This is a genomic window from Marinobacterium ramblicola (genome assembly GCF_019084545.1).
Lineage (GTDB): Bacteria > Pseudomonadota > Gammaproteobacteria > Pseudomonadales > Balneatricaceae > Marinobacterium_D > Marinobacterium_D ramblicola.
In genome coordinates, this window is record NZ_JAHREP010000001.1 from 1 (window position 1) to 57,671 (window position 57,671).

A 57,671-nucleotide genomic window follows, 5' to 3' on the forward strand; every position below is an offset into this window, starting at 1 on the left:
TTCACGGCGTGTCAGACAGGCCCGACCACATCGGCCCGACGATCCCATCATTGTCAGGGGATAGTGCGATTGCCCTGTGGCGTGAGGGCTGGTGTATTGCGCTAGTTCGTGTGGCTGTGCTTTAATCCGCTCATTCCGCAAGGCGGGTGTAGTTCAATGGTAGAACGGGAGCTTCCCAAGCTCTTAACGTGGGTTCGATTCCCATCACCCGCTCCAACGCTTATTCCTTGTAAATCAATTGCTTATAGCGCATCGCCAGGGCGATTTTTTCTTCCTGACCTCTCTCTGTGTCGGCTCTATGCCGGTGCGCAGTGTCCGACACAGGGCTTAATCGGTCATCCCTTCGTTTCACTCGCTGCCTGTTCCATGGGCCACTTTAATGTCAAGCTCTCAACGTACACGTTCGGTCTCATCCATCCGGTGAGCCGCAGCAGCTCGACACCGTCTCTTGTAGGCTCGTTGTGGGAGCATTCCAGCAAGGGGCCGTTGTGCGCGCTGCCGCCTCGTTGAAGGGCTTAGGGTCATACGCATCATCTTCCGTGTTGTCACCATTTTTTAGTAGCACATCTTTTCAGAAGAGACCGCCGTAATGGGGTGGAGCTTCTCCGACGCGCCTAATTATCTGGTCTATATACCGGATATCTATTCTTTCGTGGGGCGGGGCGGTGATGGGGGCATGCAAAAACGGGTTTCCACTGCCGGCTGCAGGTTGACCTGAAACACCTCAAGGGCTTGTTAATGCTGGTGTCAGTAAATGTCAGTTAGCTGAGACAGATATTTGTTATAAAGAATGCGATAAGGAAATTCAGATTTTTCAGTTTCACTCAGAGAGAATAGCCCATGGTTAAAAAGCCCCTGCTTGCGACTGCTATTGCCGCCATTATCAGTGGTTGTGCAGTCACGCCCAGCGCGATTACTCCCCATAGCATTGAAGCGACAGCTCAGGCCGATATCCAACGGTTGGTCCAGGAGCAGTCTGTCGAGTCGGCGATCTCTCTTGATGAGGCGATAGCGCGTGCGGTGCTGAATAACCGGGACAAAAAACTGAAGGCTCTGGAGGCTGCTTTGGCCCAGGGGCAGATCGAGTTGGTGCAGCATGAAATGCTGCCTGAGCTGACCGCGTCTGCCGGCTATTCCAAGCGTAGCGAATATGCCGCGTCGGCCAGCGTGAACTTTATCGATGGCGAGCCCGACTCGCTTGGTTCCAACCCATCCTACTCCGTTTCTCAGGACAAGGAGCGGGATACTCAGGACGTGGCCTTTACCTGGAATATTCTCGATTTTGGTCTCTCCTATGTTCGTGCCAAACAGCATGCCGATCGTTACCTGATCAGCAAGGAGCGTGAGCGCAAGGTTGTGCACAACATCACTCAGGATGTGCGCGCGGCATACTGGCGCGCGGTGTCTGCTGAACGCCTGCTGAGCAAGGTCAACCCGCTGATCGAACAGGCCAGTCAGGCGCTCAAGGACTCGCGTCAGGTGGAGAGCCAACGTCTGCGTTCGCCGCTTGAGGCGCTGTATTACCAGCGTGAGTTGCTCGACATCCTGCGGGCGCTGCAGGCTCTGCGTCAGGACCTTATGGGGGCCAAAACCGAGCTGGCTGGCCTGATGGGGTTGAAACCTGGTACTCGGTTTGATCTGGCGGATGTGTCCAATCCGGTTTTCGACGTGCCTGAGCTGAAGGTGGAGCTTGCCCAGATGGAGGAGCAGGCGCTGCAGCGGCGTCCCGAGTTGGTTGAAACCCATTATCAGAAGCGGATTTCGGCAGCTGAAACCAAAGCGGCCATGCTGGGCCTGCTGCCCGGTATTCATCTGACGGCCGGTGCGTATGAAGACAGCAATGAGTATCTGTTAAATCAGGATTGGACCAGCTTCGGCGCTCAAATTAGCTGGAATCTGTTTGATGTGTTCAAGATCGGCGCCGAGCGACGCATGGCCGAGACACGGGAGGCGCTGGCTGAAGAGCAGCGTCTGGCGGCTTCCATGGCGGTTCTTACTCAGGTTCACCTGTCGCGGATCCGTTATGAACAGGCGCTCAAAAGCTTCGATCTGGCCACCGAATACCTCGGTGTAGCTGAGCGTATCGGCGAACAGACTCGTAACGCTGCGCAGTCGAAGCGTATGTCTCAGCTGGATTTGATTCGAGAGTCGCTCAATACGTTGCTGGCTGAGCTTCGTCGTGATGTGGCTTACGCTGACCTTCAGAACAGCTATGGTCGTGTCTATGTGACCATGGGCATGGATCTGCTGCCGGAAAACTACCAGCAACTGAGCGTGGAAGAGTTGGGTCAACTGATCGGGCAACAGTTCTCTCAGTGGCAAAGTGGACAGCTGGAACAGTCTGCGGTGGAAACATCCGAGGCTGAAGAGGCGGTAGCTCCGTCAGAGGATGCGCTGCTGTCTGGAGAGCCGTCCGAACAGCCGGTTGCTGCCGCGGACAAGATCAGTTGATGCGTTACTCACTGAAGGCTGGGCTGTTGGTCGCCCTCCTAGTGGGGGCACTCCCGGCGAATGCCGAGTATGAAGCGCGGGCTGTGATCAAAGCGCTGGACCGTGCCGTGCTCTCGGGGGAGTTGGCGGCTCGGGTAGAGCGCTTACCCTTCCTCCCGGGCGATGCCTTTAAAAAGGGGGATGTGTTGGTTGCGCTGGATTGCACGCTTTACGAAGCGCAGGCAGAGAAGGTTTCTGCGGAAGTGAGAGCGGCCAAAATCAAGCGTGATAACACCCAGGAGCTCAAAGTTTTGAACTCGATCGGCGAGCTGGATGTGGCGCTCGCTCAGTCAGAGTATTCCCAGTCCCTGGCCGAACTGAAAATTGCTCGTCTCAACACTCAACGCTGTGTGATCAAAGCGCCCTGGAATGGACGGGTCGTTAGCCTGAGGATCAATGCTCAGGAGAATATCCGCCAACAGCAGGAACTGATCGAAATTGTGGGTGATCGGAATCTCGAAGTGGAAGTGGTGGTCCCCGCATCCTGGTTGAACTGGCTCGCTGTGGGTCAGTCGATCAGCCTGCAGGTAGACGATCGAACCGAACCGGCTTCCGCAGAGGTCAGCGCCATCATCCCAGCAATCGATGCTGTTAGCCAAACAGTATTGTTAAGAGCCAAGCTGCCACAAGACACCCAACTGATACCTGGCATGAGCGCAACAGCCGTTTTTAACGCGCCGGTCCAGTAAAACAGCACCCGACGCAAGCCATGTGCCCGGTGCCCTAAAGGGATAGAGACCATGAAAAAACAGACAACTGCCAACCCGATCCGTTTTCGTCGTAAACCGCTGATTACGGCCCTGGAACCGCGTATCCTGCTTGATGGTGCTGCTGTTGCCACTGCCGCTGAGCTGACCACCGATGTGGCCTATCAGGACGACGCAGTACATACCGAATCGGCTGATCAGAGTGTCCATTTTGAGGTGTCGGCCCCCACCGGTAGCGAGCCTGGCAATCGTCGTGAAGTCGCTTTTGTCGACAGCTCGGTAGAGGGCTATCAGGACCTGGTAGATGGCTTGGGCGACTCGGTCGAAGTTATACAGCTTGATGGTAGCTCCAGCGGCCTGGAACAGATGGTTACTGCGCTGCAGGGGCGGAGTGGCATCGATGCCATTCATCTGTTTTCGCATGGTGATGTTGGTGAGCTGAAGCTGGGCACACTGACGTTGAATACCGAGAGCCTGGAGGCTAATGCAGAGCTGTTGGCCTCCCTTGGAGAGTCACTGACCGAGTCAGGCGACCTGATGTTGTATGGTTGCTATGTGGGTGCCGAGAGTGAAGGGCAAGGCTTTATCGACTCCGTGGCCGAACTGACGCAGGCGGACGTGGCTGCGTCTGAAGACCTGACCGGTGCCGAGAGTCTGGGGGGGGACTGGGAGCTGGAGGCTCAAAGTGGCTCAATTGATGCCGAAGCGCTCGCGGTTGGCGCGTTTGACGGCCTACTGGCGCCCAGCATATCCGGCCAGACTTCGACCAGCTACACAGAGGGTGGTGCTGCGACGGTCGCGACGGACAGTATCAGTTTTAACGGTGGTGCAAATTACGGCGATGGCTATCTCCAGTTCGATGTTACAGCGGGCGATGACATTGGTGATCAGCTGGCAGTTGCCTCAGGCGGCAATATTTCCGTCAGCGGATCAAGCGTCTATTATCAGGGTACGCTGATCGGCACTATCGATAGCACCTTGAATGGTACCAACGGCAATGCCCTGCGCATCAATCTGATTAACCAGACGATTGCAGGCACGTCACCGGTATTGAACGGGGATTTCAGTGCCGGGATGAATAACTGGACGGCGTATACCTCGCAGGTCGATCTGGGTGTTACCTCTCTCGCGGGCTGGCTGACGCCCTCGGATTCATTGATCAACTATGACTCACGAACCCCGGGCCTCGATGATAATGACCTGTCTTCAGGGTATGACAATCCTATCGTCCAAGTGGATGCTGGGCGTCTTCGTCTTGAAGAAAGCAGCATGACAACCACCTCTTATGGTGTCGTGCATGGCCCTGCGGCCTACAGCGATGCATTTGCAGCTACAGCAGGGATGGTGCTGAAATTTGACTGGCAAGCCAATAACATCAGTGACGATTACCATGTCGTCGGTTACCTGCTGAATACCGGTACCGGCGCTATCTCTATCGCTCTGCAGTCCTATGGTACGACCGGTAGCGGTGTAGCCAGCGTAACAGTGCCGACAGATGGAAATTACCGATTTGTCTTCATATCGGGCACATTTGACAAAACCGGCGGCAGGGCCGCTGGTGCTTCGATGTATATTGATAATATCCGCGTTGAAGACCCCTTCGTGACGGATGCCGTCGTCACCGATCTGGCGCGCCACATTACCTACGCCAATAGCTCTGACGACCCTGCTGCGCCGACCAAAACGGTTACCGTATCCACGCAGAACAGTCTGAATCAAAGCACATCTGCAAACTTTAACATCAGTATAACCACGTTGAATGATGCGCCATCTTTCACTGGCAATGCGACTTTGGGCAGCGTTTCCGAAGATTCAGCCTCTCCTGCGGGTAGCTCTGTCGGCACTCTTTTTGGTTCCCGATTCAGTGATCCCGATAACCTGAGGTCTCCTAACGATACCTTGGCCGGTATCGTCATTACGGGAGACTCCAGCGACCCTGCGCAGGGGGAATGGCAATACTCTACCAACGGTACTAACTGGTATTCTGTCGGTTCCGTTTCCACCTCGGCGGGTCTTCTGTTGTCCAGTAGCTCCAGCCTGAGATTTGTGCCGGCCGCTGACTATAACGGTACACCTGGCAGCCTGAGCGTCCATGCGGTCGACAGCTCCGGCAGCATCAGCTTTACCTCCGGTGCGACCCGTCAGGCGTATGACACCACCGTTTTGGGCAACACCGGCGGTGACAGCGCCGTTTCGGCTGCTGCCGTTGGTCTGGGAACATCCATCACTGCAGTGAATGACGCGCCGGTGATGAATGAACCGACAGGCGCTACGGTAACGGATACAGCGGCGCAGGATACCTTTGATCTGATAACCGGTAGCCTGATCGGCAGCGATATCGACTCAGGCAGTCTGACCTACGGTATTCAGGGTGGTAGTGATGATGGCACCTATGTCACCCTGGCTGGGACCTACGGCACACTCCGGGTGACCAAGGCAACAGGTGCTTACACATTCAGCCCCAACTCATCAGTGATTAATGGCCTGAATACCACTGAAACCCAAGCATTCACGGTGACGGTTTCCGATGGCGCGCTAAGTGGAACCCAGGTGCTGGAGTTTGCGCTGGAAGGCGTCAATGATAATCCAGTGTTTGAAGCGGATAGCGGCTCAACACAGGTTTCTGTTTTCAGCTACCCGAACCTGAATGGTAGCGACTCAAGCCCAGGTACCAGCAATGAAAACGCAAACCTGGCCAGTATCGTTCAGTGGGTGATCAATGAAGGTGGGGAATATACGCTCGATACCTCTATCCAGAATTTCACCGACGCGGATTTTGCTGACAAGCTGAATGCCAGCGGTTTCTTCTTCATGACGGATATGGAAAGCGGCAACCCGGGGGATCCGCTATTCTTGCCGGAGTCATCCAAGACCGATATTCGCAACTGGGTGGATGCCGGTGGTGTGATTATGATGACAGGCACCGCCGGGTCTAAAGATACCGATTTTCTCAATACCATCTTTAACTGGGACTTGACGACGGAAAGTGGCAGCAGTTGGAGTCTCAATGAATCCAACGCGGCAGGAACCCCTTTCGAAGGGGGGCCTGCCAGTCTGTCAGCCCCGAGTGCGACTGATTCGATAGGCAGCGGTACAGTGGCTGGGTTTACAGCTATCTATGGAACCGATTCCAATGCGGCCGTTGCAACCATTCGGTATGGTGCCGGTACGGTTATTTTCATGGGCTATGACTACTACAGCTCAGGTATATCCGGTACTGGTTTCACCGATACTGCAACTCAATACGGCGCGGATGTATCTGATGGCAGCACCCGCAACGATGGCTGGGTGCGAGAGATTATTCCGCGTGCACTGGAATATTCGGCCAACCTGTCGTCAGATACGCTCCTGACCGAAGGTGACAGCGGTCTGAGCACCAGTGGGCAGCTGCCAGTCAGTGATGTCGATCAACCTGATTCGGTCACCGTGAGTGTGTCCGGGGTGATCGCCGAGCAGCGCGATTCGGGTGGTGTAGCAATGACGTCCAGCAGCGACCAGCCAAGTGCTGCCGAGTTGCTGGCAATGCTGGATACAGGCTCGCAACCGAGTATCGACAGCACATCTACTGCAGGCGATGTGAGCTGGACGTTCAATTCCGACGGTGAAGCTTTTGATTACCTGGCCGCGGGAGAAAGCCTGGTTCTGACCTATGAGCTGACCGCCGATGATGGCAATGGCGGCACTGCGACTCGAACGCTCACTATCACTATCAATGGTACCAATGACGCGCCGTCAATGACGGCAGATGTGTCAACACCGATTACTGAGACGGGCGATGCCAGTGCACAGGATATTTCGGGAACCGGAGTGGTTGCATTCGGTGATGTTGACGTCAGCGACCTGATCGATATCAGCTTTGCGTCCAACAACGACATCGTCTGGAGCGACGGCACCCTGGATGCCGGTCTGGCCGCTGCGCTGGTCGCCGGTTTCAGCGTGGGGGCGACCGACGCCGCGGCACCGGGGTCGGTGAACTGGAACTACAGCGTTGCTGGCGTAGATCTGGACTTCCTGGCCGTGGGTGAGACCATCACCTTCAGCTACACCCTGACCGCGGCGGATGGTAACGGCGGTACTGCCACCGACACGGTGAGCTTTACCATCACCGGCAGCAACGATGCGCCCACGGTAACAGCCGCCGCGTCCAGCGGCTTCACGGAAGCAGTTGATGCTGGCGCTCAGAATCTGAGCGATAGTGGCCAGGTTGACTTTGCTGACCTGGATGATACCGACCTGATCGATATCAGCTTTGCATCCAACAACGACATCGTCTGGAGCGACGGCACCCTGGATGCCGGTCTGGCCGCCGCGCTGGTCGCCGGTTTCAGCGTGGGGGCGACCGACGCCGCGGCACCGGGGTCGGTGAACTGGAACTACAGCGTTGCTGGCGTAGATCTGGACTTCCTGGCCGTGGGTGAGACCATCACCTTCAGCTACACCCTGACCGCGGCGGATGGTAACGGCGGTACTGCCACCGACACGGTGAGCTTTACCATCACCGGCAGCAACGATGCGCCCACGGTAACAGCCGCCGCGTCCAGCGGCTTCACGGAAGCAGTTGATGCTGGCGCTCAGAATCTGAGCGATAGTGGCCAGGTTGACTTTGCTGACCTGGATGATACCGACCTGATCGATATCAGCTTTGCATCCAACAACGACATCGTCTGGAGCGACGGCACCCTGGATGCCGGTCTGGCCGCTGCGCTGGTCGCCGGTTTCAGCGTGGGGGCGACCGACGCCGCGGCACCGGGGTCGGTGAACTGGAACTACAGCGTTGTTGGCGTAGATCTGGACTTCCTGGCCGTGGGTGAGACCATCACCTTCAGCTACACCCTGACCGCGGCGGATGGCAACGGCGGCACCGCTACCGATGATGTGACGATTACTATCACCGGCACCAATGACGGGCCGGATATAACGGCGGAAAATGTAGGTCCGTTTACTGAGCTTGCAGATGCCGCCGCACAAGCGCTGTCTGGCAGCGGTAACGTCGACTTCACCGACAAGGACCTGACCGACGATATCGATATCAGCTTTGTCAGCAATGACGATATTCTCTGGGCTCGTCAGGATAGCTCGGTTGTCGCCGCTCTACCGGTTGATCTGGTCACAACGCTGGTCAACGGTTTCAGTGTCGGTGCCGAGAACCAGCCCCACGATGGCCAAGTCAACTGGACCTACACGGTTGCTGGTGCCGATCTGGATTTCCTCAACGAAGGTGACACAATCACCTTCAGTTATACCGTTACGGCAGAGGATGGTCAGGGTGCGACTGCGAATACCCTCGTGAGCGTGACCATCGTGGGGACTAACGATGCACCGGAGATGACGGCTCGTGAAATGACCGATGACGAGACCATCGTGCAGCAGGGTGCTGTCTACAGTGTTGAGATCGCGAGCTTGTTCAGCGACAAAGACAGCACTTTAAGTCGCGAGGATCTTGATTTCGAGGTCACCGGCCTGCCACTCGGACTCAACTACGACCCTGAAACAGGTGTCATCAGCGGTAAGCCGACTGAATCGGGCAATTTCACCATCACGGTAACTGCCACCGATACCGAGGGGGGCAGTGCAACCCGCAGCTATGAAATGATTGTGACGGCAGTGGTTCAGGAAGATACTTCCGCCAATGCGGGTGATACGACACCTCCGCCGGCACCTGAAACCGATACCCAACCGGTTGAGAATGAGTTGTCTGGTCTACCGGATGGTTTGGTCAGCGATGGGGGTTCCACAAATGACCCGTCCGATACGACTGGCTTTATGGAGCCATCTGATCTTGGCCTTGAGAGCGGTATCGAAGAGTCGGTGCAGGAGACGACCGAGCCGGCCGGTGAACCGCAGGGTGAAGGTGACGGTGATGACGGCGCTACCGAACAGGTGATTCTGTCTCAGCCGGGTGCGTTGGTCGTCGAGAGTAAAAATGCGGACGGCAGTATCACAGTACGGGCCTCTGTAGACGTCAACGTCAATGAGTCGGGGCAAGTGGAGTTCTCGCAGGATCAGCAGGATGCGTTCAATGTGGTGTCGATTGCAGTCGCCAGTATTGATAACACCGCTGATGGCCGGCTGGTCATCGCTATTGAGGACACCAGTACCAACGCCAGTTCCCAGCTGTATAGTGGTGCTTTGTCAAGTGGCGAGCAACTGCCGGGTTGGATTCAGTTGGATCCTGCCACTGGCACTGTCACTATCAGTAATCCGCCGGATGGGCAGAAAGAGGTCAGCATCCGCATTCAGGCGATCGGTGCCGACGGTCAGGTGCGGGTGCTGGAGCTGAAACTGGATTTGGAGGAGTTGCTCAAGCACACGACCAGCGGAGAGGGTGAGCCGGTTGACACCGGTGAAGCTGCCGACACCGCTGGCTTTGTTCCCTTGAGCGACCAGTTGGCCGCGGAGCTGGCCATGCGGGAGCAGTATGGAGATCGTTTGATGGCGATGCTCCGGTCTGTTTAAGGAGCGTTCGTGAGCGAAACTGTTGCTGCCCTGCTGGGGTTGGAGCAACAACTGCGCAAGGCATCTGACCTTGCGCAGTTGTTTTATACGCTGGTCAACCAGACACACAGTTGTGTTTCCTATACCCAGGCGTTGCTTCTGGTGGGAGAAGGCTTGCGGCATCCTCAGGTGGTTGCTGTGTCCGATCTGCCCACCGTGGATTACACCTCCCCCTATATCAGCTGGGCCGAGCGGCTTGCTAAGTCGCTCATTGCCATGGGGACGGCAGACCAGTCGCAACTGATCCGTCCGGTTGACCTGAATGATAAGCTGGCTGCCGAGTGGCGCGAGTTGGAGCTGCCGGACTTTCTGCTCTGGCAGCCTTTAAGAGTAGAAGCGCGGGATAACGAAACGGCCGGCGCTCTGCTGTTGCTGCGCGACAAAGCGTGGAGTGAGGCGGAGCGGGGCATTGCCCAGCACCTGGCTGGCAGTGCGGGGCATGCGCTGTTTGCGTTACGCCGGCACCAGCGGTTCAAAGGGCTTCAGGCAGGTCTGCGTCAACGACGAATCTGGCTGCTTGCCGGACTGGCGACCCCGGTGTTTTTGGCTCTTCCAGTCCGCTTGAGCACGCTGGCACCGGTTGCGGTGGTACCAAAAGCCCCGCATGTGGTTGCGGCGCCACTGGAAGGTGTTGTCAGGCAGGTAGTCGCTATGCCCAACCAACTCGTCGAGCCGGGCGAGCCGCTGGTGTATATGGACGATACGGAGCTCGCCAACAGGGAGGCTGTTGCTCGACAGGCGCTGTCGGTTGCCCGGGCGGAGTTGAAGACAGTGCAGCAAGGCGGCTTCATGGATCCAAATCAAAAGGCCCGGCTCGCCGAGTTGGAGGCTCAGGTCCGTTTGGAAGAGGCCGAATGGCAATATGCCAGAGAGCAGTTGGAGCGTTCGACCATCAAGTCCGACCGGACCGGTGTTGCGGTTCTGGATAACCCCGATGAGTGGAAGGGGCGCCCGGTACGGGTGGGCGAGAGGATCATGCAGGTGGCTGATCCACAACAGGTGGAGTTTATGGTCATGCTCCCGGTCAAGGATTCCATTGCATTGGTGCCTGGAGCTGAAGTGCAGGTTTTTTTGGACAACGACCCCCTGCATGCCTGGTCTGCGCAATTGAGTCAGTCCGGTTATGAACCGAGAATGACGCCTGACCAGCAATTAGCCTACCGCCTGATCGCACGGCTGGGCGAGGCGGAAGCGGGTGTCGCACCTCCGCGTATCGGCCTGCGTGGTACGGCCAAGGTATATGGTGACAGGGTTAGCCTGTTCTTCTATTTGTTTCGGCGTCCGATTACCTCTGTGCGACAGTGGCTGGGATGGTAGATGTACGTCTGCCTGCTCTGAGGCAGGATCTGAAATTGTTACCAGGGAGCCATGATGAAGATGGTGCTCCCCGCTGCTTGCTTCATGACCGGGTACGAAACCGCTATTTTACGCTTTCAGCCGATGCGTTAATCCTGATCCGGCACTGGCAACCGGGCCGCACAGTGGATGAAATGGTGGCCTACCTGTCTGCCCAGGGGGTTGATCATGATCCGGATGAGATCCGTGCGTTCATCGATTTTCTGATTGCCAACAACCTGGTGCTGGCTCGTTCCGAAGGGGCGTGTAACTACTTTGTCAACCAGCATCGAAAAGGTCGATTGAGCCTCTGGCGTTGGTTGCTGCACAACTATCTTTTCATCCGTATCCCTTTGCTCAGGCCGGCCCCCTGGCTCAACAGCATCGGTCCTAAACTGTCGTGGCTGCTAAGCGTGACGGCACACCGAACGGTGTTACTGCTGGGTCTTTTTGGGGGGGGGCTGGTGCTGCGCCAGTGGGACAGTTTCAGCGCCACATTTCTGTATTTCTTCAGTCTTGAGGGCGTGCTGCTCTATGGTCTGACGTTGGTACTGGTCAAAAGTGCCCACGAGTTGGGGCATGCGTTGGTATCGCAACGGCTTGGATGCCGGGTGGCTTCCATGGGGGTCGCCTTTCTGGTGATGTTTCCTGTGCTCTATACCGATACCACCGATGCCTGGAAGCTGCGATCGCGGCGCGACCGGCTGCGTATCGTCACCGCAGGGGTAAGAACCGAACTGTATCTGGCACTTATTGCCACCTTTCTCTGGGGTATTCTGCCCGACGGTGCTATGCGCAGTGCCGCATTTTTTGTCGCCACGACCAGTTGGGTGACCTCGGTGCTGGTCAACATCAGCCCATTCCTGCGGTTTGATGGCTACTATGCGCTGTCTGACCTGTTGGGCGTGGAAAACCTGCAGCAGCGTGCATTTGCACTGGGGCGTTGGCGTCTGCGGCGTTGGCTCTGGGGGCTGGATGAACCACTGCCGGAACCGATGCCGCGCAGTCGTGCTCGTCTGCTCACCCTTTATGCCTGGGGAACCTGGGTCTATCGCTTCTTCCTGTTTCTGGGCATTGCCCTGCTGGTTTACCACTTTTTCTTCAAGGTGCTGGGCATTTTTCTCTTTATTGTCGAGGTTCTTTGGTTTATTGCCATGCCGATTTTCAAGGAGTTGCGGACCTGGCGGGAGCGTTGGGCCGATTTTCACTGGACGCCCTGGCGGTTGGCTGCATGGTCATTGCCATTGGGGTTTATTCTATGGGCTCTGCTACCGCTGTCGGGTGATGTGAGGGTGCCTGCGGTGCTAAGGGCCCAGCAGGTGCAACCGCTATTCGCGCCAGAATCGGCACAGGTGGTGCGGATCCAGGTACAGCCCGGGGACCGGGTGGAAGCAGGACAGGCGTTACTGCACTTGATATCACCTGCGTTGAGCAGGCAACTGGCACAGGTACGTGAACAGCTGCAGCTGATAGAGTTGAAACTGTCGCGCCAGTCCGCTTCTCTCGACGATAAATCCGCACAAGCGGTCAACCGAGAGCGTCTGCAACAGTTGAGCGAACAACTGTCCGGATTGGTTCAGCGTGAGCACAAGCTTATAGTGCGCGCTCCGTTCAGCGGGGTCGTGGGCGCGATGGAAACATTGTCGAATAACCAGTGGGTAGGGCGTGACCAACCGTTGTTGACGCTTGTTGATGTTGGACAGATGTTCGTTGATGGACTGGTAAATGAGCGCCATTTAAAACTGTTGGAATCCGGCCAGAGCGGTGTTTTTATCGCGACAGGGGGGGAGTATCCCGCGTTGTCGGTGCGGCTGAAGCAGATCGATATCAGCGCGATTCCGGCGCTGCCCTATCCGGAGCTTGGATCGGAAGCGGGTGGGCCGATTGCTGTGCGCCGTCAGGATGAGCGTCTGATCCCCGAAGCGGCGCATTACCGCATTCAATTGATGCCTGAAAGCCAGGAGTTTGTGTTGCAACAACAAACACGGCAGGCGGGCATGGTGGTTATTGAGGGCAAGCCGCGCAGCGCATTGCTGCATCAACTGCAACGGGTGGCGGCCCTGTTTATTCGTGAGTCGGGGTTCTGATGCGGGGACTCAACGGGATCTGCTCATGGCTGGCATGGGGAGTTATGCTGTTGACCTTGTCGACAGTCGTGCCTGCCAAGGCAGCGGTTCCGCTGGTTTTGGGGCAGGAGCGCATTTCGCTGGATCACGGGCAGTTGAGTCTGCTCGAAGACCCGGGGCATACGCTGGACTGGCAGCAGGCGCTCGCTGCTCAGCGGGCAGGCGCATTCAGAGATATTCCTCATGGGGTCGGCGAAGGCTACAGTCGCTCAGCATTCTGGGTTCATGTTGACCTGGAGCGTGATGCCGGGGTGACGGATGACTGGGCTTTTATAGTCGGCCCCGCCTATCTTGACCGGGTTGACTTCTATTTGCTGCGCGACGATACGCTGCTGGACCGTTTCTCGGCGGGTGATCTGATTGAGGACCCGGAGCATGATCGACACCATCGGTTGCATATCGTGGGCAGTCGGATTCCGGAAGGGCGAAGTGAGTTGCTGATCCGGCTGCAAACCAGCAGTACCTCGGTACTGCTGGTACAGGCTCTCCCCGGCGCCAAGGTTGAAGCGGCGATTGGTGGGCGGCTGCTTAGCGAGGGGGTGATGACAGGCATTCTGCTGATGGTGCTGGTGATCAATTTGTTGAACGGGATCTGGCTGCGGAGAATGCTGTTTATCTACTTCGTCGTTTATGAAGCCTGCCTCCTGATTACCACGCTGTTGATCAGTGGTCTCATGCGCGAATTTTTTCCTGGACTGGGTGCGCATGAACAGAACCTGTTGATGCAGTTTGGCGTGTTGGGCTCCGGGGTGCTGGCTTTCATTTTCTTTAGGGAGATGCTGGCATTTCCGTTCCGGGGCAACTGGTGGGTTTACCTGCTTTTTTGGATCGGTATCGGCCTCGCGCTGGTGGGGGGGTACTATGCGCTGCAGGATGAATATGTACGCGCCATGGCATACATCAATGTGTATGTTACGCTGTTCCCGCTGGTGGTGTCGGTGCCGTTGTTGTTGGGCTGGAGAGCGTTTAACGCCGAGCAGAAGTTCAGGGCAGGCGGTTGTCTGGTGTTTGGGCTGTTCGTATCCGTCAATAGTTTGTATACCATCGGTATGGTCCCGGTGACGCTGGGCAGTACCTTTATTGCGCCGGTCATGATCCTGTCGTTTCAGCTATGCCTGCACTTCATTATCATGTTTTCGGTGCGCAAGTCCGAGCGAACCTTGCTGGATATGCAGCGACGAGCAGAGCTCTCCGGGCGAGAAGCGGGGCTGGAGCGTTCCCTGCGGCGGGCCCATGAAACCTTCCTCGCGATGTTCGCGCATGAAGTGCGCACCCCAATGGCGGTGATCGATACCGCTGTTCAGTCGTTGGGTGTGCTGGAACGTAAGGAAAATGCCAGGGAGCAGCGCCAACAGCGCTATCGGCGCATTCGAGATGCCATTAAGCGGATCGATCAATTGTTGCAGTTGAGCCTGGTGCGAGGGCGTCAGGAGATCGACCCTTCATCCGAGCCGGGAGAACCCTATGACGTGTCGGGGGTGGTGCTGAAGGTGATGAGCGAGTTCGAGCCGGCTCAGCGTAAGCGTATAAGCTTCGCTTTACCCCCGGCCAGAGTCACGTTCATCTCTCGCTTGTCCGAGCCCATGTTGGGTGTGGTGCTGCGTAACCTGATCGATAACGCGCTGAAGTACAGCCCGGCCGAGGAGCTGGTCGAGGTGAATGTATGGGCAGATCGGCAAAGAATTGGCCTGAGTGTGCGCGATTATGGTGAAGGCATGAGTGACTATGCGAAACAGCGCATGTTTGAACGCTTCTACCGGGCCCGCGAGCGTGAAGATGTCCCTGGGCTGGGGTTGGGGCTGTTTGTTGTTAAAGAGGTTGTTGATCGCTATAGCGGACGTGTCGAGGTTGAAACCGGGGCGGAAGGAACCTGCATAACATGTTATTTTACGGAGGCGCGTCTATGAGTTCTGCCACTCGCATTGCGGTGCTGGAGGATAATGCCGCTCTACGCGAGGATGTGGTTTTTCTGCTGCATGAGGAAGGTTATGCGGTTGAGGCTTTTGGCACCGCAGCCGATTTTTTCCGAGCTCACCGCAATACTCCCTTCGATCTGCTGTTGCTTGATCTTGGGCTGCCGGACCAAGACGGTATCGACGTGGCGCAAGAGTTGCTGCATAGCCAGGATGGTATCGGCATCATCATGTTGACTGCGCGGGGAGGGCTTGGCGAACGCGTGGGGGGGCTAACTGCAGGTGCCGATGCCTACCTGACTAAACCCTTCGATCTGGCCGAATTGCTGGCACATATCCATGCACTGATGCGTCGCAAGAACTACCGCGCCGGTAGTGTGCGGTGGAGGGTCGAGCTGTCCCGCTACCAGTTGTTGGCACCGAATGCGGTATCAGCGCTTGAGCTGACGCCTAATGAGGCCTGTATTTTGCGACAGCTAGCCCGGCACCACCCGGAATATGCGCCCAGGGCAGAGCTGGTAACCAGCTTGGGAGAAAACTACCTCCTCTATGACGAGCGTCGCCTGGAGCAGATCGTGAGCCGTTTGCGTAAAAAGATCCATGAGCATTACGCCGCTAATCCGATCAAGGCCGTGCGCGGTCGAGGCTATGTATTCAATGAGCCGATCGAGCTGGTGGAACGGTCCTCTAGCCATGCAAGCGCAGTGGTTCGATGAGGCTTGCCCTTGGTTGTGGCTGCGTGAGCCTAACGATCAGATAGTTCAGAACGCAGCCATCCACAAGGTTTGCCCGCAATTGGTCAATATGAGCGGGCCATCGCACCGACTGCGGCCAGACTCTGTAGCAGCCATCGCTTTACAGCCGAAGAGCGCTGAGGCTCTCGCCAACCGGGGAACCGCGTTGGTTTGATAGCCATCAACAGCGTGAAATCATCCATATCCATTCAAGCGAAAATGGCCTGGTCGATACTGGATATCGGTGGGTAAGTTCTATCTATGGAGAGCTGCTCGACAGGGCCGCTCGTCAGCCTGATGCCTCCTTGTTTGTCTGTTGTTTCCATTCCGGATACCTCCTTTATCGATAGTCTGTTTTGAAGTTTGCAGCCTGAATACTCATGGAGGGTGGAAGGGATGCGCTCCTGTGAACGCTGCTTTGCTCTAACTTATTGAGATAACGCGAGATATTGCGAAGGGTAACTCAGCTTAAAAATAGGCCATGTCAGATAGTGTCAGTTTTTTGTGTCGTTTCTGTGGTAGAAGTATCAGCCTGAGATAAGTGGGTGAAATGAAGGTAAAAATGGCGTTTCTGAAAGGTCGTACACGGGAGCTTGGGTCGGCTTTGACCGCGGTTGTGTTTGTGGTTGCGGGGTTTGTGGCGCAGCCGAGCGCGTGGGCTGAAACTTTCGGTGACTGGCGTGTGGATTGTAAGGAGGGGCTGTGCCAAGCCGTTCAGCAGTTGTTCGTCGGCGAGGGTGATAAGCGTTCCCGTGTGCTCGCAGCATCCGTGATCAAAGTGAAGGAGCAACTGGTACTGCAGTTAGTGCTGCCGCTAGGCGTGGATCTGCGGCCAGGTATCGTTACGCGTATCGACGAAGCGGCAGAGCAGCATTTCGCGTTTACCACCTGCGTGACGGATGGTTGTGTCGCCTTGATACCGCTGAACGACAGCCTGCTTTCCGCGATGAGGTCGGGCAAGCACATGAAGGCGGGTTTCAGGCCATTCAGATCGGAGCAGACACTCGTGGTGGAGCTGTCGTTGTCCGGGTTTACTAAAGCCAGTTCTCAAGTGCGTTAATAGGGCCAGCTGCCGAACTAAGGGGTCTTTGTGAAAACAAGAATGGCAACAGGATTTCCAGGGAGGAAAAACTTCAAGCCGCTGGCGTTGGTGGTAAGCGGGGTTTTCGTGTTAGGCCTCGCCGGCGGACGGGAGCTGCTGGCGGCCGAAGTGGTTCCTGCTACCGGCACGGTGCAGAATAATGCTCAAAACGAGATGGCGACAGACGAGCATCGTCTATTAATTACCGCACAACCTGGAGAGCTTCGGGCCACGCATCTGCAGGCCAACGGTCAGCGACTGTTCGTGACGCTGTCAGCCTCGGCTGACCTGGAACAGTGGCGCAATAAGGCCGATCAGTTGTTGGCCCGGCCCTCCATCTTTCACAAGGCGTATGTCCAGATCATTGGTGAACGTAACCACTTGGTGGTGGAGTTCATACGACCGGTTGATCTGATTGATGAGACCGTGGCACTCAATGGCGATAACCGTTTGAGCTGGGAGCTGTTGCTGAGGGAGCGGCCTGTCGATGCGTCTATTCGCCTGCTCGATGAGGTGAAGGTCGAGAAGCGCGGAAACCTCTTCGATCTGTCCTTTGCAGGTCATTCGGAGATGGTGGTCGAAGTTTCCCTGGCGGAGCAGGGGCAGAAGCTGGTGGTCGAGCTTCCCGGTGTGCCCACTGGTGAGGTGAAACTGCCGGAGATGCCAGAGTTCCTGGGTGTGCCTGAGGTAACCCCGCTTTCCCGGGGCGGTTCCATGCTTACCTTTACGCCGAGTCGACCGGTCGATCTTCTCGATGCCCAGATAGGGTCTGTTCCGGAGAACGAAGCCAGTTACATCCATCTGATGCTGGTGCCGGACTCACCGGTAGATGTGGTATTTACGCCTCCGAAAGCGATTGCGATGGCGAATCTTCGCTCAGGTTTTGGCCTGGATCTGAAAGCTGACGAGGCGGTGCAGGCTCAGGGGTATTACCTGACCTCGCCGGGAAGACTGGTGGTGGATTTTCCCGGCGTGCCCGCTGATGCAATAGAGGGTGTTGTTGGTGACTTTGCGGCTGACCCCCATTTTATTCAGCGGGTTCGCTATGGCGCTACCGGGTTGGGCTCGGCGCGTGTGGAGTTTACCCTCGATCCCTCGTACGCCGAAGGTTTGGCGCGTAGTGTTACCCCGTTTCTTGATCGCTACGCCGGTGCGCTGACGGTCGCGATGCCCCAGGCGGCCATCCAGCCGCAGCAGGGCTTTCCTGATGATCTTAAAGGTATAGCTGGGTTCGATCGGGATACGCTACGCCATCAGCCGGCATTCGATTTTACCCGCCAGCCGGTTCTCAGTATCGGCTCGGTGACTCTGGACGAAGCACACTACGCCACCGAAACCCCGATTCCGAAGGGTGAACGATTCAAGCTGCTGGATCTGGTGGATCAGTCGCTGGAACAGGATCCCACCTATCTGGCGGCGCGTGCCGAGTTCAGGGCGCGAAGCGAGGTGTTGCCTCAAGCCCAGGCGGATTACTTGCCTCAGGTCAGCTTCAGCTATCAATACTCCAGCAAGTACCAGACGGTTAATGAATCCGGCTCTATCCCGGCCGGGAACTATGATGTGCCGGGATACAACCTGTCGTTGAATCTGACCCAGCCGGTCTATCGTCGCGCCAATCTGATTGCGATCGACCAGGCAGAGGTGGCTGTAGAGCAGGCCAAGCTGGCGCTGCTGGCGGCTGAGCAGGATCTGATCCTGCGGTTGACCAGCGCGTATCTGGATGTGTTGGCAGCCGGCGACGAGCGTGATCTGGCTCAGGCTGAGCACAACGCAGTAACCGCGCAGCTGGAGCAGGCGCAGATACGCTTCAACAGCGGCCTGCTCAGCCGAGCGGATTACAACGAGTCTCGCAGTCTTGAAGCGCTGACTCGCGCCCGAGCCATGAAGGCAGAGTTCAAGTACCAGGACGCACGTCTGGCTGTGAAAGAGATCGTCGGTCTGGAGGTGGAGAGTCTGCACGGGTTTAATGCCGATTTCCGGGCCGCACCGCCTTTCCCCGAGCGGGTAGACCGTTGGGTTGGGGCCGCTCTGGATCAGAACCTTGCGCTTCAGGCGCAGCGCCTGTCGACCACGATCGCGCAGAAAGAGGTCAGTCGTCGCAGCGCCGAGCACCTGCCCACCGTCGATCTGTTCGTTTCGGCCGGGCAGCAGGTGTCGGAAAGCACCCTGTTCTCAGACTCGCGTCAGGATGTGAGCGATTATGAGATGGGGCTGAGACTGAACGTGCCGATCTACAGCGGGGGGCGTAGCTCCTCTCTGGTGCGTGAAGCGACCGCTCGACTGGATAAGACGCAGCAGGAGATGGAGCGGGAGTACCGCAAGACGGAGCGTATCGTGCGCTCGGCCTACTCCAGCCTGGTGTCGAGCACAGCGATGTTGAGCGCGCTGCGCGAGGGGGTATTGGCGCAGGAGATTCGCCTGGCGACCCGCCTCAAGGGGTTTGGGTCCGGGGTGGAAACCTCCGTCTCCGTGCTGGATGCCTATCAGAGCTACTACGCCGCTCGGCGCGACTTTATGCAGTCCCGTTACGAATACCTGAAAAACCGCCTCACACTGAAGCAGGCAGTAGGCTCCCTGGCCCGCAACGATGTCGCTGATATCGACATGATGCTGGAACCGGTCTTGGAAGCTAAGTAGCGATCTGACGTTATCGCACGGAGAATAGTATGGGTAGTGCACCTAAGGGCTTTAGAAAAGGACGTTTGCGAGCACTGGCGCTGAAACAGTGGCAGGGCATGATGCGCAAGTCCTTGGAAACACAGGTTGTAGTGACGCAACGCACTCCGGCCAGTGTCATTGAGCCGATGGAGCCGCGCTACCTGCTCTCTGGCGATCTGTTGATGGTGCCGCCTGAGCCGGAACAGCAGCCCCAGGAGTCGCTGATCGATCTCAGTCTTCAGGCTGAAAAGAGCTTGCAGACTGAAGTGGCCGTGCAGAGCCCTGTCGAGGGAGAGGCTGTTGCGTCCGAAAAACAGATCGACCAGGTCATCTTCGTCGATCCCCGGGTCGAGGATTCCGAGGCGTTGATCCAGCGGGCGCTGTCCAACTCGGCTTTAGACGCCGGCCGGTATGAAGTGGTCTATCTCGACGCCGTGGGCGATGGCGTTGAACAGATCGCCCAGTGGCTGAGCCGTTATGACGAACTGGATGCGCTACACCTGATATCTCACGGCACTGAGGGGAAGATTACGCTCGGTGACAGCGTGCTTGATCTCGCATCTCTTGATCAGTACCGAGACGAATTGACCTCCTGGGGCGCTGCCCTGTCGGAGCAGGGGGATATTCTGGTCTACGGCTGCTCGGTGGCAGCCGAAGGCGAAGCGCTGGTGCAGGCGCTGGCTGACCTGACCGGTGCCGATGTGGCCGCATCCGAGGATGTGACCGGTGCAGCCGCACTGGGCGGTGACTGGGACCTGGAAGTGCAGGCCGGGTTTATCGATGCCGCTATGCTGCTGGACGGTGGCTCGTGGCAGGGGCTGTTGGCCGACTTTACCTCCGATGCGACAAACCAGGATTTCACCGGCACCGCCGATGATGACCGCTTCGTATTCAGCGATGACTGGGGCGTGGATACCGCTGGCAGCGCCGGTGGCAACGATACCCTCGATTTCTCTGCGGTAACCCGTGATCTGGTGTTTACCATCGATGGTGACAGCGTCACCGTCAGTTACGCCGATGGCGCCGAGACCGACAGCTTCACCCTTGATGCTACCGGTAGCACCTACACCCTGATCGGCGGCTTGGGCAATGACGAGTACCGCTTGGCGGATGGCGCAAGCCTGCAGTCGGTAACCGATTCAGGCGGGGCGGACAAGGCGGTGTTCCTCAATGGCATCGCGCCTGTGACCCTTGTCCGTAATGGGGACCGCAGTACCACTGTCAGCAATCAGGGCAGCTACACGCTGTCCGATATCGAATCGCTGACCGGCCATATCTCGTTGGGTAACAGCATGGTGGCGGAGCTGACGCAGGGTTTTGGCAGTTGGAGCGATGTCGTCGGTGAACTGCTGAACGACTCTGTACTCTCGGCTCAACTGCCGCTGCTGGGACTCTCGGTCAGTGACCTGCTGGCCAAGGGCTTCAGCGAAACTCCGCTTAGCACGGCGGAGGGGGCGGCGATCACCTTCCTGAACGATCTGCTGACCATCGGCAACGATACACTGTCAGGCCTGACCGATCTGGGTGCTCTGGCAGATGCTGTTGCCGTTGAGTTGAACGGTCTGGTCTCTGGCAATCTGTTCACTGTCGAGGCGGGTGTTCATGACTGGTCTGAGTTGCGACTGGATCTCTCCTTCGATGCGACCAAGACGCTGACGGCAACGCCGGCGCTGGATGAAAGCCTGACCAATGACCTGGCTGACGCAGGTCTCGAGTTGACGGCGTTTTCAGCGGTTGATGTGGAGGCGCGTCTCGAGGGGGCGCTGTCGCTCGGCATCACACTGGATGATTTTACCACGCTGGACCCGGCCGATGCCGCCGACAGCGGCTTTATCCGGATGCAGCCATTTACCCTGGGAGTGACGGCCAGTGCCGACAGCCTGGATCTGAGCGTGGGGCTTAGCGATGCAGTGTTCGGTTCCGCTGCCAGCATTGGCGTGACCGAGGGTAGTCTGCTGTTGGAAGCCGAGGCCGGCTTCGTTATCGATCAAGCCTCGCTGGACAGCGAACAGCGGGCGTCTGTCGGCTCTGCTCTGACGCTGGACAGCTGGAGCAGTGGTTCGCTCAATGTGGAGCTGCCGCTGAGCGCGACGCTGGGCAGCTACGATCTCGCCTCTTTGGGTACCCCGCGTCTGGTGCTGGAGAGCGATCAGCTGTTCACATACCAGCAGGATATCCTGCTGGTTAACGTGCCCGACATCAGCTTTGATATCGAGCTTAGCCAGACGCTGGCCGATGACATTGTCTCGGCGCTGAACCGTCTGAAGGACAGCGGCGACTTTGTCCTCAACAACGACTTCTTCACTACGGTGCTGCCGGGCCTTGGTGCCTCACTGGTCGATCTGTTCTCGGTCGATGCCGGCAGCGAGAACACCCTGAGCCGTATCTTCGATCTGACGATCGCGGCGCAGGCCTACTTCGACACCACCACGCTGGGCAGCGGTAGCGACACCGCAACGGTGGGTGGTCTGGTGGATGCGCTGAACCAGTATCTGCTCTCTGCGGCGGCGATGCCGTTCGATCCCGCCCAGGCTGACTGGAGTGGGGCGATGCTGGCCTACACCGACTTCAGTGGCCTGGATCTGAGCGGTTTCGACTTCAGCGGTGCCGATCTGCGAGGCGCCAATTTCGTCGGTGCAGACCTGAGCGGTGCCAACTTCGCGGGCGCCAATCTCAGCGGTGCCGTTTTCAGCGATGCAACGGGCAAGGCGACTGCGCGAGGCGCCAACTTCAGCGCCGCGAGCCTGATCGAGGCGGTGCTCTCCGGGCTGGACCTGAGAGGCGCAATTTTCAGTGCGGCAGACCTGAGCGGTGCCGACTTGACCGCTGCGTCGCTGGTCGCCGCGAACTTCGCACGCTCTCTGGTGACCGGTAGCACACGGGTGCAGAACGCGATCCTCTCTGCAACCATCGATGAGTTGGAATCCGCGTCTGACTTTGCTGATCTGGTTAATCTTGCCGATGGTGCTGCCGACCTGAGCGGTTTCGACCTCTCCGGTTTCGATCTGTCGGGTCTGGACCTGACCAGTGCCATCCTGACGGCAACCGATCTCAGTGGTGCCAATCTGCAGGGCAGTGACCTGCAGGGCGCCGATCTGGCCAATGCGGTGCTGTCCAAGGCGTTTATTTACGGTGCCCGGTTCGATGCGGCGCTTGGCGTGGCGGCGGACGCGCTGGCGTTTGCCGAGACTGTGGATACCTCGGATCTGAGCTCCAACGATCTGAGCACGGCACTTCGACTGCTGGTTCAGGGCACGAGCCTGGCAGGCTATGACCTCTCCGGTGCAGACCTGAGCGGTCTCGATTTTACCGGTATCGACCTCAGTGCCGCTTCGCTTGCCGGCAGTAACCTGAGCGGTGCTTCTCTGTCAGGTGCGATCCTCAGTGAAACCACCGACTTTACCGGGGCTTCGTTGGCTGGCATTACCGACCTGCCCGCAGCGCTCAAGGGCATTTTTGCCCGCGCTTCCCTTGCCGGTGTCGATCTCACCGGTACGGTACTGGATGGACTGAACCTGGCTGGTGCCGATCTGACCGGTGCGGTACTGACCGGCGCCTCGTTGGTGGGTGCAGACCTGCGTGCGGCGATTATCAACGACATTACCGCCGCGGGTGCCGATGCCGCGGCTATTCTGGATGCGGTCACTGCGGCACTCAGTGGCGCTCTGTACGACAGCCTTACCGCGATGAATCAGTCCTCCCGGGCTGCCTACGAAGCGGCGATGGCGCCGTTCGCGCTGGATGAGGTGTTTACCGAAGGGGCCTCCGGACCGCTGTTCGTCTTCCAGGGCGGACTCAGCTTCTCCGCCGATGGCATGGGGCTGCTGTTTAACCTGCAGGTCAATATCGACAAACAGGTGGCTCAGGATTTCACGCTCAACAATACCGATCTGCCGGTCGAGGCCGGCAACCTGGCACCGGAGTTCGAGTTTGCCGCGACGGCGGTGGCGCGTCTGGTTGCCGTGCTGAATACGGATCTGGGTGTCGATATGATCGCCAATGGCGGCAGTTTCGACACCGAGTCCTGGTTACGTCTGAACCGCCTGGACGCCGGTGCCCGTTTGGCGCTGACCGGGCTCGACGCCAGCCTCTCACTGGCTGGTATTGCCGAAGCCCATGTGCATGAAGGGGTGATCGACCTGCGCGCTGCCGCGCAGGTGACGTTGACCGACCCGGATAATGCCGATGGCCTGAACCGCCTGACAGCGGGCGAGATTACAACTGCCGGCGGTCTTGCCGGACTGGCGGAGCTGACCACTACATCCAACCTGCGCGGCAGCCTGCTGTTGGATGCGGCAGGCGCCGGTTTCAGCCTCAACGATTTCGGCCTGCCCACGCTGATTTTCCGCGCACCGGAGCTGATCACGCAGAACCCGGGATCCGGGGAGTGGGAGATTGCGACACCGGAGATGTATCTCGATGTACGCATCACCGAGACTCTGAAAAATTCGATTCTCGATCTGCTCGGCAGTATCGATGACACCGGCAACACTGCCCTGGACAACGCAGTACTCAACGGTAAGATCCCCGGGCTCGACAAGAGCGTCAACGAGTTGCTGGGCTTTGACGGCGACAGCAGCGATGCCGCCGTGGTCGATGTGTTCAAGCTTCAGGATGCGGCTGCCGCTTACCTGAACGATTTCAGTTACACCACCGAATTCCCGTCGTTGTCCGGGCTGGTCGAGGCGCTGAACCTGGCGCTGTCGCGTGATCTGAGTATTTCATTTACCACCAGCCAGATGGATTGGAGCGGGTTCGACCTGGCCGGGTTTGACTTCAGCAAGCTGGGTATCGATGCCCTGCGCAACTTTGACTTCAGCGGTGCCAACCTGGCTGGCGCGAACTTTAGTGGCCTGGATCTGTCCGGTGTGGACTTCAGCGGCGCCAATCTGGCAGGTGTCCTGTTTGACGGTGCCAGTCTGCTGCGCAAGGCGATCTTCGACGGCGCTAACCTGACCGGCATCGACTGGAGCGGTATCGACCTGCGAGGCCTCGACCTTTCCGGTGTCGACCTCAGTGGTACCAATTTCAGCGGCTTCGATCTCTCACGCATCAATCTTCGCGGCGCTAATCTCAGCGGCGTGAATTTCAGCGGCGCCAACCTGCGCTGGGCCGACCTGATCGGTTCCAACCTGTCGGGAGCGGATCTCTCCTTCGCATTGGCGCTGGATGTGGACTGGTCCAGCTGGTTCAGTAGCGACCTGCGTTTCGATGCGCAGACCAATCTCACTGGCATGGTGGTGGGTGTCGACCTGCGCAGCCTGTTCGGTTCGCTGGCATCGGGCGTATCGCGCCTCGGTAGCGGACTGGATCTGTCTGGCTGGGCGAGCAAGGACTGGAGCGGCTGGGATCTCTCCGGTATCGACTTCTCCGGAGTAGACCTGACCGGCTTTAACCTGTCCGGAACCAACCTGCGCGATGTACTGTTCAACGGCACTGTTCTGGATGGGGTCAATCTGTCCGGTGCCCTGGCACTGGATGTAGACTGGACCGGCGTCACCGGCACCCTGTCCGACATCAGCGGTCTGCTGTCACGGATCCTCTCCGGCTCTTTGCCGGGTGCCACCACCGGCTCCGCAACCACCTGGGGCAGCGGTATCGATCTGACCGGCTTCGACTTCTCCGGCTGGGATCTGAGCGATCTGGACTTCAGCGGCATCACCCTAGGTGACCTCACGCTGAGCTGGTCGACCCTGAGCAACGTCGACTTCAGCGACGCGATCTTCGGTGCCGTGGACTGGACCGGTTCCAGCTGGTCCGGCGTGACCCTGCCCAGCGGCACGCTGTCCGGTATTTTCCGCAATGTGGACTTCGGCGACTTCAGTTTCAACAGCAATATTACCTGGTCGCTGAGCGGGGCCGATTTTGTCGGTATCGATCTGACCGGTGTCAGCGGCATCGGTGACTTCCTCACCAATATCAAGAGTGCCTGGAACAACGGCTCGACCCCGCTGGATTTTGGCTGGGTCGACTTCTCCGGTCTGGATCTGTCCGCGCTGACCGGTCTGAGTGCCGATCTGTTCCAGTTCGGCAGTTTCCGCGGTGCCGACTTCAGTGGTATGAGCCTGCCGGATATCGGCTTGAACTGGGACTTCTCCGGTCTGGATCTCTCCCTGGGTAACTGGGATGGCCTTACCGTCGGTGGTGGCTACAAACTCAACCTGGATGGTGCTCGTCTGCTAGGGGCCGCGCTGGATATCGGCGACTATATCGGCTCTGCGACAGGCGCTTTCTACGATGCGCTGACCAGTTTCGGTAGCGCGACCGCTGCATTCATTACCGGCCTAAATATGGATCAGGCGGTGCTGGACAACGTATTCGGTGAGCTGCTGGATGGTCCGCGTATCGCGATCAGTCCTATTTTCGACACCAGCGGTAGCGAAGTCATCCTGGGCTTCAACCTGGTCAGCAATATCGATCAGCTGCTGAACTTTGGCTTCGATTTCTCCCTGGGCGATGTACTGACGCTGTCTGCCGATGGATTGGGCCGCTTTGTACTGGCATTGGACCTGGATGCGGGTATCGCCGTGGCGACCCGCACAGGTTCTACCCCGGTCGGTGATATTCCGCTGCCAGAGCCGGGCGACTCCGATATCTTCTTCAACCTGAACCGCTTCGATACCGGTGTGGCACTGGACCTGTTTAACATTCAGGCGATTCTGAGCGCCGCGGACTTTGCCGGCGCCGGGATCACCGATGGCGAGTTCAGCGTCAAAGTGGCGGCCAGTATCACCGCCGAGGACCCGGATAATGCTGATGGTAAAGGGCGTATCACCCTTAGCGATCTCAGTACGGCAGGGTTTGCTGGTGTATTCGACCTGACGCCGGCGATGTCGCTGGCCGGGCGTTTCGTACTGGGTGGCGATCTGGGCGGCTTCAACGTGAGCGACTGGGGCAACCCGGTCCTGACCGTCACTTCCAATATCGTCAACGGCACTTTCGTGCCCGAATACTTCTTCGATGTCAGCATCGATTCCACCACTGTTCGGACCAACCTTGAAGATCTGTTTGCCAAGGTCTCGGCGGTTGGCGGTGCGCTGGATGGTTCCAGCTTCCTCGATTCGGCATTGCCGTTCCTGGATTCCAGCCTCGGCGATATGCTCAAGAGCGATGACGGCCGAACGCTCGGCGATCTGCTCTCGTTCCAACGCGTGGAGCTGGATGCTTCAGGTAATGAGGTCCGCACCAGCGTCCTTGACGACTACTATGCCAGCACCGGCGATCACACCTACAGCGGCCTGATCGATTGGCTGCGCGACTTCCTGGGCGCCACCGGCGTCTACTCCGATCTTGAACCGCTGCTGCCGAGCCAGTATGCGGAATCCGAGGTGGGGCCGTTCACCATCGGTGGCGGGCTGTTCCTGAACGATGTGGATGAGGTCCAGCACCTCAGTGTCGATGCGACGGCCACTGGCGGCAGCTACACGCTGAACTTCACCCAGGGCGGCGTGGATTACACCACCGCTAATATCGCATTCGATGCCGATGCCGCCACGGTGGAGACAGCGTTGCGTGCGGCCCTGGGGCCGCTGTTTGCCGATCCTACCAACCTCACCGTGACCGACCTGGGCAACGGCATCCTGGCGATCTCGTTCGCGGGGCAGTGGGCCGCGACCAACGTGTCCCAGCTGCGTGCCGATAGCACCAATCTGACCGGCGGACAGGCGCGTGTAACTACCGCTCAGCAGGGCGCTAGCCGAGGACTTTCGCTGGATCTTGGACTGAATCTGGGCAAGATGCTGTCGTTACCGTTCAATCTGGGCGGCGGTCTGGAGGAGCTGGGCTTTGCGCTCAAGGGTGATGGCACCCTGGACCTGGATGCGCTGGTTGATCTGGATCTGTCATTCGGCTTGGCGTTCGACAACCTGTCAGACCTTACCGCCGGCAGCAGCTACTTCTTCCAGGCCCGCGATATCTCGGCGCAGGTCGTGGCCGGCACCGACAGTTTCAATGCCGGCGTCTCCCTCGGTGTGCTGGATGCCGAGGTCGATAACGGCAGCGTCCACTTCGTCGCCGATGCCAGCGTCAACCTCAAGGACAGTGCCGCGGCCGATGCGGTCGGCCAACGTGTGTCGCTGGCGGACTTCGCGGCGGCCTCAAGCCTGTCGGATCTGATCGAAGCGGATGCCACGGTGTGGGCGGAAGCCAACTTCCCGCTCAAGGCTAACCTGTTCGGTGGTGACCTCACCAAGTTGACCGGCGGTCAGAATCCCAGCATTGAGGTGTACTGGGGCAGTGAAGCTCTGCCGATCGATGTGGCACTGATCGCGGACACCGATCCAGTGATCGTGAAGAAAAACCTGACCAACCTGGCCAGCCTGTCCAATATGACGCCGGCGATGATGGTGCAGATGCTGGTCAATATCGGTGACTTCCTGAATCAGTTCCGTGATTCAGAGGTGTTCCAGATCCCGATTCCGTTTACCGGGACCGATCTAGGTGATGCCTTCGACTTCGCCTACGGCTGGACCCAGGTACTCAACGAGAAGCTTCAGGGCGTACTCAGCTTCGACCTGACCAGCGAGGAGATCGTCTCGCCGCGTCTGAGCGATGACGTAGCCTTCGATCTGGTGCTGCAGCGACCGGGCGATCTGGTACCGAGCCTGTACACCGTCACCTTGCTGCAGGCGGACACCGCTGGATTTACCCATATCAACGAGTTGGCCGATTACATCAGCGGCCGTATCGCCGACGCCACCAACGGTGCTCTGCAGCTGCAGGACAGCCTGCCGCGGTGGGTCAGCACTACCACACAAACTGATACCACCAACACCGACACCAGCAGCGGCAGCAGCACCGCCGCGACCGGCACAGCGTCCAGCGTGAGCGAAGAGCAGGCCGGTGGCGAGCCGGTCAACGCCGAGCTGAAGGTCGATATCGGCACCGCCAGCGGTGATCTGCAGCTGTCGTACAAGGGTGGCAGTATACAGACCGTCTCCGTGACAGCGGCGATGAGCGATCTGGATATCGCAGATGCCCTGTCCCAGCAGTTCGCAACGGCGATCGGCACCGTTGCCGACAATATTCAGGTGACCGGCAGCCGCGGTGAGGGGTATAGGGTCGAGTTTATCGGCGCGGTTTCCGGGCGTGCCTATGTGGCGGACGATTTTAGCTTCGGCATGAGCACGCCGTCCACCGCCACCTCGTCTGTTACCGAAACGGTTATCAGCACCGCCGGTACCAGCGAAACCAAGGTTCTGGCGATCACCGGGTACGCGTCCGGTACCTTCGAACTGCAGCTGATGGGTCAGACCACCGCCCCGATCCGCTATATCGCCGATCCCACCGGATCGCTGCAGGCAAAGATGATTCAGCAGGCGTTGGAGAAGATCGCCGGTGTCGGCAACGTCAAGGTCAGCTTCCCGCAGAAGGACCCGTTGGATCCTACCGGCAAGAAAGCCAACTACGGTTCAGCGCCGAAGTTCCTGATCGAGTTCAAGGGTGACCTGGCGAATCAGGATATCCCCGATATGACGGTCTACTACGGTAACCTGAAAAACGGTACCTATGTGCCGGCCGGGGAAACCCGTGGCGTATCGATCATCGAGCTCACGCCGGGCCAGAATGCCTCCGGCGAAGTGCAGACACTGACCATCAGTGCAGCAGCCGGTACCCCCGCCACCTTCGATCTGAGCTGGAACTACGACGGCAAGACCTGGCTGACCGGTGTTGCCGGTACTCTATCCAGCGATATGAGCGCCTCTGCACTGCGTGCCGCTCTGCTGGATGCAACCTCCGGTGCCAGCCGTCTGGGTGATATCGCCGGGCTTGAGATCGAGGTACGTCAGGTGGCGAGCGGTAGCTGGGCGATCAGCTTCGGCGGCATCCTCGCAGGACAGGATGTGGCCGAGCTGTCGGTGACCAGCCTGTCCAATGCGACCTCTCCCGACGTATCCCTGGGCACCATCCGAGAAGCGTATCTGCGTAACGAAATTCAGGATATTTTGCTGGGCGCCTCGGTCGGCGATTACCGTATCCAGCTGGGCGCTGACGGCACCCTGTCCGACAGTTTCGCCGCGACGGCAACGGCGGCGGAACTTCAGTCGATACTGGAAGCGGTCCCGGAGATCGGTGTCGGCAATGTGAAGGTCACCGGGGAGCCGCAGCGCTGGAGCGTCGAGTTTTTTGGCCGCCTGGCAGGGCAGAACCTGTCATTGCTGATGCTGAGCCCCGTGCAGTCGATTACGCTGGAGCCGGTTGTTGCCGGCGCCGGTGAAACCGTTACCCAGTTGGTTGAGATCCGTTTCGCCGGCGATGCCGGTTATGACGTCAGCGTCGATATCGCCGATATGACCATCGCCGAAGCGCAGACCGCTCTGCAGCTGGCACTGGAGCAGCTTGCCGGTGTCGGCGCGGGTAATGTCAGCGTAGTTGCGGCAGAGACTGCCGATGGTGCCGATCAGCAGTGGGATGTGCTGTTTACCGGTGCTCTGGCGGGCAAAACCCTGCGCGCGCTGGATCTGAATGTGACGCTCGCCGTCACCACTGGCGGCGTCACTCAGATCACCACCAGCCAGATCGAAGGGCAGGAGATTCGTGCCAGCCTGATCCAGGTCGGCACGACCGAAAACCGCCTGATGTCCGGTGGCCTGACCTGGGGCAAGCTCAGCATCCGTCCGGTCAATGTCGACGACTTCACCTATGTGGGGATCATTCCGAGTACCGGGGTATTGGTTGAAGGGATCCAGGTCGGCAGCTCGGCTACCGGGCTGAACGAGGTGCAGCGGCTGACGATCAACGATGCAGCCTCCGGCAGCTATACCTTGACGCTGGCGTTTGACAGCGGCGAAAGCTATACCACCACCGCCATTGCGTCGGGCGCCGATGCGGCGACGATCCAGAGCGCGATCAATACCGCGTTGGATACGGCCGGCAGCGTCAGCGTGGCGCTGGAAAGCGATCAGCAGAGCAATGTGTTCGAGGTTACCTTCACCGGTGCCTTGGCGCAGAAGGATGTGCCGCTGCTGACCGCCGACTTCTCCGGGCTGCGGGCGTATGAGGGGGCCGAGGCCGTTACCTATACCCTGCAGGAGGGGCGTGCGGCCACCACCGATCAGGTTGCGCGTGACGAGGTTCAGCGCCTGACGTTCAACAACGTCAGCGGTGGTCTCTACTCCCTGGTAATGCAGCTGGATGGCAGTTACTACAATCTGCAGGAGCCGCTGGAGGTGTTGCCGGATGAGGCTGCGCTGGACAGCTGGCTGACCGGGCTCTCAATCGATATCACAGGCCTCTCCCTGCATGAGAAACGGGCGCTGGAGCTGGAGCATGCGCTGAAGCTGGCGTTCCTGAGCGGCGACCGTGCGATCGCGGGTGCCGAGGTCGACGTGGTTGCAGTGCCGGGCGATATCGCGAACGCGTTCAGCTACGACATCCAGTACAGTGGCGCTCTGGGTGAACAAAACCTGCCGACGCTGCTGGTGTTCCACCGTTTGCTGGCGGTGGATACCACCACCAGCTACGGCAACGGCAGCGATGCGCTCGGTTTCGGCATCGGCGGTCGCGAGGCGGAGACTGAGATCGGTCCGAAGTTTAATACTCTGGAAGATTTTGCCTTGGTATTGACGGATGCGATCAACGCGCTGCTGCCCAGTGGCGAGACCTTCAATATTGCCGCGCGTTTCGATCCGGTGGCGATGGACTTCATGTTCGATATCAGCCTGTCGCCCTCGTTGCCGGCACTGGAGCTGCCGATCGGCCTGGATATCAGTGACCTCGATCCGCTGGCATCGCTGGAACTGTCTGGTCTGCTGGCGATCAACGGCGGTGTCGATCTGACTACCACCATCGGCCTGGATTTCAATCGCCCGGAAAACTTCCAGGTGAACGGCGGCGTACTCATGTCCGGCGAAGTGCTGGGCACCAAGGCCGGTGGCGTCGATACCAGCTTCAGCCAGTTCCTGCAGGATCCGACCAAACCCTACGATCCGAACACTGAGATCGATTCAGGTCAGGTTGACGCCAATAACAACCCGATCATGGAACCCAACCCGGATTACAACCCGACTGTCGATACCAGCTTCACCGTCAGCTTCGATGGTGACAGCTATGTCGTCACCATCAGTGCCGCGTCGCAAGACAATAACACCAATCTGAACGATCTGCTGGCGGATATCCGCACGGCGCTCACCGGGGTGGCGGTACACAACAACTCGGCACTGAAAACGCTCGGGTATCAGAATCTTGGTCAGGCGGTCGACGTAGCGCTTGCACAGGACGACAACGGCCTGCAGCAGCTTGGATTCACCCTGTATGGCAAAACCATCACCGAGGCGTCGATTTCCGCCAGTGGTGCGTTCGCCACTACCTTCGGCATCTCGTCGCTGACCACCGAGATCACGATGAGCTCCATCGGCTTGCCGGGCTCGCTGACGCTCAGCAACGGCAGCGCCTTCGACCTGATCATCGACGGTGCCGACGACCTGGTCTCCGGTGGCAATACGGCGGCTACGGCGGATAACCGCATCACCGTCGGCCTCGCTGCCGGTACCTACACGCCGCAGTCGCTGGTGAGCGCGTTGAACGCGGCCCTGGCGGGTATTACCGGTTCCGATCTGGGGCCGCTGCAGGGTAAGGTGAGTAACCTCGGCCAAGCGCTCGTTTTCGAGCTGGGCACGGTGGCTGATGGTTCTCCGGCGCTGATCCTCAGCACTCTGGGCCAGCATATAGCGTCGCTGGATTTTGCGGCGATGGATCATGACCCGTTTGTTCGTGACTTCGGCTTTGTCAGCGATGCGTTGAACAAGGCCGGCGGGGTTTCGGTGTATCTGGAAAATACGCTGATCGGCGCTCGCCTCATCGCGGGTGTCGAGCAGTTTGAGGGCAGTGCCTCTATCGGCTTTGTCGACCTGTCGATGGACAACATGCTGGCGCAGATCGATGCCGGTGTGAATGTTCGCCTACTGGATGGACCCGAGGGTAATCCGGGCGGTCGCGTCTACCTGGATGAGCTGATCGACGCGGCAACGCTGAAAGACAACCTGCTTGGTATGCGCGGTGCCGTCGTGCTTGGCGCGGGCGGAAGCGAAACCCTGATCGCGGCGCCGCGTGGCGATCAGCCGGGCGTCATCTCCGAGGATGTCGGCCTGACCATCACCCTCGAAGGCGATACTCTGAACGGCGGTCAGCCGATCGAACTGAAAGTGAAGTTGCTGGCAGCGTCCACGCTCACCAATACCGGTCTGGCCGATCTTGCCACTGACCTGAATACCGCTGTCGACACGGCGATCGATGCCTGGAATGGCGAGCATCCGGGCAAGTTGACCAGCGCCCAGCTGGCGAGCCTGAAGGGGCATACCTGGGTCGATGTCGATGACCTGCTGCTCTACGACGTCACCACCAAAACCACCCAGACCATCGTCGCCGGTGCGCTGCAGTTCATCGCGCCAAGTATTGCCAGCGTGCGCGTCGAGGGGCGTCGCCTGGTCGGCGAGTATATGAGCCCGATCACCTTCAGCGACAGCGACTACACCATTGGTAGCCAGCCGATGGCCAACCTGGTGATCGACGGTATCAGTCTGGATGCCGGTGGCCTTAGTCTGCTGCCGCCGGATGTGGATCCGCGAATCGAGATCAGTGTGCCAATCGTCGATGTCTGGAACGGCATCACCAGTCTGTCCGATGCGGTGGATATCCGTGTTATCGGCGCGGATGCGCTGACCGGTTTCGGTGATCTCTCCTGGGTGCAGATCATCGAAGGTCTGCGTATGGCCTCCAATCTGCTGAGCCAGTTCGAGACCTTCAGCTTCCTCGACCAGGATATCCCGGTCATCGATCTGAGCGTCAACGACATGTTTGATATCGCGGTCGAGCTGGCGCAGGCGGTGGAAGAGGTGGGTAACAACCCGGCCACCGGTGTGGGTCAGCTGCAGGAGGTGCTGGCAGACAGCTTCGGCCTGCCGATCTACGATCCTGCGCGCCCGGATATCTTCGGTGTCAGCCTGGACTACGACGCCGCGTCCAATGCGGTGATGTTGAATATCCCCTACGAGATTAACCTGCTCGACAAGAGTTACCCGATCGCCCTGGATCTGGCGACCCTGGGCGAGATGATCGGCGGCACCGCGCTGCAGGATCTGATGGGCTCTGTTGGCAGCATCGTCGATGTGGGCGGTAGCGCCATGGTGACGCTGCAATCCAGTGCGATGATCAATATCGCACTGGGCCTGGATCTGGCCTCCGGCGCCATGTTCGTCTACGACTACTCCGATGGCGGCACCACCGATAACCTGGATGACGACACCGGTACCTTCGCACGCCTGGGTATGGACGTGAACGGTACTGCACTGACATTCAACGCCTCACTGGGTCTGTTCTCGCTCGACGTGAAGAACGGTACTGCGGATATCGTTGCCCAGGCCGGACTCTACCTGGGCGATGACCCGAACGGTGCCGCAGGGCAGGGCGATGGCCGCCACTACCTGGGCTCTGCGATCTCCGTACTGACCCTGCAGGATGGCGAGAGCGTTGCGCTGATCTGGGACGAGACCACCACCCCCGCGGGCATCAACATTACCGGGGCCGGCACCACCGCCGACGCCTGGACGCTGACTGCGAATAACGACGACGCCTTCCGTCTGCACTTCACCGTGGCCGGGGTCGACTACTACACCCAGTCGCTGGTGCGTGGCTATGAAGCCGATATCGTTCAATCCTATGTCGAGGAGGCGCTACTGCATGGCACCACCGCACTGAAAGGTGCGGTCAGCGTCGAGCAGATCAATGCTGACGATCCTTCCCAGGGCTGGAAGATTGTGGTCAGTGGTGCCGGTTTCGACGGCAAAACCCTGACCCTGGATGCCCAGCAGCTGCGCGGGGATGCCGATGGCGGCCCGCTGGGCGAGCTGAACGAGATCCAGTGGGTCAGCATCCCGTCGGGTTCGGGTGGCACCTTCACCCTGACCGCCAATATCGACGGTCACACCTATACAACGTCCAGCCTGGCTTGGAACGCCAGTGCGGCGACGGTTGCGTCTGCACTGCGCACGGCGCTGACCAGCGGGGCCAACGCGATCAGCGGTGCCGATGTCAGTGTTAGCCTGCACAACAGCGCCAAGCCTCAGGATGGCTGGGATATCGAGTTCACCGGCGCCCTGGCGGGCCGGGGTATTACGCTGCTCGAAGCGGACAGCGGTGCCCTCACCCATGAAGGCGCAGTCACCGCCGTACCGGTGGTGGTCAGCAACACCACCGGTGTGGTGAACCAGACCCGGGTGATGCTGGTGGCGGCGACAGGCGGCAGTTTCAACCTGAGCTTCAGCTACAGCTCAGGCACTGGTACCGCGACCAAGAGCCTGACCAACCTGGCCTGGGATATCACCGCTGCCGAACTGCAGAGCGCGCTGAACACGGCGATGGGCGGCGGTTACAGCGAGATTCTGGTTGTCGACGACAATGATAACGGCGGCTTCCTGATCAGCTTTGACGGGAATCTGCTCACCGGCAAGGGCGTTACCGTCAGCGTTGATGGCACCAACTTGACCGCATCGCCGTTCGGCGCGCTGTTCCGCGATGTCACGGTCGACTTCGAGGGCACGGCCAACGTGCTGCTGCCGGGTTATGTGACCCTGCCGAACGATATCTTCTCGCTCGGACGTGAACTCGGCATCATCGATTCCAGCCTGCGAAACCCGATCTACATCGGCGATATCGAGATTCAGGTCAACAGCCTCAGCGACCTGATGAACGGCATGATCGCAGGCGATGCCGTCAGTTCCAGCCTGATCACCGAAGCGGGCGTGTACGACAGTGCCTATACGCTGAACTATCGACTGCCTGATCTTGGCGGCATGTTCGACCTGTTCAAGTTGAACAACCCGCTGATCCGTCTGATTCGCGATCCGTCCGTGATCATCGATGGCATCGACTATGCGCTCAAGGGCATCCAGCAGTCGCTGGATGCGATCGCATCCCTGCCGTTGCCGTTGATCGGGGATCAGCTGGCGGCAGGCGCGCAGTTCATCGCGGATATCCGCGGTAGCGTGATCGCCGAGATTCAGAACTTCATCGACAGTGCTCTGGATGAATACGGCGGCATGGAAAACGCGCTGCGCATGACGCTGTTCGATGTGTTCACCAATGACAGCAACAACGATGGCATCATCAATCCGCTGAGTATGGATCAGTGGATCGAGGCGGAGATCGACGATGTCGCGATCGCGGATCGTGGCGGCGACAATCCGTTCCTGAACTACCTGAAGGACTACAACGGCGACGGCGTGGTCACCGCCGACGATATTGTCGTTGAATACCTGGCATTCGGTTCCCTGTCGCCGGTCGGTGTGGCAGCGGGTACCCGCTTGGGTTACACCCTGGCCGGACGTACCTCAGATCAGCGCGGTGATTATGTCGGCGGTGATATTGTCGCCGTCGATGGTTATGACCCGCTGGCTGAAGCCGGTGCGCTGCAGTTCCGTATGAATCTGGGCCAGAGCCTGCTCTCCCGTGAGGTCGATCTCTCCTTCGACATCGGTTTGCCGGGCCTCAACCTGGATGTGGATGGCGGTATCGGCCTGGATCTGGGCTGGGATTTCTTCTTCGGCTTCGGTGTGAACGTCCAGGAGGGGCTCTACCTGGTATCCGAGATGGCGGGTAACGCCGGTCTCAACGATGCCGCGCTGACCCAGAGCGTCTACGACCTCACCGTGCAGAGCGGTACGCTGCCCTCTGATGCACTGAAGGAAACCACCCGTATCAGCCTGGCGAAGCCGGCAACAACAGCGGGTACCTTCGACATCACCTTTGGTGATGGCAGCAGTAGCTGGACGTTGTCCACGCTCGACAGCAGTACGCTGACCGCGACGCAGTTGCAGCAGCAGCTCAATGCCCAGGTCGGGGCCAGCTACACCGGGATCAAGGTAACCGAGAGCGGCGGCAACTGGATCATCGATTTCGGTGGTACCTCGCTGGCGGGCAAGACCGTCACCCTGAGCAACACCCTCGGGCTGGCGGTGTCGACGCTGAGCACGCCGACCGACCCGAACACCGTGGCTTCCCAGGTCTTTGTTACTCGCCCGGTCTCCTCCGAAGGTACCTTCGATCTGAGCTTCGCCACCAGCGGCAGCAGCTGGAGTGTCACCAACGTCAGCAACAGCACCACTGCATCCCAGCTGCAGACGTTGCTGAATAAGCAGTTGTCCACAACCTACACCGGCATCACCGTGGTTGAGCAAGGTGATGCCTGGAAGATCACCTTCGGCGGCAGCTCGCTGCTTGGACAGGATGTCACGGTCAGCGGCAGCTTCGTGGCGATTCAGGACCCGAGCCTCAACCCGCTGATCGACAACCCCTGGGATCTGCCCAGCACGAACCCGGCGGTCAACGAGCTGCGTATCGTGTTCGATGCCTACCTGGCGGGTAATCCAGCATCGCTGTCGGCCAATATCTTCTTTGTTGCCGGTACGCTGACCGACTATCTGGCCGATGATCTGCTCGTCGACCAGTCTGGCAACGATGTCAGCAACTACTCGCCGTTCGGTACCGATGTGGGTGCGCGCACCTTCTTCCATGGCGAGTTCGCGATCAACATGACCGATCGCAACTCCGATGGCCGCCTCACCTATGCCGAGATGACCACCGGCAAGTTCACCGACAACTTCCGCCAGCAGTTCACCGGGGCGGCTCAGGCCAACTTCCATATGGAGCTGTCGATCGCCGATACGCCGCTGCCGCGTATCATCGGCGACTTCCATATGACCTGGGCACTGAATACTCAGTCGATCCCGGTTGGCTACAGCAACATGTTCTCGACCCAGCCGCAGGTGTGGATCACCGATCTGGCGATCGACGTCGGCAGCCTGTTGTCCGACTTCCTCGGCCCGATCATCGCTGAGATACAGCAGGTAACCCAGCCGCTGCAGCCGGTGATCGATGGCTTGATGATGCCGATCCCGGGCCTCTCCGAGCTGGCGGGGCGTAACTACTCGGTGCTGGATCTGGCCGAGGACTTGGGCAAGGGCAAGGTGAACGTCAAGTTCATCAAGGCGTTTGTCTACATGCTGGACCTGTTCAACGCGATCCCGACCGATGCGGACGGCCTGATCATTCCGATCGGTCGCGTGTTCAGCTTCGGCGGTAACCTGCAGGACAGCAGTTCGCGCAAGAGCTCCTCCCTGAGCGGCAGCGTCAACACCACCGACCAGGCGATGAGCTCCAACACCTCGGGCTCGACCGCAGGTACGCAGAGCTTCCTGGAGAAGCTGAAGAACCCAAACAACGCCTTCAAGATTCCGATCCTGACCGACCTGTCGCTGGTGCTCGATCTGATAATGGGTAAGCCGGTGGATCTGGTCACCTTCTCGCCGCCGGGACTGAGTGTCGACGTGCAGATCGATGTGGGTTCATACGTTTATCCAGGTGTTAAAGCCGGTATTCGCGGTGGTGTCGCGATCGATGTGGCGTTGACGTTCGGCTTCGATACCTACGGCATCATGAAGTTTATCGACAGCGAGAACCCGCTCCATATTCTCGAAGGTTTCTATGTCAGCGATAACTTCGTCAACGGGGTCGACCAGCCGGAGATCGTGCTGAACGCGTTCCTTGAGGTGTATGCCGAGCTGAACGTATTCGTGCTGCGCGCCGGTGCGGCAGGTGGTATCAAACTGAACGGCGAGCTGGACTTCTGGGATGAAAACGGCCCCGGCGCCCGCGACGGCAAGTTCCGCGCGCTGGAGATCTACAACCAGCTGCTGTGTGAACCGTTCAACCCGCTTAACCTGGTTGAGGCCAATCTTCGCGCCAGTGCCTATGCCCGTGTTTACGTCGATGCTAACAGTGTCCTGTTCGGTTGGAAGAACGTTTACAGCAAAACGCTGATCAATATCGATCTATTCGAGATCGTCTGGAAGCCCAAGCCCTGTATGCCGATCCTGGCATCCGATGATAACGGCGACGGCACCTTCGTGCTGCATATGGGTACCAACTCCCTGCTGCCGTCCGACAGCGCAGTGGACTTCAATATCGCTGCGATGATGGAGGGCAAGGGCGCCGTCGATCGTCAGTTCCGTAACACCGATGACGGCGACGAGAAGTTCGTGCTGCGCCAGATCGGCAACGGCGAGGTGGAGATCACTGCAACGCTGAACGGCTCCGAGTACACCCTGGTGTACACAGGCGTGAAACGCATCGTCGGCTTTACCGGTCGTGGCGACGACAGTGTCGATGCCTCCGGTCTGAGCGATATCGATGTGGTACTGCTGGCCGGTGACGGCACTGATACCCTGACCGGTTCGGCAACCGACGACGTGTTGATCGGCGGCAGCGGAAGCTCCAGCCTCAAGGGCGGTGCAGGCGATGATCTGCTGATGGCGCGTGCCGGTACCACGGCGATGGAGGGCAGCGACGGCGCCGACAGCTACCGCTTTATCGGTAACTGGGGCGTGGCGACCATCAACGATAAGGATGTGCGCGGTAGCGCCAACGTGCTCGACTTCTCCGACCAGACCGGCGGTCTGGTGCTGGATACCTACAACGGTAAGGTCACCCAGGGCAGCAGCAAGGTTTCCTGGGACAGCAAGACCGAGATCGGCCTGATCGCCGGCGGTAGCGGTAGCGATATCGTCGATATGTCCTACGAATCGACCCGACTGCATATCCAGGTAGCCGATGTGTCGGCGGATATGGCGCTGATCGAGGCGAGCCTGAACAGCAATGCCCAGAGCCGTTTGAGCGACTCCGACAGTTCCGGGCTGAACGACGGTGTGATCGCCGGCATCTCCAGCGGTGCGGTGAACAGTGAAGATGCGCCGGTATCCTCCTATGGCGATCGTGTGCTGCGCTTTGTCGGCTTTGAAAACCTGATCGGCGGTGTGCAGAGCGATATCTTCGCGTTCGAGGACAAGGCCGCGATCAGCGGCAGCCTCTACGGCGGTGCCGCCAGCGGCGTCGGCCTGAACACCACCTACGAGCGTGAAGGCGTTCGCAACACCATCGACTTCTCCGATTACACAACGGCGGTCAGCATCAACACCAGCGGCAGCGCCTACACCCTGCCGACCGGGTTCACCACCGTTGCCGGGGCTACCACCGTGGCCTCCGCAAGCCGCATCAACACCAGTGCCACCAACGTCACCATTCGTGGTTTCCACAACATCATCGGTGGTAAGGGCAACGACGTGCTGGTGGGCGACAAGCGCCAGAACCAGATCTTCGGTATGCAGGGCAACGACACTCTGATCAGTGTCAGCGGCGGCGACCTGCTGGTCGCCGATACCCTGATCGTGGAGGACACCAGCAAGACCATCGAATCCAAAACCACCGCGCTGGCGGCACGTCCTGCCTGGACCCAGTTGCCATCACGCGAGTGGACCTGGTTCGATTCCACCATCCACAGCACCTCGTTCAACGGTAACGGTGAGGTGCTGATCGGTGGCCTTGGCGATGATGTGCTTCTGGGCTCGCTGGGTCAGGATCGACTCTACTCCGGTGCCGGTAATGACACCCTGGCGGGTGACTTGGTGCGGATGAGCTTCGACTCGACCGGCGCACTGGTCAGTGCCGAGGTGGATGAGACCACCGATGCCGGCTTTGGCGATGCGGATTACATCGAGGGCCTGAACGGCGACCTGGTGGTGATTGGCGGTAACGGCGCGGATGAGATCAAACTGGGCGATGGCGACAACCTGGTTCTCGCCGACGAAGGTTACCTGGCGCTGGATCCGATCAACCGTCGGGTGCTGGATGTACGTACCCTGACCAGCGGTTACGGTGCAGGCGATAGCGTCACGCTGGGCAGTGGCAGCAACATCGTACTGGGCGGTGCCGGTGGTGACAGCATTACCGCAACCGATCCGGACGGCGAGCGCAATATCGTGATCGGCGATCACGGTCGTATCCAGTTCTCGCTGGCAGAGCCGGACGATCACCGCATCAGCAGCCTGACCTCCCAGACTACGGTCAGCACCGGCGGTAACGATATTATTACCCTGGGCAGCGGTGACGCGATCGTGATCGGTGGTCGCGGTGCCGACACCATCACCCTGGCCATAACCGTCGGCGATACCACCGGCAACTCGAAGCGTCTGATCGCCGGCGATCACGCCGATATCCTGTTCGACAGCTTCGGCCTGATGCTGAGCTTCAGCTCTACCGATACCGGCGCGACAACAGCGGGCGATGACCTGATCCGGATCGGCAGCGGCAGCGATAGCGCCGCGCGCGATCTGGGCAGCAACTTCGTACTGGGCGGTCTGGGTAACGACCGGATTCTGATCTCCGCGCAAATCGATACCGATGGGCGTCTGGTGCGGGGCGAGGCGAGCAGCGAAGATGTGATCCTCGGTGATAACGGTGCCATTCTGCGCACCGCGTCCACGGCTACCCGCCCGAACCTGATGCTGTCGGTGGATAGCACCGAAACCGACAAGGGCGGTAACGATCAGATCGTCTCCGCCAACGGCAACAAGATTGCGATCGGCGGCTTCGGCGCCGATACCATCAACCTGTTCGACGGCACCCATCTGGTGATGGGCGACAGTGCCAGCTTCCAGTTCGATGCGGTTGCCGAGAACGGTGTGCTGCGTTCTGTGACCAGCACCAGCACCGTACTGGGTGGCGCAGACACCATCAGCCTGCGTGAAGGTTACAAACTGGTATCTGGCGGTATCGGTGCCGATACCATCGACATCGCGGCCACCACCACGGCTGATGCCAGCGGTGAGGGTTGGAGCAGTGGCGGTGAATTTGTCGGCGGTACCAGCTATCTGGCCGGTGTCGTCGGTATCGCGGCGGTGTTGCCCTCACCGAGCACCAGTTCCGCACAGATCGAGAACAGAGGCCGGACCGGTCGCTTCATCCTGGGCGACAACGGCGAGTTCCTGTTCGATAACCGCGGCGGCCTGACAACGGTGCGTACGCTGGACCAGATAGCTGCTACCGGTGGTGACGATGTGATCGTTATCGGTGCGGATAACACTACCGCCACGCTCGGTTTCAACCTGGTACTGGCGGGCATGGGGTCGGACAGCGTCGAAGTGGCGCCCGGCTCATTGAGCGAAAGCATCGTGCTGGGCGACAACGGCGAATATCTGCGTCTGCCGCAGAGCTATCTGCTCAGTGCCGTACGCTCCACCGTCACCGGCTCAGGCGGTATCGACACCATCCTGCTTGGCTCCGGTAACCATATGGTGATTGGCGGTATGGCCGCGGATACGGTCGATATCCGCTCCAGCGATGCCCGTGCCGCCGAGGATGGTATCGCCAATCGCGCACTGGTGGCAGGCGATTCCGCCGAGATCATCTTCAGCTCCGATGCTCTGGTCAGCATGGCAAGTCTGGCGACCAACAGCGGTGGCGACGATACGCTGACGATCGGTGAGGGCGATCTGCTGCTGATCGGTGGTTTCGGACGCGACCTGGTTAACGTCAACGCCAATACCACGGCGTTCAGAGCGCTGGCCGGTGACAACACCCGCTTCGAATTTGCGCCGACCGACCAGCAGGCGGATCAGGCGGAAAGCCTGACCCGTATGGTGACCACCGATCTGCAGGCAGCTACCGGCGGCGATGATCAGATCCGTGTCGGTATCGCGGGATCCGTCACTGGCGATATGGGCGAGGTCCTGGCGATCGGCGGTATCGGTGCCGACCGGATCAACATCAACGGTGCCCGTGCGCGGGCGACGCTGATCGGCGATAACGGCGAGATCCAGCGTTTAAGTGGCCTGACCGAAAACGGGGGCGCCCAGCGTCAGTCTGTCAGCAGCTACGACTTCACTCTGGGCGCCGACGACATCCTGACCACCGTTGCCGGCGATGCGGTCATCGTAGGTGGCAGCGGCAGTGACGATATCCGCGCCGGCCGCGGCGAAACGCTGGTGGCCGGTGACCACGCCCGGTTGTTGTTCGGCGCCGACGGTGCGGTTGAGCTGTTCACCAGCCTGGGAACCAGTATCGGCGGCAACGACACGATCCAGATTGGTGGCGGCGATATCACCTATGCGGATGGCGACAAAGTGGTTGTAGGCGGCTTAGGCGCCGACACCATCACCCTGAGTGCCGACGTGGCGGCCACGGGTGAAAGCCGCGAACGTGCGATCGCGGGCGACAACGCCAACATTGCTTTCGACGTGCAGGGACGTCTACAGAGCTTCGCGACCCTGGATGGCGATCCGTCCAGCGGTGGCAACGATACCATTACCCTGACCCTCTCCGGCGATGACCAGAACAGCGGCGCGATTGCCGAGTATCAGGTGATCGCGGGCGGTGTCGCCGATGACAACATCCGTATACAGTCAGGGGTTCGTACCGACGATGTAATCTCCGGCGACAACCTGGATTATCGCCGTCTGACCGCGGCTGATGGTGTGCGCCAGCACCTGTTCGCCGGTGTGACCCAGCCCACATTGGGTGGTGCGGATCAGGTGGTAACCGCTGCCGGCGACAAGCTGATCTTCGGCGGCGCCGGTGCCGATTCGTTGACCGCCTTTACCCAGACGGGTGACAGCTCCATAGCCTTTGGTGATGCCGGTGATGTGGTCTATGAGCAGTACACCAATATCGACGGTGTCGAGCGCACCCGCCTGCAACAACTGATGACCACGTCCGCCACTTCTGGCGATGTGGACAGCATCGTGCTGGGCGGAGGTGAAGCTGCTGTATTTGGCGGCGCGGGTGCCGATCAGATCCGTATCAGCTCCACCGATCAGAGCCGACGCCTGGTGGCCGGTGACGAAGCACAGGTCAACTACGACCTGGGTGTTCCCGTGCTGATGCAGAGCACCGACACCAGCGCGATCGCGACCGGCCTGCCGGGTAATCACTTCATCCTGCCGGATACGGGAACCAACTTCCTGATCGGCGGCCTGTCGATCGATACTCTGGTCGGCAGTCTCGGTGACAGCCATCGTCTGCTGCCGGGTACCGGCTCCATCAACCTGCTGAGCAAGGTGGTGAGCGTTGTCGTACTCGGCGAAGCGGGCGAGATGGGCATCTTCGCCGATCGCGAATACGCCTCCGGCGCCAACGACGAGCTGCTGATCTCCGGTGCGACCCTCGTCAAGGGTGATACCGGCGGTGGTACCGGCGGTGGAAGTAGCTACACCTACTACGGCGAAGGCAGCGTCACGGAGGAGCTGAACAACAGCATCTCCGGTCGTATCGCCTACCCGGCGCTGACCGGCGGTTTCGCCACCTTCAACAGCGCCACCAATAGCCAGCAGGGGCAGTACGGTTACCTGACGGTGTACGAGAATGGCGGCTGGCGCTACGACTTGGGCAATGACGCCAGTGGCTTCAGTGAAACCGTCAACGCCCAGGTGCAGGCGCTGAAGGATGGCGATCTGCGGGTCGAGTACTTCACCGTGATCACCACCGACGGCAGTACCACAACCGTTACGATCGAGGTGTCCGGCTCCACCGATGCGCCCGGATCGGTCACCGCGACCTTGACCGAAGATGATGCGCTGATCAACTCCGCGTCCGGCCGTCTGGCCGACAGTGCCGATCTGGAGCTGAGAACGCGCTATCTGGATATGGATGCCAATACCGCGTTTGGTCGCTTCACCCTCACCGCCGATGGCCAGTGGCAGTATCTGATCAACAACAGCGCCGCGGCCGTGCAGGCTCTGCGTGCCGGTGAACGCGTCACCGACACCCTGGTGGTCACCACCTTGGATGGCAGTACCGCTACCGTTGCCATCGATCTGCTGGGTACCAACGATGGCACCGTTATCGGTGGCGTTGAACCGACGCCGGTGAGTGTTGTGGAGAATGCGGATAACGCCGCTGCGGATCAGATGTTGACCGCCAGCGGTCAGCTCTCCATCAGTGATGTGGATGCCGGCGAAGCGATCTTCAGCAGTGTGGTCACGGCGCTGTCGGCCAATCCGTTGGGTGAGCTGAGCATCGCCGAGGATGGCAGCTGGAGCTATGTCGTCCGCAACGGCGACATCCAGTACCTGAATGCCGGCGAGGTGCGTATCGAGCGGTTCCAGGTGAGCAGTGCCGATGGCAGTGCCACCCGTACCCTGGAGGTCAGCATCGAAGGGCGTAACAACGCAGCGGTGATCTCCGACCCGGGTAGCCAGCAGGTGACCGAGGATCAGGTGACCCAGCTCAGCGGCACGTTGACGGTGACCGATGCGGACGCCGGCCAGTCGCTGTTTGTGGCGCAGGACAGCAGTTCAGCCTATGGCCGCTTCGTGCTGGCCGCCGATGGCAGCTGGAGCTACAGCCTCGATAACGCATCGACCGCTGTTCAGCAGCTGACCTCGGCGGACCTGCTGATCGACAGTTTCACGTTGGTTACCCTTGATGGCACCAGCCGCCAGTTCAGCATCGCTATCCAGGGCAGCGATGACCAGCCGGTGATCGCACCGAATGCTGGTGATGGTGCTCTGGCGGTGCTGAGTGAAGATCAGCTGCTGTCGGCCAGTGGTGCATTGACGATCATTGATGCCGATGCCGGTCAGTCCCTGTTTGTCGCGCAGGATAGCAGCAGCGCCTATGGCCGCTTCGTGCTGGGCAGTGACGGCAGTTGGAGCTACACGCTGGACAACGCCAGCGCTGCAGCTCAGGGCTTGGTGTCCGGTCAGCAGGTGATCGATCAGTTCACCCTGGTGACTGCTGACGGCAGCACCGAGACCTTCAGCTTCGCCATCGACGGTCTGGATGACCAGCCGGTGATCACACCGAATGCCGGTGCGCTGGCGATGGTTAGCGAGGATCAGCAGCTGTTGGCCAGCGGCGTGCTGGCGATCAGCGATGCGGATGCCGGTCAGTCGCAGTTCGTGGCTCAGGATAGCAGCAGCACCTATGGCCGCTTCGTTCTGGGCAGCGATGGTAGCTGGAGCTACACGCTGGATAACACCAGTGCTGCCGTTCAGGGCTTGGTGTCCGGTCAGCAGGTGATCGATCAGTTCAGCGTAGTGACTGCCGACGGCAGCACCGAGACCTTTAGCTTCAACATCGACGGTCAGGATGATCAGCCGGTGATCACACCGGATGCCGGCGCGCTGGCGGTGCTGAGCGAAGATCAGCAGCTGTTGGCAAGCGGTGTGTTGGCAATTAGCGATGCGGACGCCGGTCAGGCGCAGTTCGTCGCGCAGGACAGCAGCAGCGCGCTCGGTCGCTTCGTACTGAATAGCGATGGTAGCTGGACCTACACCCTGGCCAATAGCAGCTCTGCGGTTCAGCATCTGGTGTCCGGTCAGCAACTGATCGATCAGTTCACCGTGGTAACCGATGACGGTACCACAGAGACCTTCAGCTTCACCGTAGAGGGTCAGGATGACCAGCCGGTGATCACGCCGAGTACCGGTGCTTTGGCTGTACTGAGTGAGGACCAGGTACTGCAGGCTAACGGCGTGCTGGCGATCAGCGATGCCGATGCCGGACAGTCGCTGTTCGTGGCGCAGGATAGCAGCAGCGCTTACGGCCGGTTCGTACTGGGCAGCGATGGCAGGTGGAGCTACACGCTGGATAACAGCAGTGCGGCGGTGCAGGGGCTGGCAGCAGGCGTGAGCCTGAGCGACAGCTTCAGTGTTGAAACGGCTGATGGCACCCTTCAGTCGTTCAGCTTCACCATCAACGGACAGGGCGATGCACCAGTGGTAACGCCTGATCCGACCAGCGGGCCGATCGCCAATATGGTCGAGAGTCTGGTGATGTCGCAGAGCGGTCGACTGGTGATCGTGGATGCCGACCAGGGCGAGTCCGCGTTCCAGGCGATGGCTCAGACTACCGCCTATGGCCGGCTGACGCTGGATACAGCCGGCTATTGGCACTACCAGCTGGATCCGGCAAGCCAGGCGCTGGCGGATCTGGCCCGCGATGAGAGTATCGAGGAGCAGGTCACCCTGACCTCCGTCGATGGTTCCGAATTCACCGTTTCGGTCCGGATCACCGGCTACCTGAACGTGATTCAGAACCAGGCCGGTTTCGAGTTCAATCAGCAGCCCACAACCGGTGGTACGCAGACGACATCTACCTCAGGTAGCAGTAGTGCCAGCGGCACCAGTGGCGCGGGCCTGCTGGAGCAGATGCAGAGCGGTACTACACCGGATATAGGTGAGTCTGGCCAGGAAACTCAACAGGTCGTGTTCAGTACAACCACTCTTGGTGACAGTCTCTTCCAGCCGACAGTTAATGACCTTCCGGCAACACCGGATTCCACTCTGGGGGATAGCGTTGCTGCTGCACCGGGGCTGCTGGATTCCGGTCTCAACCTGAGCTCTGGCGTTGCTACCGGTACTATTGAACAGCCCGCCAATGAGCCCACCGGTGAGCCGGTAGAAACAGGTACCGGCACTACTGCCACTGGCGCTGGTACCGGGGTAGGGGATACTACAGGTACTACCCAGCCACCAATTGATCAGACCACTCCGGCGGGTGCAGCGGCAGCCCAAGTGGATACTGGTCTGGATCCCTTCCTGCCTGATGTCGGCAGCGAAGAGGATGACGACAAGCGTAAGCAGCAGTTAGATGAGACAGCTGACGGTAATACCGACGAAGCAGCATCGGCAGAGGAGGGGGCTGCGAACGCCGCAGCCGGTGGCGGTGCCGCAGAGGCGCCGGAAGATCAGCCAGATGACACCCAGGGCGATACCCCTGATGCACAGCCTGCAGAGGCTCCGACTGACGAACCCCCTGTGACGAATGAGGCTCAGCCGGAAAGTGCCGGTCTAGCGGCTCTGGAGGGTGTGAGTGCCGCATCGACACTGGCGCTGGCGCGCTCAGGGGTACTGAGCGGGAATGGTCGAATCCGTTGGAATTGGGAGCGGGCTCAGGCTTGAGAACAGGAATGAATGTAGAAGTGATGGATACAGTGGATAGGTGCGACGCCTTAAGATCGAAAATGGTCACTCCCTTTCGTAAGGCCTGTGAGGTAACAGGATGAAGTTTGCTAGAGCAGGCATTAAACCGTTGGTGACCCTGACGACAACCGTGCTGGCCGCGACACCCATGCTGCTGCTGGCTCAGGGACCAGATTCCGAACCCCAGCTGGTGAGCCTGTTTGCTCAGCCTGAGGGTGTGAATACCACCAATCCGGCTACAGACCCGATGCGTATTCCCGAGCGGATGAAGGGCAAGGTGGTGTTGCGTGCCCCTGCGGCAGCGCCGAATATCGATCCCGCTATCGAGCCACCACCGGTTGATCTGACCCAGAGAACCTTTGCCGTCGATGCGATTCCGGTATTGGATGGGGCTGACGTCAACGTCGAACATCTGGTGAAGGTGATGGAGCCCTGGAGCGGCAAGGCGCTGAGCTTCGATGAGTTTCAGTTGGCGGCCAACGAACTGCTCACCTTCCTGCGCGACAACGGTCATCCTGATGCGGTTTTGCGTTTCTCTCAGATGCAGTTTATGGAAAACCAGCAGGTGGCTGTCGCGATCGAGGGGCTGAAACCGGTCACGCCCTATCAGGATGCCACACCTAAGATTCAGGTCGCAGGCTTCGATATCCAGGGTGTCACCCTGCTGAGCGAAGCCGAGATCGCCGAGCATATGGCACAGTGGTCGGATCGCGAACTGACCGTTGAGGAGCTGGGCGAGGCGGTGGAGTCGTTGGCACGGCTGCTGCGTGACCGAGGGTATGCCCTGGCGCAGGCCTGGCTGCCGCCGCAGGAGATCCGTGACGGCATCGTGCGGGTCGATGTGCTGGAGGGGGTTGTTGACGAGCAGTCCGGGGATAACGGCTTGACCGTCGCCGGCGAGAGTGCCCGTCTCAAGACCGATGTCGCAGCGGCCTATCTGGCCGAAGCGGTCAAACCGGGCGAGCCGCTGGATGTGGCGGCGCTGGAGGAGCGGGTCCGACTGTTGAACGATCTACCGGGCGTGAAGCGGGTTCAAACCGACCTCAAGCCGGGCTCCCTGCCGGGTACCACCCAGGTGGTGGCGCAGGTCGAGGATGACGACCTGGTAAACGTGCTGGTCACGGCGGATAACCACGGCAGCACCTATACCGGATCGGAGCGCCTGAGCGCCAATATCAACCTGAACAGCCCCAGCGGCCATGGCGAGCAGATCTTCCTGAACTTGGTCGGGGCCGAAGACTCCAGCAGTTACAAGATTGGTGGACATCTCCCGGTCGGATACTCCGGGCTGAGACTCGGTCTCTCCTATGCGGCGATGAGCGTGGACTTCAATCTGGACCAAGGCTTCTCGGTTCCGGTGAATATCGCCAGCGACTCGTCCGCAGCATCGATTTTCGCCAGCTATCCACTCATGCGCAGTGCCCAGACCAACATGGATCTGTACGCCAGCCTGGATTTCAAAAACTACCAGAACTCGATTCTGTTCGGTGCGGTTGAAAACGACCGTGACATCACTTCGGCCAGTCTGGGTTACAGCGGCGACCATATTGACGGTTACAAGGGGCAGACCCGTTGGGGCCTGACCCTCACTCAGGGCGACGTCGGTCTTGAAAATGGCAGCAGCTACCAGTTCAACGACGCCAATGGCGTACAGACCGAGGGCAGCTTCACCAAGATCAACTACTCGTTGCAGCGTTACCAGTCGCTGCTGCTGGATGGGCTGTTCTTCAATGCCGCGGTTAACGGCCAGTGGGCCAGCGGCAACCTGGATAGTGCCGAGAAGTTCCAGCTCGGCGGACCCGATGGGGTTCGCGCCTGGCCGGTGGGCGAGGGGATAGGAGATAACGGTTGGGTGGCCAACCTGGAGCTGCGCAAGATTCTGGCGCAACCGGGTTGGGGGCGTGTCGAGACATTCGGGTTCTACGATGTGGGTGGCATTACGCAGTACGCGGAGCTGAACCCCGGCATCGTCTACGACGGTCCCAACAGCTATACCCTCAAGGGCTACGGTGCGGGTCTGAGTCTGACCTATGGCGAGAGCGGAAACCTGCAGCTCGTCTATGCGCATAAGGCGGGTGACAATCCGAACCCCACGCCTGAAGGCACCGATAGCGACGGCAAGAATGACCAGGGTCGTCTCTGGTTGATTGGCAAGATTCTGTTTTAAGGAAGGGCTCCGGAATGACCAAGAACAACCATCGGGCGAGCTCAGCGCCTACCGTCAAGCCCCGACTTCTGTCCCTGGCCGTGGCCTCGGTCTGCCTGTCGATGAAGCTGCAGGCTGCCCCCGCCGTGGATGAACTGCCGTCCGGTGCCGTTATCCGGCAGGGCCAGGCGGTCATCTCCCAGGCTGACAATGTGATGAGTATCCAGCAGAACACTTCGCGACTGGTGACCGACTGGAACTCGTTTAACATCGGCTCGGACGCTATCGTCAACTTCCTGCAGCAGCGCTCTGATGTGGCGCTGAACCGGGTTCTATCCGGTGATCCCTCGCAGATTCTGGGGCAACTCAATGCACAGGGCACAGTGATCATCGCCAACCCGGCGGGCGTGCTGTTCGGCAGCAGTGCCCGTATCGATGTCGGGAGTCTGGCGGTGTTGGGCCAGATGCCCGACAGCGATGAGTTCATCAATGGCCAACTGCTGTTGGAAGATCTGGCCGCCGGCGGCAATGTGATCAACCAGGGGCAGATAACCACCCGGACCGGAGGCTTTGTCGTCCTGGCGGGCAAGACGGTCGAGAATAGCGGTACCATCACCGCCGAGGCGGGACAGGTTGCCCTGTTGTCAGGCGATCAGGCGCGCCTTGAGTTGACCGCCGATGGTCTGATCGGTGTGCAGATGGATGGGGTCAGTGCGGAAGCGGCGATCGCCAACAGCGGTGCGATCATCGCCGATGGCGGCAAGGTACTGATTCAGAGCCGTCATGCCGGAGGTGCGCTGTCTGCCGCGATAAACCAGACCGGTATCATCCGCGCCAATACCCTGGCGGTGGCCGGTGACGGCAGTATTCGTATCGATGCCGGTGATGGTAAGGCGATGATAGCGGGAACCGTCGAGGCACGGGGCGATGATATCGGCGAGGCCGGTGGCCAGGTGCAGATCACCGGTGGCGACGTGGAGATCGGCGGTACCATCAACGTCGATGGTAGGGCCGGCGGTGGTACCGTCCATGTGGGCGGTGGCTGGCAGGGCGACCAGAGTGAGATTGCCGAAGCGGATCGTGTCACGCTCTCTCAGGACGCCAGCATTAGTGCCGATGCCACCGACAACGGAGAGGGCGGTGAGGTCGTGCTCTGGTCCGCGGAGCAGACCCTGCATGACGGCAGTATCACCGCCCGTGGCGCCGGAGAGGGTGAAGGCGGCCGGGTCGAGACATCGAGTCGCGGTGGCCTGGGGGTGACCGGTAGTGTCGATGTATCGGCGGAGTCCGGTCAGGGCGGCTCCTGGTTGCTGGACCCGACCAACATGGTGGTGGCGGCAACCGGAAGCGACTACATCACCGGTAACGCGGCTGCCGGTGATGTTACCGTCAGCAATACCTCCATCGAAAACGCATTAAATGTCGGTACCAATGTCACACTTCAGGCGACCAATGATATCGATATCACTGCCTCCATCGCCAAGACCACGGGTGCGGAGGCGACTCTGACCTTCGATGCGGGGAACGATATTACCCTGCATACCGGTGTGGACATCACGTCCAGCGGTAACGGTAACCCGCTCAACCTGGTGTTCGGCAGCGCGCCGAGCGATACCGGGATCATCTCGATCTTCGGTCAGTTGGCGACCAATGGCGGCGACATCACCTTCAACAAGGTGGCCTATCTGCGCCATGAAACCCCGGTCAGCACCAAGATAACCCAGAGTGTCGGCGCCGGTGTCCCCTCGGGCGATGTCCTGTTCGTCAAGGATGTTTACCTGGCGGATGATGGCTACAGTGTCACCATCAACACTCAGGGCTCCGATTCCGGCGGCGTTTACAACAACGTCGGCGGCACTATCCAGTTCGATGGCCAGGTGCTGAGTGCCGCGCCGGTTATCTCCTCGACCAACCTGACGGCGCAGACCCAGTCACCGCAGAACCTTATTCTCGATACCACCGGTCTGACCGGCACCGGCGTGACTGCCGGCAAGATCGTCTTCAACGGCGATATCGGCAGTGTGGCCAACCCGCTGCGCAGCCTGACCTTCAACGGCGCCACCGATATCGACTTCAACGCGTCGAGCATTAACCTGAGCAACACCTCCGGCCCGGTAATCACCGCGAGCACCAACTTTGCCGGTAACCCGGTGCTCAACCTGCTGAGTAGCGATGTCACGATAAATGTCACTGGCGGTGCCGTGCCGGGGCTGACGGCGGGGTATACCAGCTACCTGCAGGACAGCTTCGATATTTATGCGGCAGCGGCCGGTACGCAGACCCTGACCATCAACTCCGATCAGTCGATCAAGCTCTCGGGCGTCAGCATCGACTCCGATGGTAGCAACGCGTTCAACCTGCTGTTCAACCCGAACGTGGTCACCGGCTCCGGGCAGGGCGCGGTGATAATGTCCGACGTAACGATCGTCACCACCGGGGGCGATGTCAGTCTCGGCAGTGCGGGCAACTATGCCGAGGGCGTCGCCGGAGATACCGACGGCAGCGACGGTGTACGCCTGCACAACACCCGCATCGAAACCGCGGGCGGCGACCTCTCGATCTATGGCCGCACGGCGGACAACACCCAGGCGTCCGACTCCTCCGGTGCCGGTGTACGCATCACCGGTGCGGCAACCTACCTGAGCACCGATAGCGGTCAGCTTGGCGTACGCGCTCAGGTGTTGAATCAGACCGACAGCGGCAACAAGGATGCCATCGTTATCGGCGAAGGTGTCTCCGGCCAGGCTACGCTGACCACCACCAGCGGTAATATCCTGATCGATGGCGATGCCAGCGGTGTAGGCGATAGCGTTACCGGCGGTAACCGCTATATCGGGGTGCTTTTGGCCAACAGTGCGCTGATCCAGAGTGACAGTGGCGATATTCTGGTCAGCGGCCAGGGCGGTGGCGGTAATGTGAACTCGGTGGAGCAGAACCACGGTATCCGCCTGCAGGACAACGGCACCAGTATCCTCAGCAGCAGTGGCGATATCCTGCTGCAGGGCACCTCCGGCGGCCGCCTGGATGATGCCGGCGAGAACAGCTTCGGTATCTACGCCACCGGTAACAGCATCTATGTCGGTCGCGATGCAAACAAGAGCACGGCTACTGGTGACATCATCTTCGTTGCCGACTCCATGGAGTTCGTCAACAGCTCTTCGTCCCGTTTGCAGGTGTCCAGCGATGGCCATCTGGTGATCAGGCCGGAGAGTGCCGATACCCAGATCGTGTTCGGCAACGCAGGTAGCCGACCGGAAAACGGCATCAGCAAACTTCTGTACCTTGGTGAGGACTGGTTCAACGGCAGCGCCAATGCGGTATTCCTGAGCGCACCTCAGGTTACCGCGACAGCAGGTAGTCTGGACTCCCAGCAGAATCTGCTGATCAACGGCAACGCGGGCGGTAACTTCAAACTGAATATCGCTGGCGTGCTGACAGCTGACATCGCGTACGCGACAGATAGTGCGGTATTGGGCAGCAATATCCAGACGGCCATCCGAAATCTGGCGGGCTACGAGGGCACCACCGTACTCAACCAGGGTAGCGGCAGCTATCTGGTGACCTTCAGGGATGGCTCCTCCACGGCAGTAGCGCTGAGTGATCTGGTCACGGCGGATACCTCGCGGACAGGTTTCACCGACATCACCATCGGTCGTACCGATCTGAGCGGTAATATCACCGTCAGTTCACCCACCACCTTCCGTGACGACCTGACCCTGTTGGCCGGTGTCAATAACGACGCCTATGCGGCCAAGGTGATCGCCAACTCGGCGTTGACCCTGGCACGCCAGCCCAACACTACCGATGCGGGCACGCTGACCATCATTACCGACAACGATTTGACCACCTCCGAAGGGCTGGTGGCCAAGGGGGTGATCAGCGCCGACGAGCTGCGCCTGCAGGGCGCCGGTGATTTCGTTGCTACCGCGATCAACCGTATCGGTACGCTGGCGGCTGACGTGCTCGGCGATCTGGTAGTGACCACCGGTCAGGCACTGAATATCGGCCAGATCAGCAGTACGCGGGTTGAGGGTTACACCTCGGATACCGCAACCGGGCAGGTAGATATCCTGCCGGCCGCCACCGACACCACCGTGGGTCTGACCGCCGACCAGATCGACCTGCGGTTGATCAGCACGACGCCCGGCGTCGTGGCCGATCTGACCCAGAACGAGAACATCACCGCCGATACGCTGAGTGCACGGGTCGAGAATGGCACCTTCCTGCAGAGCGGTAGTGCGGTCATTGCCGACGGTGATGCGGACGCCAATACCGCCACTGCGCTCTATCTGAGTACCGCAGACGGTGTGGCAAAACTGCTGAACAACAATGTGATCGGGACCTTCGCCGGCGCTTTCACCATCGACTCCGGCCTCGAGCTGAACACCACCCGCGCGCTCGAGGTCGGCCGCATAACGCTGTCCGGCAAAACCGCCAATACCACCAGCGACCTGGGTCTGATCAGTCAGACCACGGTGAATCGCGACGGTATCCAGGCGCCTGACGCGCAGATCGCATTGAAAACCGCCGGCGCCCTGACCCAGGCTGCCGATCAGGCGCAGTCGCAGATCAATACGGCCGTACTTGCGGCGGACGTGGCTGGCGGTGCGATCCTGCTGAATAATGAAACCAACCAGATCGAGATGGCGGCGCTGGCCCTGAACAGCGATGGTTTCGATATCACCCTGCTCAACGCCGGTGATATGACCATCGGTGAAGTAACCGGCATCGACACCGGCTTGATCGCCGCGGGCTCGGTAACCGGCGTCACTCCTGGCGCCAACGGCAATATCCGTATTGCTACCGGCAACGGAGCCCTGACGCTGGATAAGGCGGTTACCGCAACCGGCACCGGCACCGTCGATCTGCGGGCCGGTGGTGTCGGCTCTGATCTTATTATCGATCAGGCCGCGCCCGAAACTGCACTGGTGACCAGCGAAAACGGTGCCATCCAGCTTTTGGCCGGTGGCAGCATTACCACCACCAAGGCGACCGATGGCGAAGCGCTGATCGACTCCACCGGCAGCACCGTTTTGCTGCAGGCCGGCGATGCGATTGGCAGCGATACCCATCGAATTGAGTTTTCTGTTCCAAATAGCCTGGGGGCGGAAGCCGGTACGGGCGGCATCTGGCTGCGTCATCTGGACAGCACCGAGCTGCAGATCGGGCAGGCGACCGCGCTGAACACCGCTGAAACCTTCGGCGGCAGCGTCAGCCAGACCGGTGGCCTGATGTCAGGTCTGACCACGTTGGCCGGAAGCAATGGCAGCATCACCCTGACCAAGGTCGATGGTGACCTTGTAGTGCTCGATACCATCGCGGCTGACGGCAGCGGCTATGTGGATCTGCGCACCGGCGGTACCGGCTCGATCCGTATCGACGGCGGTCAGGTCCAGTCCGGCAGCGGCACGCTGCAACTGCTCTCGGCGGGCGCTATCGGCACCAACACGGCGACGGATCTGACCGGCGCCGGTATCGAGTTAAGCACCGGTGGCGACGTGCTGCTGGTGGCTGCCGATGGCGTCATCGGCAGTCAGAGCAACCGTATCGAGATCGCCGGTGCAACCGGCGTTGCGACCCAGAGCGGTTCCGCTACCGGCAGTCAGTTCCTGCGTCACAGCGGTGACATGACCGTCGCTGAAGTGGGAGTGGTTAACGCCAATGCCCTGGATACAGCGGCTGCGCTGCTGGCGCTGCCGAGCAGCTACTTCGGTCTGGTGGCCGGCGGCAGTCAGGTGATCGACCTGCTGGTGACCGGAGCTCTACAGTTGGATGAGCAGGTTCAGGTAACCGACGGCATCATCAAGCTGGATGCGGACAGCGTTGCCCAGAACACCGATGCGGGCAAGGCGATGACAGCCGGTGCGCTCAAGGTACTGGCAAACAACGACATCGCGCTGAACAACCCGGAGAACGCCATCGGCACACTGGCGGCGGACTCCACCGGCGGCAACATCAGCTACGTGGATAGCGATGGTCTGACCGTGGGTACGGTGGATGGCCTGAGCGGTCTGAATGCGGCGGGCAATATCGACGTACAGACGCTTGGTGGCGATCTGCTGGTAGCTCAGGCGGTGGCGACCGACAGCGGCAATATCGATATGCGCGCGTTGAACAGTGGTACTCTGACCACCAACGCCACAGTCGTGGCCGGTACTGACGGTAACGTGGATCTGCGTACCACCGATGGTGCGATCACGCTGAACGCCGATGTCAGCGCCGTCGGCGATGGCTGGGTGGATATCCGCTCCGGTGGCTCTTCAGACCTGACTATCGGTGCAGCCGCACGGGTCGGTTCGACCACAGGCGATATCCAACTGTTGGCCGGTAGCGACCTGATCAGCGGCAAGGCGACCAGCAACAGCGCCTCGATCAGCACCGACGGCAGCGTGCTGCTGCAGGCGGGCGGCAGTATCGGTAGCGACAGCAACCGCATCGAGATCGAGGGTGCTTCCGCGCTGGCGGCCAACGCCGATAACGGCAGCCTCTGGCTGCGCAAGCTGGGTGCCGCCGATGCGCTGCAGTTGGGTGGCGTTGAAGCGTTCGTGACCGATGACCTGGGCGATACCGCGGCTGGCGGCAGCTTCAATGGCAGCTACGCCGGTCTGACCACCGGCGGCGCGGGTGACATCACCCTGACTACGCAGGGTGGCGATCTGACCCTGATCGAAAACATATCGGCGGACAGCAGCGGTTACGTGGACCTGCGTACCGGCGGTACGGGCGCGCTGGCGCTGAACAGCGGCGCCCAGGTCACCTCCGGCACGGGTACCCTGCAACTGCTGGCGGGTGGCGCCATCAGCACCGATAGCGCCAATGGCAACATCACCGAGCTGGATACCCTGGGCGATGTACTGCTGCAGAGCGGCGGCGATATCGGCAGCCTGAGCAACCGCATCGAGCTGGCCAGCGTGGACCGGCTGGCGGCGGACAGCCTGGGTAGCCAGTACCTGGCTCACAGCGGCAACCTGACCGTGGATCAGGTGCTGGCGGTCAACAGCGCGAGCACCATCGACCACGCGGCAGCGGACCTGAACGGTCTGAGCGCCGGTAGCGATCAGGTGATCGATCTGGAAGCGGTCGGCGCACTGCAACTGAATGATCGAGTGGAGATCGGCGGTACCAGCGGTGTGATCCGCTTGCTGGCGGACAGCATCGATCAGGTACTGGACAGCGGCAAGGCGATGATGGCGGGTCTGCTGCGTGCAGAGGCGACCAACGACATCGCGCTGAACAACCCGGAGAACGCCATCGGCACACTGGCGGCGGACTCCACCGGCGGCAACATCAGCTACGTGGATAGCGATGGTCTGACCGTGGGTACGGTGGATGGCCTGAGCGGTCTGAATGCGGCGGGCAATATCGACGTACAGACGCTTGGTGGCGATCTGCTGGTAGCTCAGGCGGTGAACAGTGACAGCGGCCGTCTGACCTTCGCGGCGGATGCCGGTTTGCTGCAACTGAATACTGATCTGACCACTATCGATACGGCCCAGATCCTGATGACCGCGGCTGAACTTCTGCAGTCGGCGGGTAACAGCATCGGTACCGGTACTCTGGTTGTGGGCACCAGCGGCGATCTGAGCATGGCTGGCGAGAACGGTGCCCGTACGGCCTCTCTGAGTGCGGGCGGTGCTCTGACCCATACCGGTCTGCTGACACTGGTCGACAGCGGTAGCCTGAGTGCCGGCGGTAACCTGATCCTGGGACAGGTGAACGGTGTTACGGCGGACCTGCTGGCGCAGGCGGACGGCCGCATCACGCTTCAGGGGGCCACTGATCTGTCGACTGCCTGGGTACGTAGCGGCAACGAGCTCTTCCTCGACAGCCCGATGACGGTACACGGCAATACGGCCAATGCAGCGGTTCTGGCAGCAGGCACCTGGTTCTATAACCGCACCGGGGCCGGCAATGCTGCGATCCTGGCGGCTGACAGCAACTGGCTGATTTACGACATCAGCGCCAATGACTACATCCAGCGGATGGCGGGACTGGAGCCAGAATACCTGGTGTTCAGTACGCTGTACGACAATATGCCCGCCGATCTGGTGACCCGTCCGGGCAACGGCTACTACAACGGCACGACAACTCTGAATCCCGATACCTACATGCGCGTCGTCAGCGGCATCAACCAGGAATCCTCCTCCGGTAGCGGTATCCCGACCCAGAGCCCCACCGATCCTGTTATCGCTGGCTCCGAGACCGAGCAGGTGTTCCCGCCGGCGCTGCTGAATACA

At 59.8% G+C, this 57,671-nt stretch carries 12 protein-coding genes and 1 tRNA gene (1 of these 13 running past the window's edge); all 13 read left to right on the forward strand.

The genetic code is table 11. From position 1 onward, the window contains the following. Positions 1-142: 142 nt before the first annotated feature. Positions 143-216: transfer RNA gene (locus tag KQ940_RS00005), tRNA-Gly, on the forward strand. Positions 217-840: 624 nt separating this feature from the next. Further along, positions 841-2,451 carry a TolC family protein gene (locus KQ940_RS00010; protein WP_217410594.1) on the forward strand — a complete coding sequence of 537 codons (1,611 nt, stop codon included), beginning with the start codon at positions 841-843 and terminating at the stop codon, positions 2,449-2,451. Beyond that, positions 2,451-3,179 (forward strand): efflux RND transporter periplasmic adaptor subunit, encoded by a 729-nt coding sequence (locus KQ940_RS00015; RefSeq protein WP_217410596.1) that lies wholly within the window; start codon positions 2,451-2,453, stop codon positions 3,177-3,179. Before KQ940_RS00010 ends, KQ940_RS00015 begins: the two co-directional genes overlap by 1 nt. 51 nt (positions 3,180-3,230) lie before the next feature. Continuing rightward, entirely contained in the window at positions 3,231-9,653 is a 6,423-nt protein-coding gene (locus tag KQ940_RS00020; protein WP_217410597.1) for a DUF4347 domain-containing protein, read from the forward strand. Between the two features lie 9 nt (positions 9,654-9,662). Continuing rightward, positions 9,663-11,009, forward strand: a complete 1,347-nt coding sequence (locus KQ940_RS23025) for an efflux RND transporter periplasmic adaptor subunit (RefSeq protein WP_217410598.1) — start codon at positions 9,663-9,665, stop codon at positions 11,007-11,009. Positions 11,010-11,182: 173 nt separating this feature from the next. After that, positions 11,183-13,114, forward strand: a complete 1,932-nt coding sequence (locus tag KQ940_RS00030) for a site-2 protease family protein (RefSeq protein WP_246589581.1) — start codon at positions 11,183-11,185, stop codon at positions 13,112-13,114. A gap of 50 nt (positions 13,115-13,164) precedes the next feature. Beyond that, a complete protein-coding gene (locus KQ940_RS00035) occupies positions 13,165-15,060 on the forward strand; it encodes a sensor histidine kinase (RefSeq protein WP_217410600.1) in 1,896 nt (631 codons plus the stop codon). After that, positions 15,057-15,782, forward strand: a complete 726-nt coding sequence (locus KQ940_RS00040) for a response regulator transcription factor (RefSeq protein ID WP_217410601.1) — start codon at positions 15,057-15,059, stop codon at positions 15,780-15,782. The genes KQ940_RS00035 and KQ940_RS00040 overlap by 4 nt, the downstream gene beginning before the upstream one ends. 580 nt (positions 15,783-16,362) lie before the next feature. Next, positions 16,363-16,860: an invasion associated locus B family protein gene (locus tag KQ940_RS00045; RefSeq protein ID WP_217410602.1), complete on the forward strand. Its 498-nt coding sequence runs from the start codon at positions 16,363-16,365 to the stop codon at positions 16,858-16,860. A 42-nt stretch (positions 16,861-16,902) separates the two neighbouring features. After that, complete coding sequence (locus tag KQ940_RS00050) at positions 16,903-19,518, forward strand: TolC family outer membrane protein (RefSeq protein ID WP_217410604.1); 2,616 nt, start codon at positions 16,903-16,905, stop codon at positions 19,516-19,518. 29 nt (positions 19,519-19,547) lie between these two features. Beyond that, positions 19,548-47,267 (forward strand): VCBS domain-containing protein, encoded by a 27,720-nt coding sequence (locus KQ940_RS00055; protein ID WP_217410607.1) that lies wholly within the window; start codon positions 19,548-19,550, stop codon positions 47,265-47,267. Between the two features lie 100 nt (positions 47,268-47,367). Further along, complete coding sequence (locus KQ940_RS00060) at positions 47,368-49,455, forward strand: ShlB/FhaC/HecB family hemolysin secretion/activation protein (RefSeq protein ID WP_217410609.1); 2,088 nt, start codon at positions 47,368-47,370, stop codon at positions 49,453-49,455. Between the two features lie 14 nt (positions 49,456-49,469). Continuing rightward, positions 49,470-57,671: the 5' portion of a two-partner secretion domain-containing protein gene (locus KQ940_RS00065; RefSeq protein ID WP_217410611.1), read on the forward strand. Its footprint extends 405 nt past the window's final position; the window shows 8,202 of its 8,607 coding nt (coding positions 1-8,202); the start codon lies at positions 49,470-49,472; its stop codon lies off the right edge, out of view.

Excerpts from the sequence above, each read along its gene's own strand:
- KQ940_RS00060 (WP_217410609.1), top strand. The coding sequence starts at position 47,368 with ATGAAGTTTGCTAGAGCAGGCATTAAACCGTTGGTGACCCTGACGACA.
- KQ940_RS00050 (WP_217410604.1), top strand. The coding sequence starts at position 16,903 with ATGGCAACAGGATTTCCAGGGAGGAAAAACTTCAAGCCGCTGGCGTTG.
- KQ940_RS00030 (WP_246589581.1), top strand. The coding sequence starts at position 11,183 with ATGGTGGCCTACCTGTCTGCCCAGGGGGTTGATCATGATCCGGATGAG.
- KQ940_RS00040 (WP_217410601.1), top strand. The coding sequence starts at position 15,057 with ATGAGTTCTGCCACTCGCATTGCGGTGCTGGAGGATAATGCCGCTCTA.
- KQ940_RS00045 (WP_217410602.1), top strand. The coding sequence starts at position 16,363 with ATGGCGTTTCTGAAAGGTCGTACACGGGAGCTTGGGTCGGCTTTGACC.
- KQ940_RS00015 (WP_217410596.1), top strand. The coding sequence starts at position 2,451 with ATGCGTTACTCACTGAAGGCTGGGCTGTTGGTCGCCCTCCTAGTGGGG.
- KQ940_RS00020 (WP_217410597.1), top strand. The coding sequence starts at position 3,231 with ATGAAAAAACAGACAACTGCCAACCCGATCCGTTTTCGTCGTAAACCG.
- KQ940_RS00010 (WP_217410594.1), top strand. The coding sequence starts at position 841 with ATGGTTAAAAAGCCCCTGCTTGCGACTGCTATTGCCGCCATTATCAGT.
- KQ940_RS00055 (WP_217410607.1), top strand. The coding sequence starts at position 19,548 with ATGGGTAGTGCACCTAAGGGCTTTAGAAAAGGACGTTTGCGAGCACTG.